The sequence below is a fragment of the Streptomyces sp. NBC_01463 genome (genome assembly GCA_036227345.1).
Lineage (GTDB): Bacteria > Actinomycetota > Actinomycetes > Streptomycetales > Streptomycetaceae > Streptomyces.
This window is the reverse complement of sequence record CP109468.1, coordinates 8,909,283-8,965,326: the sequence shown is the minus strand read 5'-3', so window position 1 is coordinate 8,965,326 and position 56,044 is coordinate 8,909,283. Positions and strand designations below refer to the sequence as shown.

51 protein-coding genes and 7 pseudogenes are annotated in these 56,044 nt (G+C 69.3%); 27 read left to right on the top strand and 31 right to left on the bottom strand.

All coding sequences use genetic code 11. The annotated features are described in order from the left end of the window. Positions 1-505 precede the first annotated feature (505 nt). The 3 genes from OG521_39395 to OG521_39385 form a co-directional block, all read right to left on the bottom strand. A complete protein-coding gene (locus OG521_39395) occupies positions 506-1,399 on the bottom strand; it encodes a hypothetical protein (GenBank protein WUW26500.1) in 894 nt (297 codons plus the stop codon). A 10-nt stretch (positions 1,400-1,409) separates the two neighbouring features. Then, the gene (locus tag OG521_39390; protein WUW26499.1) at positions 1,410-3,227 is read right to left on the bottom strand and encodes a hypothetical protein; all 1,818 of its coding nucleotides are present in this window, start codon (positions 3,225-3,227) and stop codon (positions 1,410-1,412) included. 663 nt (positions 3,228-3,890) lie between these two features. Then, a complete protein-coding gene (locus OG521_39385) occupies positions 3,891-4,220 on the bottom strand; it encodes a hypothetical protein (GenBank protein WUW26498.1) in 330 nt (109 codons plus the stop codon). A 526-nt stretch (positions 4,221-4,746) separates the two neighbouring features. Between OG521_39385 and OG521_39380 the strand changes: the two genes are divergently transcribed. Together OG521_39380 and OG521_39375 are read left to right on the top strand one after the other, a co-directional pair. After that, positions 4,747-5,136 carry a hypothetical protein gene (locus tag OG521_39380; protein WUW26497.1) on the top strand — a complete coding sequence of 130 codons (390 nt, stop codon included), beginning with the start codon at positions 4,747-4,749 and terminating at the stop codon, positions 5,134-5,136. A gap of 373 nt (positions 5,137-5,509) precedes the next feature. Further along, complete coding sequence (locus OG521_39375) at positions 5,510-5,983, top strand: ATP-binding protein (GenBank protein WUW26496.1); 474 nt, start codon at positions 5,510-5,512, stop codon at positions 5,981-5,983. A gap of 224 nt (positions 5,984-6,207) precedes the next feature. Here the strand turns inward: OG521_39375 and OG521_39370 are convergent, their stop codons facing one another. Beyond that, entirely contained in the window at positions 6,208-6,492 is a 285-nt protein-coding gene (locus OG521_39370) for a hypothetical protein (protein WUW26495.1), read from the bottom strand. Between the two features lie 244 nt (positions 6,493-6,736). Here OG521_39370 and OG521_39365 point away from each other — a divergent pair, with 244 nt between their 5' ends. Together OG521_39365 and OG521_39360 are read left to right on the top strand one after the other, a co-directional pair. Then, positions 6,737-7,597: a poly-gamma-glutamate hydrolase family protein gene (locus OG521_39365; protein ID WUW26494.1), complete on the top strand. Its 861-nt coding sequence runs from the start codon at positions 6,737-6,739 to the stop codon at positions 7,595-7,597. Between the two features lie 476 nt (positions 7,598-8,073). Further along, entirely contained in the window at positions 8,074-8,487 is a 414-nt protein-coding gene (locus OG521_39360; GenBank protein WUW26493.1) for a DUF6086 family protein, read from the top strand. Between the two features lie 40 nt (positions 8,488-8,527). Here the strand turns inward: OG521_39360 and OG521_39355 are convergent. Beyond that, positions 8,528-8,848, bottom strand: a pseudogene (locus OG521_39355) (transposase). A gap of 405 nt (positions 8,849-9,253) precedes the next feature. Between OG521_39355 and OG521_39350 the strand changes: the two are divergent. After that, entirely contained in the window at positions 9,254-9,553 is a 300-nt protein-coding gene (locus tag OG521_39350) for a hypothetical protein (protein ID WUW26492.1), read from the top strand. A gap of 32 nt (positions 9,554-9,585) precedes the next feature. Beyond that, positions 9,586-10,191, top strand: a complete 606-nt coding sequence (locus tag OG521_39345; GenBank protein ID WUW26491.1) for an N-acetylmuramoyl-L-alanine amidase — start codon at positions 9,586-9,588, stop codon at positions 10,189-10,191. Between the two features lie 430 nt (positions 10,192-10,621). On the opposite strand, the gene OG521_39340 is transcribed toward OG521_39345, so the two are convergent. Both OG521_39340 and OG521_39335 read right to left on the bottom strand, forming a co-directional pair. Beyond that, a complete protein-coding gene (locus tag OG521_39340; GenBank protein WUW26946.1) occupies positions 10,622-11,398 on the bottom strand; it encodes a class I SAM-dependent methyltransferase in 777 nt (258 codons plus the stop codon). 199 nt (positions 11,399-11,597) lie between these two features. Next, positions 11,598-12,307 (bottom strand): annotated as a pseudogene (locus OG521_39335) (phosphotransferase). Between the two features lie 510 nt (positions 12,308-12,817). On the opposite strand from OG521_39335, the pseudogene OG521_39330 reads away from it, so the two are divergent. From OG521_39330 to OG521_39310, 5 genes and pseudogenes are all read left to right on the top strand, one after another. Further along, positions 12,818-13,094 (top strand): annotated as a pseudogene (locus OG521_39330) (hypothetical protein). Positions 13,095-13,217: 123 nt separating this feature from the next. Continuing rightward, positions 13,218-14,168: an RNA polymerase sigma factor SigJ gene (sigJ, locus tag OG521_39325; protein WUW26490.1), complete on the top strand. Its 951-nt coding sequence runs from the start codon at positions 13,218-13,220 to the stop codon at positions 14,166-14,168. A 132-nt stretch (positions 14,169-14,300) separates the two neighbouring features. Then, a complete protein-coding gene (locus OG521_39320; protein ID WUW26489.1) occupies positions 14,301-14,660 on the top strand; it encodes a DoxX family protein in 360 nt (119 codons plus the stop codon). 914 nt (positions 14,661-15,574) lie between these two features. Continuing rightward, positions 15,575-16,807: a 2-isopropylmalate synthase gene (locus tag OG521_39315; GenBank protein WUW26488.1), complete on the top strand. Its 1,233-nt coding sequence runs from the start codon at positions 15,575-15,577 to the stop codon at positions 16,805-16,807. After that, positions 16,804-17,502 carry a Sua5/YciO/YrdC/YwlC family protein gene (locus tag OG521_39310; protein ID WUW26487.1) on the top strand — a complete coding sequence of 233 codons (699 nt, stop codon included), beginning with the start codon at positions 16,804-16,806 and terminating at the stop codon, positions 17,500-17,502. Before OG521_39315 ends, OG521_39310 begins: the two co-directional genes overlap by 4 nt. A 772-nt stretch (positions 17,503-18,274) precedes the next feature. Here the strand turns inward: OG521_39310 and OG521_39305 are convergent. Beyond that, on the bottom strand, positions 18,275-18,733 hold the full coding sequence (locus OG521_39305) for a hypothetical protein (GenBank protein WUW26486.1): 459 nt from the start codon (positions 18,731-18,733) through the stop codon (positions 18,275-18,277). A gap of 381 nt (positions 18,734-19,114) precedes the next feature. Beyond that, the gene (locus OG521_39300) at positions 19,115-20,080 is read right to left on the bottom strand and encodes a WYL domain-containing protein (GenBank protein WUW26485.1); all 966 of its coding nucleotides are present in this window, start codon (positions 20,078-20,080) and stop codon (positions 19,115-19,117) included. Between the two features lie 92 nt (positions 20,081-20,172). Here OG521_39300 and OG521_39295 point away from each other — a divergent pair, with 92 nt between their 5' ends. Further along, positions 20,173-20,538, top strand: a complete 366-nt coding sequence (locus tag OG521_39295) for a VOC family protein (GenBank protein WUW26484.1) — start codon at positions 20,173-20,175, stop codon at positions 20,536-20,538. A gap of 10 nt (positions 20,539-20,548) precedes the next feature. On the opposite strand, the gene OG521_39290 is transcribed toward OG521_39295, so the two are convergent. Then, complete coding sequence (locus OG521_39290; GenBank protein WUW26483.1) at positions 20,549-21,139, bottom strand: SMI1/KNR4 family protein; 591 nt, start codon at positions 21,137-21,139, stop codon at positions 20,549-20,551. Between the two features lie 134 nt (positions 21,140-21,273). On the opposite strand from OG521_39290, the gene OG521_39285 reads away from it, so the two are divergent. The 5 genes and pseudogenes from OG521_39285 to OG521_39265 all read left to right on the top strand — a co-directional run bounded on the left by OG521_39285 (position 21,274) and on the right by OG521_39265 (position 24,071). Then, positions 21,274-21,606, top strand: coding sequence for a hypothetical protein (locus OG521_39285; GenBank protein WUW26482.1), 333 nt, complete (start codon positions 21,274-21,276; stop codon positions 21,604-21,606). 213 nt (positions 21,607-21,819) lie between these two features. Further along, positions 21,820-22,044, top strand: a pseudogene (locus OG521_39280) (serine/threonine-protein phosphatase). 174 nt (positions 22,045-22,218) lie between these two features. Beyond that, positions 22,219-22,392 carry a CsbD family protein gene (locus OG521_39275; GenBank protein ID WUW26481.1) on the top strand — a complete coding sequence of 58 codons (174 nt, stop codon included), beginning with the start codon at positions 22,219-22,221 and terminating at the stop codon, positions 22,390-22,392. A 370-nt stretch (positions 22,393-22,762) separates the two neighbouring features. Beyond that, entirely contained in the window at positions 22,763-23,323 is a 561-nt protein-coding gene (locus OG521_39270) for a nitroreductase family protein (protein WUW26945.1), read from the top strand. A gap of 55 nt (positions 23,324-23,378) precedes the next feature. Beyond that, the gene (locus OG521_39265; protein ID WUW26480.1) at positions 23,379-24,071 is read left to right on the top strand and encodes a maleylpyruvate isomerase family mycothiol-dependent enzyme; all 693 of its coding nucleotides are present in this window, start codon (positions 23,379-23,381) and stop codon (positions 24,069-24,071) included. Positions 24,072-24,275: 204 nt separating this feature from the next. Here the strand turns inward: OG521_39265 and OG521_39260 are convergent, their stop codons facing one another. Beyond that, a complete protein-coding gene (locus OG521_39260; GenBank protein WUW26479.1) occupies positions 24,276-25,238 on the bottom strand; it encodes a zinc-binding dehydrogenase in 963 nt (320 codons plus the stop codon). Between the two features lie 203 nt (positions 25,239-25,441). Here OG521_39260 and OG521_39255 point away from each other — a divergent pair, with 203 nt between their 5' ends. Next, a complete protein-coding gene (locus OG521_39255) occupies positions 25,442-26,071 on the top strand; it encodes a TetR/AcrR family transcriptional regulator (GenBank protein WUW26478.1) in 630 nt (209 codons plus the stop codon). A 194-nt stretch (positions 26,072-26,265) separates the two neighbouring features. Here OG521_39255 and OG521_39250 read toward each other — a convergent pair whose 3' ends face one another. From OG521_39250 to OG521_39240, 3 genes are all read right to left on the bottom strand, one after another. Further along, complete coding sequence (locus OG521_39250) at positions 26,266-27,117, bottom strand: aldo/keto reductase (GenBank protein WUW26477.1); 852 nt, start codon at positions 27,115-27,117, stop codon at positions 26,266-26,268. Between the two features lie 38 nt (positions 27,118-27,155). Next, entirely contained in the window at positions 27,156-28,187 is a 1,032-nt protein-coding gene (locus tag OG521_39245; GenBank protein WUW26476.1) for an alcohol dehydrogenase catalytic domain-containing protein, read from the bottom strand. A gap of 64 nt (positions 28,188-28,251) precedes the next feature. Continuing rightward, positions 28,252-29,229 carry an aldo/keto reductase gene (locus OG521_39240; protein ID WUW26475.1) on the bottom strand — a complete coding sequence of 326 codons (978 nt, stop codon included), beginning with the start codon at positions 29,227-29,229 and terminating at the stop codon, positions 28,252-28,254. 205 nt (positions 29,230-29,434) lie between these two features. On the opposite strand from OG521_39240, the gene OG521_39235 reads away from it, so the two are divergent. Further along, positions 29,435-30,346, top strand: a complete 912-nt coding sequence (locus tag OG521_39235) for a helix-turn-helix transcriptional regulator (protein ID WUW26474.1) — start codon at positions 29,435-29,437, stop codon at positions 30,344-30,346. 27 nt (positions 30,347-30,373) lie between these two features. On the opposite strand, the gene OG521_39230 is transcribed toward OG521_39235, so the two are convergent. Further along, on the bottom strand, positions 30,374-31,237 hold the full coding sequence (locus OG521_39230; GenBank protein ID WUW26473.1) for a helix-turn-helix transcriptional regulator: 864 nt from the start codon (positions 31,235-31,237) through the stop codon (positions 30,374-30,376). Positions 31,238-31,386: 149 nt separating this feature from the next. Here OG521_39230 and OG521_39225 point away from each other — a divergent pair. The 4 genes and pseudogenes from OG521_39225 (at position 31,387) to OG521_39210 (ending at position 32,862) form a co-directional block, all read left to right on the top strand. Then, a pseudogene (locus OG521_39225) lies at positions 31,387-31,515 on the top strand (carboxymuconolactone decarboxylase family protein). A 59-nt stretch (positions 31,516-31,574) separates the two neighbouring features. Continuing rightward, positions 31,575-32,009 carry a cupin domain-containing protein gene (locus OG521_39220; protein ID WUW26472.1) on the top strand — a complete coding sequence of 145 codons (435 nt, stop codon included), beginning with the start codon at positions 31,575-31,577 and terminating at the stop codon, positions 32,007-32,009. After that, on the top strand, positions 32,006-32,323 hold the full coding sequence (locus OG521_39215) for an aldo/keto reductase (GenBank protein ID WUW26471.1): 318 nt from the start codon (positions 32,006-32,008) through the stop codon (positions 32,321-32,323). The genes OG521_39220 and OG521_39215 overlap by 4 nt, the downstream gene beginning before the upstream one ends. Next, complete coding sequence (locus tag OG521_39210; protein ID WUW26470.1) at positions 32,323-32,862, top strand: aldo/keto reductase; 540 nt, start codon at positions 32,323-32,325, stop codon at positions 32,860-32,862. The genes OG521_39215 and OG521_39210 overlap by 1 nt, the downstream gene beginning before the upstream one ends. Before the next feature lie 167 nt (positions 32,863-33,029). On the opposite strand, the gene OG521_39205 is transcribed toward OG521_39210, so the two are convergent. The 8 genes from OG521_39205 to OG521_39170 form a co-directional block, all read right to left on the bottom strand. Further along, positions 33,030-33,275 (bottom strand): ester cyclase, encoded by a 246-nt coding sequence (locus tag OG521_39205; GenBank protein ID WUW26469.1) that lies wholly within the window; start codon positions 33,273-33,275, stop codon positions 33,030-33,032. A 215-nt stretch (positions 33,276-33,490) separates the two neighbouring features. Next, positions 33,491-34,096: a dihydrofolate reductase family protein gene (locus tag OG521_39200; protein ID WUW26468.1), complete on the bottom strand. Its 606-nt coding sequence runs from the start codon at positions 34,094-34,096 to the stop codon at positions 33,491-33,493. Between the two features lie 272 nt (positions 34,097-34,368). Beyond that, positions 34,369-35,274, bottom strand: coding sequence for a Ku protein (locus OG521_39195; protein WUW26467.1), 906 nt, complete (start codon positions 35,272-35,274; stop codon positions 34,369-34,371). 374 nt (positions 35,275-35,648) lie between these two features. After that, the gene (locus OG521_39190) at positions 35,649-36,815 is read right to left on the bottom strand and encodes an ROK family transcriptional regulator (GenBank protein ID WUW26466.1); all 1,167 of its coding nucleotides are present in this window, start codon (positions 36,813-36,815) and stop codon (positions 35,649-35,651) included. A gap of 100 nt (positions 36,816-36,915) precedes the next feature. Continuing rightward, positions 36,916-38,415 (bottom strand): alpha-galactosidase, encoded by a 1,500-nt coding sequence (locus OG521_39185; GenBank protein ID WUW26465.1) that lies wholly within the window; start codon positions 38,413-38,415, stop codon positions 36,916-36,918. Positions 38,416-38,619: 204 nt separating this feature from the next. Further along, positions 38,620-39,966 carry a sugar ABC transporter substrate-binding protein gene (locus OG521_39180; GenBank protein ID WUW26464.1) on the bottom strand — a complete coding sequence of 449 codons (1,347 nt, stop codon included), beginning with the start codon at positions 39,964-39,966 and terminating at the stop codon, positions 38,620-38,622. A gap of 60 nt (positions 39,967-40,026) precedes the next feature. Further along, on the bottom strand, positions 40,027-40,956 hold the full coding sequence (locus OG521_39175) for a carbohydrate ABC transporter permease (GenBank protein ID WUW26944.1): 930 nt from the start codon (positions 40,954-40,956) through the stop codon (positions 40,027-40,029). Positions 40,957-41,055: 99 nt separating this feature from the next. Continuing rightward, positions 41,056-42,009: a sugar ABC transporter permease gene (locus OG521_39170; GenBank protein ID WUW26463.1), complete on the bottom strand. Its 954-nt coding sequence runs from the start codon at positions 42,007-42,009 to the stop codon at positions 41,056-41,058. A gap of 167 nt (positions 42,010-42,176) precedes the next feature. Here OG521_39170 and OG521_39165 point away from each other — a divergent pair, with 167 nt between their 5' ends. Then, positions 42,177-44,195: a DUF4832 domain-containing protein gene (locus OG521_39165; GenBank protein WUW26462.1), complete on the top strand. Its 2,019-nt coding sequence runs from the start codon at positions 42,177-42,179 to the stop codon at positions 44,193-44,195. A 200-nt stretch (positions 44,196-44,395) separates the two neighbouring features. Here OG521_39165 and OG521_39160 read toward each other — a convergent pair whose 3' ends face one another. From OG521_39160 to OG521_39130, 7 genes and pseudogenes are all read right to left on the bottom strand, one after another. Further along, positions 44,396-45,733: an alpha-glucosidase/alpha-galactosidase gene (locus OG521_39160; protein ID WUW26461.1), complete on the bottom strand. Its 1,338-nt coding sequence runs from the start codon at positions 45,731-45,733 to the stop codon at positions 44,396-44,398. After that, positions 45,730-46,701, bottom strand: coding sequence for a carbohydrate kinase family protein (locus tag OG521_39155; protein WUW26460.1), 972 nt, complete (start codon positions 46,699-46,701; stop codon positions 45,730-45,732). Before OG521_39155 ends, OG521_39160 begins: the two co-directional genes overlap by 4 nt. 33 nt (positions 46,702-46,734) lie before the next feature. After that, the gene (locus tag OG521_39150; protein ID WUW26459.1) at positions 46,735-47,616 is read right to left on the bottom strand and encodes a carbohydrate ABC transporter permease; all 882 of its coding nucleotides are present in this window, start codon (positions 47,614-47,616) and stop codon (positions 46,735-46,737) included. Then, entirely contained in the window at positions 47,613-48,566 is a 954-nt protein-coding gene (locus OG521_39145; protein ID WUW26458.1) for a sugar ABC transporter permease, read from the bottom strand. The genes OG521_39150 and OG521_39145 overlap by 4 nt, the downstream gene beginning before the upstream one ends. Positions 48,567-48,575: 9 nt before the next feature. Next, a complete protein-coding gene (locus OG521_39140; GenBank protein WUW26457.1) occupies positions 48,576-49,907 on the bottom strand; it encodes an ABC transporter substrate-binding protein in 1,332 nt (443 codons plus the stop codon). 167 nt (positions 49,908-50,074) lie between these two features. Then, positions 50,075-50,905, bottom strand: coding sequence for an endo alpha-1,4 polygalactosaminidase (locus OG521_39135; GenBank protein WUW26456.1), 831 nt, complete (start codon positions 50,903-50,905; stop codon positions 50,075-50,077). 388 nt (positions 50,906-51,293) lie between these two features. Then, positions 51,294-51,479 (bottom strand): annotated as a pseudogene (locus OG521_39130) (DNA-binding response regulator). A 297-nt stretch (positions 51,480-51,776) separates the two neighbouring features. On the opposite strand from OG521_39130, the gene OG521_39125 reads away from it, so the two are divergent. From OG521_39125 to OG521_39115, 3 genes are all read left to right on the top strand, one after another. Beyond that, on the top strand, positions 51,777-52,202 hold the full coding sequence (locus OG521_39125) for a hypothetical protein (GenBank protein WUW26943.1): 426 nt from the start codon (positions 51,777-51,779) through the stop codon (positions 52,200-52,202). A gap of 365 nt (positions 52,203-52,567) precedes the next feature. Next, positions 52,568-53,311 carry an IPT/TIG domain-containing protein gene (locus OG521_39120; GenBank protein ID WUW26455.1) on the top strand — a complete coding sequence of 248 codons (744 nt, stop codon included), beginning with the start codon at positions 52,568-52,570 and terminating at the stop codon, positions 53,309-53,311. Positions 53,312-53,469: 158 nt separating this feature from the next. Further along, positions 53,470-54,474, top strand: coding sequence for an IPT/TIG domain-containing protein (locus OG521_39115; GenBank protein WUW26454.1), 1,005 nt, complete (start codon positions 53,470-53,472; stop codon positions 54,472-54,474). A 15-nt stretch (positions 54,475-54,489) separates the two neighbouring features. Here OG521_39115 and OG521_39110 read toward each other — a convergent pair. Then, positions 54,490-55,421 (bottom strand): annotated as a pseudogene (locus tag OG521_39110) (IS5 family transposase). Between the last annotated feature and the right edge of the window lie 623 nt (positions 55,422-56,044).

The following is a 56,044-nucleotide window of genomic DNA, read 5'->3' as shown; positions in this document are numbered from 1 at the left end:
CCGAGGCGTGGCAGCGGCTCTCCTGCAGCGACGGCGCCAAAGGACCGCGATTCTACGACTGGGCTGCCGCCCGTCTGCCGGCGGTCTGGGAGTTCGACGGCGACGAGCCCACCCGGCAACGCTGGATGCTCGCCCGCCGCAGCATCACCAAGCCCGACGAGCTCGCCCACTTCCTCGCATCAGCCCCCTTGGACGCCACCGTCGCCGATCTCGTTCAGGTCGCCGGGTGCCGCTGGAAGATCGAGGAGTGCTTCCAGAGCGCGAAGAACAAATGCGACCTGGACCAGTACGAAGTCCGCCGCTACGTCGGCTGGCCCCCCTTGGGGGGCACCGCACCGTGGGCAGGTACCGCGGCGGACGCCGGCCGTCCAGCCGGTGCTCCACCGCCGCGCCCAAGGACAGCAGGTCGGTGTCCTGGCCGTTGCCCGGTCGAGGAGGCCGGCGGAGCCGGTGTGACGCGCTGTGTGGGGGGCCGGTCGTTGGTCCGTCCCGCTGCTCCGGGCGCTCAGCTGCCTCGTACGATCACGGCTATGCCGCCAACCGGCCGCTCATTGCGGTACTGGGCGATCTGGAAGGGTGCGAAGGCCTCGCTTCCCACCTCGTCGGTGACGACGAGCAGCAGTTCCATGTCGCGCTGCTCCATCGGGCTCAGCGTGAGTGTGTGGGTCAGTTCGTTCTGCCCCTGAGCCTCTCCCCCGGTGGTGGTGTCCTTCAGGGACAGCCAGGCCGAGGCCTCGACCGGGCGCAGGCGCTCGTCGTTGGGGATGTTGCCCCACAGTTCCCGGGGCATCGGGCGGACGCCGATCTGGTACGTGACTTCGTCGTCCGTCGGGTTCGTCGCGAGGAACGCGAAGGGCTCCGGCGCGGCGGGGGCGGCCGGCAGGACGGCCAGGTTGTGCTGGGCCCAGTGCCTGTCGTTGACGGGGTCCGCGAGGCCTCCGGCGGCCACGTTGTCCAGTGGGTGCCAGACCTTGGCCAGGAGGCAGATGTGGTTGCCCGAGCTCGCCGGGATCCGCGCGGTGAGTGGTGTGGTCTCGGCCCGGCCGCCGTGCGGGGGCACCGCGACCGGCGAGAATCCCATGAACTTCGACGGGTCGGGGATGACGGGTCCGCTCACCGGCTTGGACCACCACAGGCCGACGTATGCCAACGAGGGACTGTTCCCGCCCTGCCAGTTGCCGATGGCCACCTGCGCGGTCAGGTCCTGTCCGGGCTGGAACGCCGTCAGCGGCTGGATTCCCGAGCAGAGGTACCAGCAGACGCCGTTGGGTACGGGTCGGTCGCCGTGGTCCTCCCCCACGTCGGGCAGGTCGGGCGGCGGGTAGCTGTGGATGTAGAGGTAGGGCCGGTCGTTGCCCCCCTCGTGCGGCTGTTGCTTCCGGCCTCGATCGGTGTCCATGGCTGGGTCCTCACAGGTCCTGGTAGGCGAGGATGTCGACGCCCACCGGGTCGTCGTCGATCGAGCCGCGGGTGGACCAGCACGGGTGGGCCGTGCCCCGGTCCGCGTCAAGGTCGAGGTTCCTGTCGCCGGGTGTGCCCAGGGCGACGTCCTCCCACCTGCGTACGCAGTCGGGGCCGGTGGCCGTGAGGACGATGCCCGGGTCGGCTCCCACGGGAACGGTCTTCGTGTAGTCGACCGGGTTCTCCATCTCGGTCCGCGGATACCGGTAGAACGTGCGGACGTCGTCCGTCTCGGGTCGGTGCGGCTGCATGGTGTCGTTCGGTACGGCGAGGAACTGGCGGTGGAGCGGGAAGCCCAGCCGCCCGTCCGGGTAGATGAGGCCGCAGCCGGACAGGAAGGCGCCCGCCTTGCCCATGGCCTCCCACAGGCGTACGTGCAGGTCGAACAACTGGGAGACCAGCTGGTCGAGTTGGGGGACTCGGGCGGCCGCGGCGAAGCCGCTGCCGGTGAGGGGCTGGCTCTGCGAGGCCAGCGCGTCCTTCTCGGCCTGGCTGAGGTCGACGGTGAACGCGTTCCGCCAGTTCTCCGCCACGTGCTTGTCCCAGAACGTGCAGCTCTTCTCCTCGCCCCACTCCTCCCAGCACGGGCCTCCGAGCAGCACGGCGAAGCAGAGGAACGCCAGCACGGCCAGGCAGAAGCTGCCGCAGGCGCTCTCGCTGTCGGCGGTGCTGTCCGTCGCCGTCGGCGGCCCCACCTGCCCGCCGCCGTACCCGTGGTAGCTGGTCGGTTTCACTCCGGGCCCGTGGGCGTACGGAGGTGTGGCCGTTTCCGGGGTGACGGCCGCCTGCGGCGGGTGCGCGGGATCAGCGAAGAACTTCGTGACGAACGAGGCGGGTGGCAGGGCCGGTGCGGGCGGCTGGACGAAGGTGTCGAGGAGTTCCAGCTGCCTGATCAGGCGCCCGTAGCCCAGGGCCGGATCCGGCACCGGGCTCAGCTTCGACAAGTCGTACGTCTCCTCCAGCATCCTCGTGAGGAAGTCGGCCGTCTCGCCCGGCAGGGTCGCCTCCGGTGCGTTGTCGAAGCGCAGGGAGTCCGCGATCCCGCGGCAGCTCCGTACGTCCGGATACCGTTCGCCGCACCACGATCCGACGGCGTTACGGGCTATGCGGTCCCGGAGCCGGTGGGAGCGTCGCGGTCCGCCGACGACCTGGGTGAGGTAGACCGAGCCGGCGGCGTTCGCCGAGTAGCCGGACAGGATGCCGAAGGCCAGGGCGCGTGTCTCCGCCGTACCGGCTTCACCGAACGCGGTACGTACGAGCGCGTCGGTCCTGCGTGCGAGGAAGACGTCTCCCCATCCCCACTGGGACACGGGTTCGTCCTGCTGGCGCGGGTGGCGCGGGATGTGGGCCATGGTCCGCAGGCGTTTGCCGAGACCGTCCATCCGGAGGAACGTGTCCTTCGCGTCGCTCGTGGCGCGGCGGAGGCTCAGGGTGGCCTCGCAGAACCTCGACGCGGCCCCTGGGCTCGACGGGTCGGACAGGGCCGTCTCGATCTCGCCGCGGATTCTGCCGATCTCGGCGTAGAGGGCGAGGCCGTCCGTCCACATCTTCGCCGCTTCCTCAAGCAGGCCGGCCTCCGTGCCGTCGGATGCGGCGTGAGCGAGGACGTGGTCGAGCAGGGCACCGAGTCTCGCGTGTGCGGGGTGGTCGGCGCAGTCGTCCACGAGCTGGTTGCGGGCCGCGTCGAGTGCGGGGTCGACGGGGGCGGTCGCGAGGGCGTCGAGCTGCTGCGACAGGGCGACGACATGGGTTCGGGCGTCGATCATGGCGCACACCCCTTTTTGGGTGTCGGTGATGACCCACCGGAAGAGATCCGCAACGGGTGCGGTCGGGTCGCCGGCGCGGTGCGCAGTCCCTGCGACGGACCGGGCCTTCGATCGCGCATTGCGAGATTCTCGAAATGGCCTGTGCCACCAGCATCGCGCCGTTCCGTGCACCCGGCAACTCAGTCGCGGGACGGCCGCCGGCCAGGCCGACGCGGGTCCGGTCCGCGTCGGCCTGACGGACAACTTCGCTGCTGGAAAAGGCTGATCGCGGCCGCAGGACTTGAGGATGGTGGACGCCGAACACGAACGAATCCTGCGTGCACGAATGCGCCTCGCGGAACCGGACGTACTGGACCGGTCGCATCGCGCACGCCTAGCCGGGCCGCCGCGTCCATGATGCAGATGGACTGCTGGTTCTCCACCGTCACCCCGGTCGGTGCGTCCCCGGTCCGGCACAGGCCGACCTCCATCGCCTCCCGTGCCTCATCGTCGGCCCGCTGCGTCTGATCGCGGTACGGCCTGCCCGGGAAGTTCGGCATGCGGTGGACCGTGCTCCGGGGTATCTCAGAGTCGTCAGCCTGTCCCACGTCTGCTCGTACGTGGCCGTCTCTCCGTTCCCGAGAATGCCTTGCTGCCCCGGGGCCGGTACCTCTGGGCGACGCGTCAACTGGGCATGCTGAAGTACATCGAGGACGCCCACGCCTGGCCGGCGTCACACGGGTCCTCCTCCTCGGAGGGGTCGACATCGGCGTAGGCAAAGGCGGACCCGTAGTAGGCCGGCCAGCTGACCACACAGATCCCGGCGTCGTTGATCGTCGCGCTGCTCGTGGAGGTGCCGGGGACTACGGTCGCGATCTGGCCCTTCTTGTAGGAGTTGGTCGTATGGCCAATGCCGAAGAGGTCGACTCCTGCGCCGTTCCAGATGCATTCCTGGTGGCGAGAGGTGTTGTAGTTCCTGTCGGTTCCTGGCAGCTGGAGGTTGAAGTCCCTCACGCTGGCTTTGCTCGGGCAGGTCACACGGCTCGGGGAAGTCCACGTCCGCCGCAACCTTCTCCGGTGCGTCAGATGCCTTTGTGGTGTCAAGATCACCTTCGGCGTCGGCCCGAGCGAGCAGAGCGGTGAAGACCTTCTCCCAGGTCCCATCAGGGGCCCACTCTCGTAGCCGGTTATGGGCGCCCTTCCACGAGCCGAAGCGCTCGGACAGGCCCATCCACGGCGTCCCGGTGCGGTACTCGAACGCGATCGCGTCGATCACCTGCCGGTGATCCCGCCACCGTCCACCCCGCTTCGGCGTCCTGTCCGGCAGCAACGGCTCAATGCATGCCCACTGGGCGTCAGTCAACGACACAGCTCAGCCAACGATCAGATGATCCGAAGGAACGGCCTAGCCCCACCGCCCGGTGTGCCGGCGCCTCCACCTGGGCAGTGGTCGTAGTCGGCCCGGCTCCCGCCTCGGATACCGTGTTCCACTACGGGGTGCCAAACGGAAGTGTCATCCCCCACCGGAGGTAGTCAGCGTATGAGTTCAAAGCGCAGCAAGAATCCAGCCCTGCCCGTACTTGACGACGCGTTTCGACTCGCGTCGGTCAGGGACGCCGAAGAGTCCACCCGTGACTTGGCCGCGCGGCTGGCCACCACCGAGCTGCGCCGCGTCTCCCACCCGGGCCGGGTCACCTGGGAGCCCACCGATCAGGCCGAGCCCGTACCGGTCCCGCCGACGGTGGTCGACGGTGACGGGGACCTGTGGCTGCGGGACCGGGGCACTGGCACCTGGACCATGCCCGAGTTCAACCCGAAGGAGTTCCCGGCCCGCTGTGGCGAGGTTCTCACGTGGAACCAGCTTGCCCGCGAGTTCGGCCCGCTCACCGGATTGGCCGACGACCGCCGCATCGGCGGCGGCCGGCGCTGACCCGCAGCCTTCTGGGATGACCGCACCCCTGAAGCGCCCGCACGGGGTAGCTGGGAGCTCCAGCTACCCGCACAGCTCGACGATGGCGGCGAGCAGGTGGCAGAAGGTCAGCGAGGCAGGTGGTTACGGCTCGTCCCCGCCACTTGCCAGCGCACCGAGCTGCGTATCGCCGGCGCCTCCACACCGTCACATGCCTCTGCCAGGGTGTGGGAGCCGGCGCCCTCCTGCGCAGTTGCGTCACTGTCGCCGCCGCCTCGCCGCCTGACCCGAACCCAGGATTTCAGCCCCGTCTGAAAGTCGTGGGGCTGGGTAGGCGGAAGAGGTTCCAGTGCGGCGAGCGGGCCGCGATGAGTGCTGACGGGGGATTTGGTCCATGGAGCAATTGACGATGACCGGGCTGCCACAACGAGAGGCGGCTGCACCAGGCACCGTGCGGGACAGTACCGGCTACGAGATGACATCCGGCGAGATCGCCCACGCCCGTGCCTTCGTCAGAAGGTTTCTGGACGTCGCCCAGTCACAGCACGGAATGACCGTCTCTGCTCGCGCGGTGGAGATCGCGCAGCTGGTCGTGAGTGAGCTGGCCACGAACGTCTGCAGGTACGCCCCCGGCCCTTGCCTGCTCGACCTCGAATCCGACGGTGCGCTGCTGGACATCGTCATATGGGACTCCGGCCCCGTCCTGCCCGCCGCCTCTCCCGCCGACCCCACCCGGGTCGGCCAGCACGGGCTCGAACTGGTCCTCATGCTCTGCACGAGCTTCGCCATCCACCGCGAACCAGTCGGCAAACGCATCCGTGTCCAGATCCCCCTGCACGATGACTCGCTCGTTCCATCCGCCTGGTAGCAAGACCGCCCGCCCGCGAGGACTGCGCAGCGGTGATCGACCGTGCCGGCGCACAGCTGCCACGCTGGGCACTGGCGGTGGTTGACGGAGCAGCCAGCGCGTGGTGAGTACCCGGTGCTCAGTTCGGTGCGGCGGGTAGCCTGACCTGCCGTCATGAAGGAAGCGCCCCGGCTCGCTGATATCGGCGGGCGGGCTGTCAGCGGTGGTGTTGGAGGCCAGCGGGTTCAGTGATTAGTGATGCGGTGGTGTTCGGCGTTGATGCGCTGGGCCTCTTCGAGCTGGTCTTCCGCCCTGGTGAAGTTCGGCATGACCAAGCAGTCCGCCGTGCCGACAGGTGCGTCGCCGGCGTCGGCAGCCAGAACCGTGCGTCGACGTTGCCGCGAGATCTCCTCCCACACGGCCTGTGGAATCTCCTGGGCCAACGGGGCATCGTCCGGTTTCAGTTCCCTGTACAGGGCCAGCAACGCAGGCAGGTCGCTCTCTGCCGCCGTCCGCACAGCGATCCTCACCCGCCGAGCCTACGGCCCGGTCAGCGACCGGGGTCCCTCCTGCCCGTAGCTCTCAGGTGAGCCGCGAGCCCTACGCTCGCCTCCCGCCTCCGCACATCAGTCGCTAAAGTTCCGCCCATCGGGCGGGGGGTCCAGCTCCTGTTCGCGCCATCGTGTGGCATGCGTCGGCCTTCCCGCTACCGTGCCGGGAATCCGGCGTCGTACGCATCCGCGGGCCGGCCCGCACAGCACTTAAGGAACAACGATGTCCCAGTCCCACGCCAGTCGCAGGACCATCCTCGCCACCCTCGTGGCCGCAGCTGCGGGCGGCCCGCTCCTGACCGGCCTTGCCGCGACTTCGGCCGCCGCTGCCGGCGGTGACACGTACACCTCGAACTCGGACCTGTACACGAAGGCGGTCGAGGGCCAGGACTTCGCCCGCCGGTTCAAGCGGCACGAGGCCTTCGACAACGACAAGGCCACCACCCCGCTTCCCCGTCTGACCAGTGTGCTGGCCATCCACGGCGGCGGAATCGAAATGGGCACGTCCGAACTCTGCCTGGGCATAGCGGGTTACCGGCCCGACACCCTCGCCCCCGTCACGGCGGGCGCCCCGGTGCACGACTACTGGATGCTCGAGGGCATGCGCACTTCCAACAACGGCGAGCTGCACGTCACCGCGTCGCACTGTGACGACCCGGTCGCCCGGTCCATGGCCGCGGGCAGCGCCAACGTCCTCAGCCTGCACGGCTGCACGGCGACTCAGGCCGGCGCGCCCACGGGCCGGCCCGAAGCGGTCGTGGTCGGCGGTGTCAACACCCGTTTCCGCCAGTTGCTGTCCGCGAAACTGAGCGGTGCGGGCTTCCAGGTACTCAAGGGCGACCCGGACGACATCAACGGCGACCTGCCGGAGAACATCTGCAACCGCACTCTGACGGGCGAAGGCGGCGGCCAGCTGGAGATCACCACCGAACTCCGTCAAAGCCTGTTCGGGAACTTCTCCGGTGCGACCAATCGTGCGGCCACCACCAACGCGGACTTCTGGAAGTTCACCAATGCCTGCCGTGACGCGATCGCGGCGATGGAGACCGAGCAGCGGGCGCGCAAGAGCCTCTTCGCCTACTGAGAGAAAGCCATGGGGTGAACCGTCCTGATCCTTCCCGCGGCCGGGGAAGGATCAGAACCCGCAGCAACTGACCCACAACGCTGCGCCGGCCATCGCGACTGCGGAGGGCTGATGGCCCCGGCCCCGCGAGGAAGCGGCCTTCCCGCGCAGGCGTCAGCCGACTCGGCCGGTCCGCTCGGCCTCGGGGCTCATCCGAGTGTCGAACCCGGTGGCGGGGTCGATAATCCGGCCCTGCACCCACCAGCTCTCCGCAGCGGATTCCAGAACAGTCCGCCAAGCGGCAGCCGCGGGACACACGAGGGCAGCCACCTTCGCGACCAGACCCGGCAACACCCCGGACGTCACGGAGTACGCCCTCGACCTGCGGGACAGCGCGCGCCTTGGCTTCGTTGATTTCCAGGGGTTCTGGCTCACTTTCCGTGGAGGGCTGACTGAACGTAATGTCGACCTCGTATGACCAGCGGTGAGAGGCTGACGTGAGCCAGTACTACGACTTGGGCGACCGAACCCTGTGGACCCCATCCAACGGGACGTCGCGGCTGTTCATGAGCCAGGTCACCGTCTATCAAGCCGAAGTGGGGCTGTCATCCGGCATCGGCCCCATGGAAGCTGACGAGTGTCAGATTGACCCCGTCGCATTCGCAGCGTTCGTCGATGCCCTGCTCGCCTGGCATAGCAAAACCAGGCACGCCGTCATGGCCACCATGTCCGAAGGGTTCGTTGCCACGGTGCTGGCCTTGGCTGAGATAGCGAGCATCGAGGTGAGCTGGCAGGGGGCCAAGCGCGCCGAGAGCCACTATCTCAAGACGGCTTCGGACCCCCATGCAAAGCAGTGGACAGCCGAACTGCAGCAGAAGTCGCGGGAGCTTGTCCGACACATGGCGCCCTGAGCCTCGTCTGCCATCACCTCTGGCGACTCGGGACGTGGCCCTATGTGTAGAGCAGGACACGCTTGCGGAGGAGATCGAAGCCGGCCCGGCCGAACATCTGGCGCTTGAGCATCTTGATTCGGTTGACGTGTCCTTCAACAACACCGGAACTCCAGGGCAGGGTGAGGCCGGCGATGACAGCGGCGCGGTCTCGGTCGATGCCGGCGGCGAGGCTATGGAGACTGGGCAGGTCGTCCTGGCGGACGGCGTCGAGCCACTGCGGGAGCCGTTCGCCTTGGCGCTCGGTGAGCATCCGGGCGAAAAACCGCACGTGACCGACGAGTGCATTGAGCTCGGGGCACTCGGCCAATACGGCCTTGAGCTGGTTAGTTGTTCCGTCATGTCTGACTTCGGGGGTACGCCACGTCCATCCACATCGAACGAGTCTGGTCGCTGCCTTGGACCGCCGCTGATCCCAGCCGGAACATTTTCGACTGGGACGATGATGAGGCGGCACGGCTGACGGCGCTTGTCGTCCCGATGGTTCCCTCCGAAGCCGACCGGGCGGCTGATCCCGACCGAGTGGCGGGCTATCGGTTCATGGACAACGCACCGTGCTCCTGGTGTCCCGTTACGGCCGGTGGGCCTGCGGTTGGGACCGCTCGGTCCACAACGGTGGACCCGTCGAAGCCTGGTGCTGCGAGAGTCACACTCGGTCACAGACGCACATGAGACCGCCGAACGCGTCGTGGCCTGCCTCCTGGAGTGGCGTGACTGGCTGGAGGACATGGCCGAGCGGTTCGAGCAGCTTGCACCGCATCCCGACGCGGACGCCGAGGACCGAAGCTGGCATCTGGAACGCGCGGTGACCCGCCTGGTCACCGCGGTCGTCAACAGCACCCACGCCGAATCGTCCTGGTGCGGGCTCTGCGAGACGACGCTGACCTGGTTCCTCACCTCCACCGGCGTCCCCTGGTGCGTACCGCCTTTGGTCGGCCCTTTGGCATGTCCCAGAAGGTCTTGGCAGGGGTGTGGAGGGGGGCTCATCATGAAGCGCGCAATTGTCATGGACACGGCTTGCGCTTGAGCGCCCCACTTCTCTCCCCAAGGGAGCCTCTCATGGATCAGCCCAGCCCCCACGCCCCCAGACCCTCGCGCCGACGCCTGCTGCAGGGCGCCGCCGTCACCGCCGCTGCTGCCGCGCTGGGGCCCCTGGCCGTCGGACGTGCCGCCGCCGCAGCTCCGTATCCCGTGACGCACTGGATACCGGCGAGCACCTCCAACTACACGGTCTCCAGCCGCCCGAGCAGCTACCCCCTGAACTACGTGGTCATCCATGTCACCCAGGAGACCTTCCAGGACGCGATGCGGATCTTCGAGGATCCGACCCGCCAGGTGTCCGCGCACTACATGGTCGCCTCCGGGGACGGCTACATCGGGCAGTTCGTACGGGAGAAGGACATCGCCTGGCACGCCGGCAACTGGGACTACAACACGCGCTCCATCGGCATCGAGCACGAAGGCTGGGTCGACCAGCCGCAGTGGTTCACCGACGTGATGTACCGGCAGTCGGCGAAGCTGACCGCGGCCGTCTGCGACCGCTACAGCATCCCGAAGACCCGTACGCACATCATCGGCCACGTCGAGGTTCCGGGCACGGACCACACGGATCCGGGTCCGAACTGGGACTGGACGAAGTACATGAAGCTGGTCAACGCGGCCTGACCCCTCCGTGCTGCCCGGCCGAATCTCGTTGATCGGCCCGGCGGGGTTGCCCGCGTTCGGGGTGTCCTCCTGGCGGTACAGGCGGACCTGCTCAGCCTCCGCCGTCCCCAGGCGCACGGCAGTGGCGTACTGATGACAGTTCGGCGTCGTGGGTGACCGGGCGGCCCACCCATGGCGCGAGCGTCGTCGGATTCGCCTTCGCCGGCCAGGACCGGGTCGAGCGGTCGGCTACTCCCGGCACGGAGCTGGACTGGAGCAGGTGTAGCGCGAGCACCGACGTGTCGGCTTGCTGCCGTTGACCATCTTGGTCACGCCTTCACCCGCACGCCGGCGGCCGGGCTGCGCCCGCTGAGTGACCCGAGCACCGACGAGAAAGCGGCCGACGGCAGGAACAGCTGACCGCTTCCCAGCGGTCAGGTCGTTCTGGTGGCTACTCGGCCTGCAGGACGAAGAACAGGAAGCAAAGGAAGCGCGGCTCGGCCGCGATGGCCTCGGGGAACATCTCGCGGGCGGCGGGATCAGGATCCGGCTCGCTGATGACCGTTATCCGGAAACCGGCCCCGATGAAAGCCTCGATCATCGCGTGCAGCGGCCTGTTCCATCTGCTCACCAGGGCGGTCTGGCCGCCCACGGTCCATTTGGTGGTGTCGAAGTAGTTGCACTCGGCCTCGCGGCCGGCCTCGCGGTGTACGAGGTTGATGGCAAAGGGATGGTCGACAGACGCGATCAACCGACCGCCGGGCCTGAGTATGCGTCGCATCTCGGCCAGCGCCGGCCCCCAGTCCTCCAGGTAGTGCAGCACCAGGGACGCCGCTACATCGTCGAACGTGTCATCAGCGTAAGGAAGCGGGCTGCCCAGGTCCGCCACCTGCAGGTCCGCACCGTCGCCGAGCCGCTGCCGAGCAAGCTCCAGCATCCCGGCACTCGTGTCGAAGCCACTGACGATGGCGCCACGGTCGCGCAGCGCGGCAAACAAGGCCCCCGAGCCGCAGCCGGCGTCGAGAATCCGCCGGCCGGCCACGTCTCCAGCGAGGGTCAGCATCGCGGGCCGCTCGTAGTAGGCATTGACCAGGTTGGTTTCGTTTGCGGCCGTGTACGCCTCGGCGAAGCTGTTGTAGTCGTTGGTCTTCGACGGATCCACACTCACTGCCGACGGCGAGACAAGCCTGGTGGAAATCGCGTGCTCTTGGCGCTCGCTTGAGATCATGGTCCGGGAGACGTGCGCCTGCAGCAGTTCGGTTCCTGGCTGCGGCCAACTGCTGCGCTGCCTCAACGCCGTTGTAGAGGAACAGGATGCACTGCAGACAGAGCCGGTCCGACACCGGCCGCGGCCCCTGTGACCACTCCGGCCACGGAGGCAGCAGCGGCTCGATCAGTGCCCGCAAGTCGTCGTCCACGATCCCTGGCTGCAACAGGTGCCAGGCACTGACCAGATCCAGGGCGGGTCGGCCGGACCGAAGCCGCCGGTGTCGAGCACGCCGCTGAGTCGGTCTCCCGCGACCAGAACATTGCCGGGAATCAAGTCACCATGGCTCATCACGTCGGCAGCCGTGCGCGGTAACTCCCGAAAATGGCGCCACAACTGGCGCAGCCGGGGCCCGTCAAGCAGCCCCTTGCTCTCCTCGAAGCACTTGGCCATCCAATCGTCGTGCTGCGCGAGAACGCCGCCACGACCCTCGCCGTTGAAAAGCCGCCCCCGTGTCTCGGCGTCCCGCAGGGCTGCGATGAAGGTCGCAAGGTCCTCGGTGAAAGCGTCCGACCCGCTCGGGTCGGCGTCGAAGGCAACGGTTCCGGACAGCCATGTCTGGACCGACCACGGCATGGGGTAACCCGCTCCAAGCTTTCCCAAGGCGACGGGTTCCGGGGCGGAAAACCGAGACACCTGTGCCAATTCCGCGCTGGCCTGGGCCTCCCCTTCCAGAACCGCCAGCGCCTCGGCAGCATCGGCCAGACGCAGCGGGAAACGTGCAGAGAGATCGTTCCCGATGCGGAAGATGGCGTGGACCGTCCCGGTCGACGACACGGGTCGGATCGCCTTGCCGCTCCCCTGAGGGAACTGTTCTCGGATCAAGGTCGCAACGATTTCGGCGGTCACGAAACGTTCGGGCCGCCGCAGGCCACAGCCGCAACTTCGGACCAGATCGCTCAAGACGGGACGCACACCGCGTAGACCCGAACAGGCGTCCGAAGCATCATCGACGTCGAGGCTGGAGCAGCTCCGGTTTCTGGAGCGGGTGCGCAAGCAGGATCTGGACCGTGCTCGTGGTTGGCGGGAGGCCGAGGAGCGGCGTCTGGCCGATGGGGCCGCACGGCTCCCTCCACCTCCGCCGCCGGACTGGGTGGTGGAGCAGGGAATCGGTCAGGGGCGCCGCGTCGTCGCCATTCATCAGGGGTACCGCCGACCCGCTGGTCCCCGGGTGAAACCGGTGGGGGCAGGTGAGGTGCGGCCGCTCCTTGATGCGGATTCCGGGCCGGCGTGCAAGCTGTGCCGACCAGACACCGAGCTCGGCCTTCCGTGACCAGCCGTTGCGGCGGTGGCGTCATTGGTTCTCGTTTGGCCAGGACTGGATTACCTGCCCGTCCTCCGCTTCGTCGATCAGGGTGATCCGGGTCGCGGCGATGCCGCCGCGCCACCGACTGGCCGCAAGTCCTCGCGCTGTACGACGTCCTGGTGCGTCTCGCCCCCGAGCCGATGGCCGAACTGGGCCGGGCCGTCGCCGTCGCGATGGTGCACGGGCCGCGGGCCGGGCTATCCGAGGTCGACGCGCTCGCGGACCGGCTGCCGGGACACCACCGGCTGGAACGGGCCGGCGGCTGCCGCATACCACGCGGCAGCCGCCGGCACCCTGAGCACCCCCGAGGCCCGCTGCCTCCAGAGGCGTGCGGACCGTCTGGGTGGATAGGGTCTTCGTTTGCGTGCCCTGGTGCCGGTGCCCAAGGCCCGCCCACCGTGCAGGCCCAGGTCCGGATGTCACACTCGCGCCCCGGCAGCAGTCTCAGGGTGCATCCGCGACAGGAGGCACCTGATGTCCGACCCCGGCACCGAACCTGGCCCCAGCCCCGGAACGGGCTCCGGCACCGCCACCGAGGTGTTCGTCGACCACCGCGAGCTGCTGTTCTCGCTCGTCTACAACATGCTCGGCAGCGTCGCCGACACCGAGGACATCCTCCAGGAGACCTGGCTCTCCTGGACGGCCCGGAACGAGGCGCCCGGCGCGGAGCCGATCGAGAGCCCGCGCGCCTACCTCGTACGGATCGCCGTGAACAAGGCCCTCTCCCGGCAGGCGGCCATCAACCGCCGCCGTGAGACGTACGTCGGTACGTGGCTGCCCGAGCCGCTCGTCTCGACCACCGACAGCCCGCCGCCCACCGAGGACGAGACCGCCGACCGGGCGGAGCGCTCCGAGTCCGTGTCGATGGCGATGCTCGTCGTCCTGGAGACGCTGACCCCGCTGGAGCGTGCCGTCTTCGTCCTGCACGAGGTCTTCGGCTACGCCCACACGGAGACGGCGGAGATCCTGGGCCGCAGCCCCGCCGCGGTGCGCCAGCTGGCCCACCGCGCCCGCGACCACGTGCAGGCCCGCCGGCCCCGCTACCGCCCCGATCCGCTGCTGCACCGGCAGGCCACCGAACACTTCCTGGACGCCGTGTTCGGCGGGGACATGGCCGCCCTCATGCAGCTGCTCGCCCCCGATGTCACCCTCTGGGCCGACGGCGGCGGCAAGTCCGCGATCGCGGGCCCGCGCCCGGTGCACGGCCGCGACAACGTCGCCCGGCTGCTGATCTCCCGCGCGTCCCACCGCGACGGCCTGGAGATCGCCTACCGACAGGTCAACGGGGACCCCGCCGCGGTCTTGTTCAGCGGCGACGCCCCCTTCGCCGTGATGGTCCTCGACCTGACCCCGGACGGCGAACAGGTCAGCGACATCTACAACATCGCCAACCCCGACAAGCTGCCGCCCGCCGGCCTCGGCTGAGCGCCCTGAGGCCCCTCCACACCACCCACCGTCGCCTCGTCGCACGACCGCCCCGTCGTCCCATCGCCCCGTCGTGCCGCCGCACCACCCGACACCGCACCGGCAACCCGAGAACGAGAACGGGAACTCATCATGCTGTTCATCTCCTACGTCGTGGTCACCGCCCTGGCCGCCGCTCTCAACACCGTGTCCGCGGTGCTCGACTTCCGCCGCTACGAACCGATCCTCGTCAACATGGAGAAGGCCGGTGTGCCCGCCTCCTCGCTGTTCCGGCTCGGCGTGCTCAAGGCGGCGGGGGCCGCCGGGCTCCTCGCCGGCTTCGCCGTCCCGTTGATCGGCACAGCCGCTGCCGTAGGGCTGACGCTGTTCTTCCTCGGTGCCATAGGTGTCCATCTGCGCGCCCGTGACCACGGCTACGGCCTGGCCGGCTTCTTCCTGGCACTGGCCGTCGCCTCCCTCGTCCTGGGGGTCGCCCACCACGGAGCCTGGTGAGCGGATGTGCGGGGACTGCGGTCCACGGTCCGCCCGGGACCGGGTCGGGCCACCAGCCAGCCATGATCCGATGTGGTCCGATCATCAGGGTCAGGCAGTAGCGGTCCACGACGCCAGTCCTCGTCGGTGACGCACTGGGAAGCTACCGGCTATGAAAGGAAGGTCGAGAGCGGGTCTTCGCAGGGTGAGAGGGGCCAGTTTCGGTGACGTCCCAAGTCCTGTCAGGAGGCTGGCCTTGGGCACGGGCTTGTCCGCCTCGCGGCGCCCTAGAACCTCAGCTCTTGCGGCATCCACAGTCGTTTGCTCCCCACAGCTTCTGCGCCGTGGCCAGGACCAGGCCGACCGTTCCGGCCAAGGCGCACCCCTGAAGAAGCTTGGCAGCCTCCTCCTTCCGCCTTCTTGTCTTCGCCCTGGTTGCCGTCCTAGGGGGCGGCCGGGTGTTGGGAGCGAGGAAGCGGGCGCCGCCGCGGTCGGCGCGTGCGATCAGCGCGGGAGAAGACCGTCCGGAGGCGGGCGGCTGAAGGCCAGGGGCTTGGGGTCGGGGTCCGGCGGGTGTGGAAGCTGGAGGCCGGGGCGATGGCAGGGGCCCACACCTGGATATCCGAGAGCAGTGTCCCGCACGGGTTTGCGCGGTCGCTATCGACCTGCTGCGCATGGCCGACCCCACCACTCAGTGCGGGCGCGCCGCCTCCAGCGCGGCTTCTTCTTGTCCGGAAGGGGCGGTGTCAGGGCGTGGTTCCGCCTCTATAGCACTGCGGGGCGGTTTCGGTGGCGAGACGTTCCTTCGTTGGGGTGGTCCTGCCCGGGACTGCCCATGACCGGGGCCCGTGCGCGGTGATCGTGGGTGAAGGCAGCCGCCTGGCTTCCTTCACCGTCATGGGGCGGTGATCGTCAAGAACGGTGGGAGGGACTCAGTGGCGGTGGATGTGGTGCGCGAGTCCGCGGTGGCGGGGCGGGTGGTGCTTTGGGAGGAATCCGCCCGGGACGGCGCCCAGGCCAAGACCCTGATGTCGGCCGGGGCTCGGGTGCGGCTGGCGGTCGAGACCGGCCGGGTCTTCGGCGGGGAGGGGGTGCGGCATGTGGTATTCGCCGCCGGGTTCCCCGCGGTGTGCGCGGAGGAGTACGAGGCCGTGCGCCGGGTCGCGGCTGAGGCGGAGGGCGCGGTGAGTGTGGCGGCGGTGTGCCGGGGGGCGGTTCGTGATGTGGAGCAGGCGATGGCGTCGGTGCGGGGCAGCCGTCACGCACGAGTGATGGTGGTGGTGCCGGCCTCGGAGGCGATGGCACGGGTGATGGTCCACCGCCCGGCTGCCGAAGCCCTCCAGGCCGGGGTTGATCTGGTCAAGCGGGCCCGCGACCTGGATGAGGAGGTGGCGGTGGATGTGTGCCTGGCCGATGCCTCCCGCGCCGACCACGCGCTGATGGGCACCTTTGCCGGGGAGCTGACCGCCGTCGGCGCCGGGCTGGTGGTCCTGGCGGACACTGTCGGCGCCCAGCTTCCCGACGCCTGCCGGCAGATGTTCACCGCGGTCGGGGCCGCGGCGGGCGGGGAGACTGTGCTCGCCTCGCACCTGCACAACGATCTCGGTCTGGGTCTTGCCAACAGTCCGCAAGCCCTGGCCGCCGGGGTTCGGGTGCTCTCCTCCTCCTGGCTGGGCATCGCGGAGCGCGCCGGACTGGTCGCCACCGAGCAGTTGCTGTTCCTCCTCGCCCGGCACGCACCCGAACTTCTCGACGGTGCACCGTGGTGGACCGATCCGGACCTGACCCGTCTGCCGGCCATCGCACGGATGGTGGCGGACGAGACCGGGGTGCCGCTGTCGGTGACCACCCCGATCGTCGGCACCGGCGTGGGCACCATCTCCACCGGTACGCCTTTCGTCCATCCGGAACTGTTCCAGCCCTACGACCCGCAGCAGCTGCTGGGCATCGAGCCGCGCGCGGTGCTGACCCAGCTGGCGAGCGTGCGGGTCGTCATCGCGGTCGCCGCCCGCCTCGGCCACACGCTCGACAAGGACCAGGCGCGCGCGGCGATGGCCTGGGTCAAGAGACGGGCCTTCGCGACCGGACGGTCCGTCACCGAAGACGCCGCGTTCGCCGACTACCTTGAGGGCCTCTCCTACACCACCACCTCCGGGAGCATGCCGTGACCTCCCACGCGCACACCACGTCCCGGACCCCGGCCGGCCCCGCCCCCGTGCGCGAAACTCTCGCCGCGGGCGAGGCGGTCGTCCTGCCCAACCCGGCGCCGCTGACCTATGTCGTCACCGCCACCCGTCCCCGGGCCGTCAATGAGGCCAAGGGCCGGGACGCCAACCAGCCGGTCGCCCTGTGGGCCCACCACCCCGACACCCTGGACACGCTCGACCGGCTGTGGGACCTCACACCGCAGGACAGGACACTGGCACGGCGACTGCTGGGCGAAGCCCACCTCACGGTCCTCCTGCCGCTGCGGCCCGGCGAGAAGCGCCCGGCCTGGCTCACTCCGGGGGAGAAGGACGGCTGGGTGCTGCTGTTCGGCGCCCGCTGGAAGCCCCTGCGGTCCCTGCTGGACGAACACCCGGTGCTGTACGTCTCCAGCGCCAACCGCACCGGGCACCCACCCGCCGCCACCGTCGAGGAAGCACTGGCCATGTTCCCCGCCACCATCCCCGTTCTGCAGATACCGGCCTCCACCGACACCGCAGCGGTGGCGGCGACGGCGCGGCAGGCGACCACCACCGTCCGCCTGCACCCCGACAGCCGGCTAGAACTCCACCGCAATGGAGCGCAGGACCAGGACTACGGCGACGCTGACACCTTCCTGGCCCACCTGCGGGCCCGGTACAAGGTCACCGCCGGGTAAGCAGTCCGCCACCCAGGGTTGGTGCGATGCAGCGTCTTCGTGACAGCGAGCGTCTTGGGTCCGCTGCCCTTGGGCAGTTGGTCACCTGCGACGCGGAAACGCTCCGTGCCCTGCCCCCGACGGGCCAGGGCATAGGAGCGTGCGGTGTAAACCAGGCCGACAAGAAGAGTGGCCCCAGCGAAGGCCGCACAGGCCGCGTGCGATGAGACCGAGCAGAGTGTCCCGCTCGCGCGCCGCCTGTTCCTGGGTCGTGATCGGGTGGGGTGAAAGGTGCGCGGGTGCTTCCTGGGCTATGCGTCGGGGCTCGTGAGGGCGGCGACGGCGTCGCCGGGCGGCGGGTGATGCCCCGGCGAGACTGCGCACGCCCTCGCCCTCAGAGGGAAGGGCTGCGCCCCGGGCGATCGGGTGGCGGCGGGATGTCGCGGTACGCCATCCGTACTGCTCGTCCCAGACCAGGGCGGGGGCCGGGGCCTGGTCGCCTACTAGCACGAGCGCGGCAACTACCCCGTCATCGCCAGGGAACTGGATGTCAGGCATGGCCGGGGTGGTGGTCCAGCCGGCGCGGTGCAGAGCGGTGGTGACGTCGGCCAGGTATGGGCCGACGTGGCAGGCGGGCAGGACGGCGTCCGCCCGTGCGTTGGCGCGACGGACCTGTCCGGCCGGGTAGCCGAGCGCGGCGGCGGCCTGGGCCGGCGTCAGGGCCGGGTCGTCGCTCATGCGGTCGGGATGCGGTCGACGCGCAGCCGGGTCAGGACGTCCTGCGCCCCTGTCGTCACTCGGTGCCCTGGCTGCCGCCTTCCGCTTCCTTTCGCCAGTGGACGGCGGCGCGCCTGGCCTGGCCGGTGTAGATGTAGTCGGATCCGTGCACCCGCTCCATGTCGAGCGCCAGCCGTTCGAACGCCTCGGCGGCACCGGCGCCGTCCCCCGCTCTACCGCGCAGGGTGGCCAGGTTGTACCGAGTGACGAGGACATGAGGGTCGTCCTCGCCCAGCGCCCGCACCCGCTCGGCGAGCATCCGTTCGGAGACTTCCACGGCGCCGGCCAGGTCTCCGGTCTCGCTCAGGTAGTGGGCCTGGTGCCGGAGCGCCACGGTATCGGGGTGTTCCTCGCGCAGCGTCCGATCCCGCTTGTCCAGTTCCTTCTCCACCGCCCCGAAGGGGTTGCCCAGCACTCTCTTCGCCCGCACGGCACCTAGCGCGGCCCCCACCGCCACGACTGCACCCGTGATCATCCATCTCCACGACACGTCAGGCACGCCTCCTTCGCTCGACACCGTCCGGCCGGCGCCCATCACACGGTCTCAGCCGTGTTGGACCCGCCACCTCCACGGACGCCCCAACAGCCCGCGTCAGTTGCGCCGGGCCCACTGCGGAGGCCGGAACGCCTCGCCTGCAGCGTGGGTCACGCACTACGCCCGCGTCCCGGCTGACGTACCGCTTCGTGTCACCGTAGGGTCTCAGCCCAGCCACCGCAGCTGTCGCAGATCTTGAGTGATGGATTCCGGGGCAAAGCAGTGGCCGCCAGCTCTTCCGCGGCCTGTGCCGCGCCTCGGGAACGGCTCTCGCCGGCGCCATCAGCCTGTAGCTCCAGAACCGCCACTAGTTGTTGCGGGTCAGGACGTTGGTGACGGCGCATAGTGGTGGGCGAGGTCGGTGGCGAGGTCGCCGAGGCGAGCTCTGGCTTCGGCGGGGCCGTGCACAGTGATGGTGCTCCCGAACGGCAATAGTGCTCGCACGTCCTCCAGGTGCTGGAACCGGATCCTCACCCTGTGGCCGGTGGTGGGTTCCTCATGGTCGTCTTGGACGAGTCGTTGGCCGAGGATCCGTCGCGCTCGCTCGATCTGGGTCTGGTCGATGGTGGCGCTGACCTCTATCGCATGGTTGTGTTCCCACTGGTCAACGAGCGCTGCAGCGACGGTGGCCAGGGTCTGGTTCTCGCGGATCCGTCGCGGCTGGTCGACTTCCTTCCACGTGGTGATCCGTTCAAGTCGGTACATCCGTGGCACTCGGGCACAGTCGGCGACGAGGTACCAGATGCCGGCCTTGGCGAACAGCCCGTAGGGATCCACGACCAGGTCGCGTGGGCTCGACTCGCGTGTGCTGTCGTACTCGATCCGTAGCCGACGGCCTCGCCGCACCGCTCCGATCAGCGAAGCCGGAGTCGTGCCGGAGGTTCGTGCCTGGAGCCAGGGGCGGCTGTCCACGTGCACTACGTCGGTGAGCGGCAGGCGCTCATCCACTCGACGTGGCTGTGCGGCGGCGATCTTGGAGAGAGCGCGCCGGCTTTCGACCGATGCGTCGAGCTCCGCACGTTGCTTCTCGTCCAGCCCGGCGAGCGAGAGATGATCACGCTCCCCCGGCGTGAGTCGCGTGACGTCGAGCCCGGACCCGGGCAGCATGGTCACACCTCCGAGGCGGCCCCGTTGCGCGGTCACCGGCAGACCGGCGTCGCGGAGCCAGTTCAGATCCCGGGTGATGGTTCGAAGGGACACTCCGAGAGCCGAGGCAAGTTCCTGTGTGGTCACGGCATCCCTCGATGCCAGGAGCAGCACCAGGGAGAAGAAGCGGTCTGGGGTCACGCACCAATTTTCTCAGGAATTGCGACAGAGGACGGCGCATATCCCGGTGAGGCTGGTGGGTGCGTACCTACGACCTCTGAGAAGGAACAGCCATGACCACGTCCGTCGTGTCCATCGTCTATGTGAACGACGCTCCCGCCGCGGCGCGCTTCTACGGCGACCTCCTCGGCATGAGCCCATCGTTCGAGACTCGGAGATACATCACCTTCGACCTCGGGCCAGGCGCTGACCTCGCTTTGTGGTCTGGCCGGTTCGACGATCTGTCAGCGGACGTCCCGCGCACCAGTGAGGTCTGTCTGGCCAGCAACGATGGGCCCGACGAGATCAATGCGATCTTCAAGCAGTGGCAGTCCAAAGGCGTCACGATCCTGCAGGAGCCACATGATGCGGGGTTCGGGCTGACCTTTCTCGCAGCCGATCCTGACGGGAACCGTATCCGTGTCGCACCGCGGGGGTGAAAGGCCACAATCAGGCATCCGCGAACCAGGAGCGGCCCTGGACCCAGCGGGTCACCCAGCCCGCGAATCCGGGCGTGCCCGGCATCAGGCAGGTGCCCGGCCGGGTTCCGAAGGGTATGGCGCCGTTCTCGTCGATCAGCCAGACGTGACCGCGCTGCGGACCGGTGACGATCAGGTGCCAGTACATGCCGCAGCCATCGGTGCCCAACAGCAGTGAGCCGTGGTCGTACACGGGGTCTGTCCGGTCTTCGAGCTCCTGCTCAGACAGAGCCGCCTCGTCGCCCTCCGCCTCCCACAACCATGCCTCCGTGAGAGGAAAAGGTTCGGCGAGCAGGCGCTCGGGGCGGCCTGAGCCCCAGTCGTTGGGCGTTTGCGCGAGGGGCAGCAGACCGTAGTAGGGCGGCCCCGCGCGCAGACCGTCGCAGACCTCGGCCACGAATGTGCGGTAAGGCTCCGGCAGTAGAATGCCGTGCTCCGCTTCGAAGGACCGCACCGCATCCGAGCCGATGGGAGGCAGCGCCTCCGGACGGGATGCGAAGATCTCGCGGAGGGCAGCCAACTCGGCTGGGTCACCGGTTTCCGTGTTCATGCCGGTCATCATGCAAGATCCCGAATGAGACGGCCTAGTGGCCCGTTCAGGACACCTGGCCGGGGATCCCAGTAGGCTGCCGACTTGCCGTGATCACCGTGCGACTTGCTGCTGCGGGGAGGGACTGTCGGGTGGCGGAGGGGGTCGTGCGCAACTCGGTGTCGCTGGCCGTGTTTCTGGCTGTGGCCGCTGATCCTGGGGTGCCGTTCAGGGTCGTCGAGCTGGCGGGCCGCGGCATCACCGCGGATGCGGCCGCAAGTCGTTGGCTGCTTGAGGTCGGGAAGTCTTCCCTGGACGGCTTCGCACTCGCCGACAAGCTGATCGACCTCGGCGAGCGGGAGGATCAGCTCGTCGGGCTGTGGCAGGAATACGGAGCCGGCGAGGTCGGTGTGGTGGCCTTCGAGTCCCGGCTGGCGGAGATCGTGACGGTCATGGAGACGTGGATGCCGGTTCAGATGAACGCCGCCCAGACCGGGTAGGACTGGGGCTGCTTGGCGTTCGCGAGCCTTCTGCGGCCTGACCTCAGATGACAGGCGGGCGGCCCGGCCGGGTCATCCGCCACACCGTGGCCGGGGCGATGTGTGGGCGGGGCCGCCCACGCGGAAGGGGCACGGGGCCGGTCGTACGGGAGCTCCATGCGGATGGACCGCTCGGCCCGCCGCCACGTCCCCATCAGACCTTTGGAGGCTGTGGTGGCGTGTGATCGGCTTGGACTGGCTGCGGCAGAGGATGCCGCACTGGTGGACTCGCTTGATGTCGTGGCCCGCAATCTGCGTGCCTGGTTCGGCGCGCGGTACGTATCGTTCCTGTTCGTCGACGTGGTCGGCAGACGTCTGTTGCGGGTGAACGACACGGCAGGCGCCTCACAGGGGCACCGAGCTGAGAGAGTCCCCCTCGCCGGCAGTGGCATATACGACGTGCCAGCAGTTGGATTCGCTCGGACGCAAGCGCCTCGGCCCCACCCTGCTGCCGGTCGATGATGCAAAGCGCCCGACGGGTCTCACTCACCGACGTGGGGCGTGATGTTTGGATGCGGCCAGGCGGGTCAGGCGGTGGGTGTACCTGAAGTCGACCAGCAAGGTGTGAGTGACATGGCTGCCAGCGAGAAGACCCAGGCCAAGACCGAGCAGACCAAGGGCAAGGTCAAGGAAGCCGCCGGACGCACCGTGGGCAACGAACGCCTCACCGCCGAGGGCCACGTCGACCAGGCCAAGGGCAACGCCCGCGAGGCCAAGGAAAAGATCAAGGACGCCCACAAGCACTGACACTCCCCCACCGCGCACCCAGCCCCTGACCGCGCGGCGTGTATGGCCCGGCACACGTGCCGGGCCATACGCATGTCAAGGGACACAAGAGAGTCCGCGACAGTCGCCTGATCGGACATGTGACGTCCTCCTCGAATTGGGAAGGGCTGGGGACGGATGCGGGCGTGGGCGCCTCGGCGTGTCGAAGGCGAGTCGACCTGAAGTCACGGGCAGTTACCCTGGCTCACCGAACAAGGGTGCGTATCGAGTCGTGATCAGTGCGTGGGCATTCCCCTCGTCGATCTTCGTTCTGGTAGACCGTCCGGTGTGGCCGGTGTCTGTGCGTGCACCCGCCGGAATACGCACTCACGGTCGCCGGTTGCAGCGGAACGTGCATCATCCTCAGGAGCCGCCCAGCGGCATACACCCACTGCTTGCCGGACGCTTCAGCCCCTACCGGTTCGATCCGTCGGCGGTGGTCGACGACCTTGCCCTCGGACTCCTGCTGGAGGCCGCGCGGTGGGCACCGTCGGCGGGGAACTCCCAGCCGTGGGGTTTCTTCATCGGCAGGCCCGGTGAGCCGGAGCATGACCGGGTGCTCCCTCACCTTGCGCCGAGCTCGGCCCGCTGGGCGACGGACGCGAGCCTGCTCGTCGTCACGCTGACGCGCCGACACGTCGATGACACACAGTTGCTTTACTCCGAATTCGCAGATTACGACCTCGGCCAAGCCGTCGCCCACATGACTGTTCAGGCCCAGGCCATGGGCCTCGCAGCGCACCAATTCCGGGCCTTCGACCTGGAAGGGCTCACCAAGGAGCTGGACCCGAACCCGGGCTGGGTGATCGTCTCCATGGTCGCGGTGGGCAAGGCGGCTGACAGACCTTCAGAGGTCCGTGACCGACGTAGCGTCGGGCACTTGCGCTCCGCACCCTGGTCGCCAGGGAAGTAGGCGGCGGGGCGGGTCCCGGTCGCGACGTCAGTGGGCTGGGTTAGGTTCGCTCGTCATGGACTCGGAATCTCTGCTGCAGCACCTGAGCAACGAACTCGACGCTTTCCGCGCATGCCTCGATGGTGATCTGTCTGTACGCATCGAACACTGCGGCGAGTGGACACTCCACGACCTGGCCGAGCACCTGGGCAGCTCAAATCTGTGGGCGGCAGCCGCAGTCACCGAGCAGCACGGCGAGCACGAGGCCACCTCGGCTCCGCGTGATCCGGACGAGTTCCTGCGGTGGTTCGAGGAGAGTTCAGAGACTCTGCTCAAGACCCTCGACACCGATCCGAGTGCGAGCGCCTGGACTTTCCATCCGCCGCACACGGTGGGTTTCTGGCAGCGGCGCCGTGCGCTGGAGGCGCTCATTCACCGCTGGGATGCGGAGAACGCACTGGGCAGTAGTCGACCGCTCGGCCCGGTCCTGGCCGGCGAAGGCGTGACCGAGGTCCTCGACACGATGGCACCCAGGCAGATAGCCCGAGGACGGGCTCAACCCCCGCAGCACGCCCTGCGACTGCACGCGACGGACACCGGAACATCCTGGGTGTACGGCCCTGGCCCTGCCGTGGCCACGCTCACGGCGACGGCGGAACAGCTGGTGCTGCTCCTGTGGGGACGTATGCGCAGCGGGGATGCCGCCTATGGCTGGACCGGCGATCAGGAAGCGGGGCTGCGCATCCTGGCGGGCACCTTGACGCCCTGACACACTGCTCAGGCGCCTGGGGCGGATTACGGCGATCCAGGACCTGGCAGGCTGACGGCCCCGGCCATCCGCTGCCGCGTCGTGCGGTCACAGGGGGTAAACCGAGATCGGCGCCTCCCTCAAGGGGTGAGACCTGCACCGCCATTGGACTCCCCCGCCGCGACTGCCCCGGGATCGCGGCAGGCCCGGCCTGGATACCTTCGACTACGGTGTCAGCACGATCCTCCCGAAGACCTCGCCCGCGTACATCTTCTGGTGCGCCAGCACGGCTGCGTCCAGTGGCAGCACCTCGTGCACCACTGTCGTGATCTCGCCGCGGCCCGCTGCGGCGAACTGCTCGCTCCGCACGGCACTCCGTTCGGCTCCGGTGACGGTGGCCGCGCTGAAAGCGGCGAAGGACATCGACTTCTGGAACGACGCCATGATCTTCGTGCCGAAGTCGGTTGGCGGCTGGCCTGCGACAGCGCCCACGGCCACCATGCGGCCGTTCGGGTTGAGCCGGTCGAAGAACGACGGCATGTCCTGGCCGGCCACCACGTCGATGATGACGTCATAGCCCGAAGGGGCGTGTTCCCCTCCCTCGCCGGAGCGGTCCAGCACGTGGGTCGCGCCGAGACGTCGTAGCCGCTCACCTCGCTCGGCCGAGGAAGTGGTGACCGCGACCGCGGCGGCTCCGCCGCGAGCGGCGAGTTGCACTGCCATGATCCCGATGCTGCCGGCCGCGCCACGGACAAGGACCGTCTCCCCGGGAGTGAAGTGGGCGTGGCGGAGCCCGAAGTGGGCCACCACGCCGGAACTGCCGAGTGTCACCGCATCGACTGCGGACAGGTCCACGGGCAGGGGAACGATCTCCTCGACGGGCGCGAGGGCCTGTTCGACATAGCCTCCGCCGGTGCCGGTGAAGGCCCACACCCGCCTGCCGATCCATGAGACGTCGACGCCGTCACCCACCGCGGTCACCGCTCCCGCCACCTCACTTCCCGGGATGTGCCCCTCCTTGAAGCCGTAGGCGGCCAGGGCCCCGCTTCGGATCACGGTGTCGACTCCACCGACGCCCGCGGCCTCGGTGGCGATCACCACCTGGCCGGCGGCCGGTGCGGGAGCCGGCAGGTCGACAACGGCCAGGCCTTCGGGACCTCCGTACGTCTGGATCGCGATTGCCTTCAATGTCGTCTCCCATGTTCTTGGACCGATCACGTGCGGTCGCTGCTCAGAACCCTCCGCCGATCGCCACCGACGGCGGGAGGGGGGTCACGGCGCGGCAGAGGTTCAGTCCCGATGCTGTGCGCACGTGCGCCCTGATGATCTCGGTGAGCTGCTACGTCCTGAACGCTAACGGACGCCCCCGTCCGTTTAGGTAAAGTGAGAGCATGAGCGACCGTTTGCCTCACACCCTGCGCTCCGACGCGCTGGGCAACCGCGAGCGCATCCTCGACGCGGCCCGGGCACTGTTCTCCGCCGACGGCCTGGACGTGCCGATGCGGGAGATCGCGCGGTCCGCGGGGGTCGGACCTGCCACCTTGTACCGTCACTTCCCGACCAAGCAGGTGCTGGCCACCGAAGCCTTCACGGCCCAGTTGCAGGCATGTCGCACCATCGTCGACGACGGGTGCGCCGATCCCGATCCGTGGCGTGGCCTGTGCCTGGTGATCGAGAAGATCTGTGAACTCCATGCGCGGGATCGCGGTTTCAGCGAAGCCTTCATGTCCGCCTTCCCGGGGGCGCCGGATGTCGCGGGCCGTGAGTACACGGTGAAAGCGGTCGCCGGACTGGCCCAGCGGGCCAAAGACGCAGGGCGCCTGCGGTCCGACTTCGTCCTGGACGACCTCATTCTCATCCTCATGGCCAACAAAGGGATCCACACCAGATCGGCCGACACCCAGGTCATGGCCTCCCGACGCTTCGCCGGGCTGGCGATCCAGGCGTTCGAAGCCCGCCCTCAGCGCGCACCACTACCACCAGCGGCACGACTGGTATCCGCGGCACCGGACAGCGTCTGACCACCATGCCCCCACCGGCTCACAAGTCATCGACGGCCGCCACGACCTCACCCCGCCTCCACTCGGTGACACGTGAGCCACACGACGCACACCGCCGGCAAACACGGCGAGCCTCACCCAAGGGCTGTTGCAGAAGCACTGGCCAGGGCGGCAGGCCGACTGCCTGCCGCCCGCTGCAGCCGTGGAACTTTGGATCAGGCGCCGAGGCGCCGTTTGGCGAGCCAGGTGACGATCTCGGGGTCGTGGTGGTCGAAGAACAGGGAGTTGCCGGTGTCGAGGGTGGCGATATCGGCCATCTGCTCGTCGGTCAGGTCGAAGTCGAAGACGTCGAAGTTCTCCGCCATGCGCTCGGCCCGTACGGACTTGGGGATGGTGATGACGTCGCGCTGGGTGAGCCAGCGCAGGACGACCTGCGCGACGGACTTGCCGTGTTCCTTGCCGATGCCCGCGAGGAGAGGGTTGGTGAACAGGTCGTTCTTTCCCTCGGCGAAGCCGCCCCAGGACTGGTGCTGCACGCCGTGCTCGCGCATGAGGGCGTGGTAGTCGGCGCGCTGGAAGAAGGGGTGGGTCTCGATCTGGTTGACCTGCGGCGTGATCTCGTTGTTGACGATCAGGTCGATCAGGCGGTCGGGGTAGAAGTTGGCGACACCGATCGCACGGGTCAGCCCGTCGCGGTTGAGGGCTTCCATGGCGCGCCACTGGCCGTAGACGTCGCCGAAGGGCTGGTGCATCAGGTACAGGTCGAGGTGGTCCAGCCCCAGCTTGGTCAGCGAGGTCTCGAAGGCGCGGCGGGTGTTGTCCTGGGCGGGGGCGTCCTGGACCCACAGCTTGGTGGTCACGAACAGGTCCTCGCGCGGGATGCCGCTGGAGGCGATGGCGCGGCCTACGGCCTCTTCGTTGCCGTAGGCGGCGGCGGTGTCCAGCAGCCGGTAGCCGGCGGCGAGCGCGTCGGACACGGTGCGTTCGGTGTCCTCGGCGGGGATCTGGTAGACGCCGAAGCCAAGCAGCGGCATGACAACGCCGTTGTTGAGGGTGACGGTCTTCATCAGGGAGTGTCCTTTGCTGTGCGGGTGGGCGGTCCTGGTCAGGGGCGGATGAGAGCCTTGAGGACCTGGCGTTCGGCCATGGCCTGGTAGGCATCCGGGGTCCGGTCGAGGGTGAAGGTCTGGTCGAAGACGCGGCCGGGGGCGATGGTGCCGTCCAGGACATCGGGCAACAGCCGGTCGATGTAGGCGCGGGCGGGGCTGGCGCCGCCGGTCAGGGTGACGTTCCGCATGAACTCGGCCGGGCCGATCGGGCCCTGCTCGTACTGGGGCACGCCGAGGCGGCTGACGGTGCCGCCGTCCAGGACGGCTCCGAGCGCGGTGTCGAGAGTCTGGCGGGTGCCGACGGCCTCGATGACCTTGTCCACGCCGCCGCCGGTCAGCTCGCGGATGCGGGCGATGCCCTCCTCGCCGCGCTCGGCGACCACGTCGGTGGCACCGAACTCACGCCCGAGATCCGTGCGCGCCTGGTGGCGGCCGGCGAGGACGATCCGCTCGGCCCCGAGGCGCTCGGCGGCGATGACCGCGCACAGACCGACCGCGCCGTCGCCGACGACGAGGACGGTGTCGCCGCGCCCGACGCCTGCGGTGACGGCGCCGTGGTGCCCGGTGGTCATCACGTCGGACAGGGCCAGCAGGGACGGCAGCAGCGCGGAGTCCGCGCCCACCGGCAGCTTGACCAGGGTGCCGGCGGCCTGCGGGACGCGGACGGCTTCACCCTGGCCGCCGTCCACGCCGTCGAAGCCGTACCGGCCGCCGTGACGACATGAGATGTGCAGACCCTTGGCGCAGTAGTCGCAGGTGTTGTCGCTGTAGGTGAACGGGGCGACGACCAGGTCGCCTGCCATCAGCCCGGTCACTTCTGCGCCGGTGTCCTCGACGATGCCGAGGAACTCGTGCCCCATCGGGCGGCCGGCGCCGGTGGCGGGCATGGAGGCGTAGGGCCACAGATCACTGCCGCATACGCAGGAGGCGAGGACGCGTACGACCGCGTCGGTGGGCTGGACGATCTTCGGGTCGGACCGGTCTTCGACGCGGACGTCTCCGGCGCCGTACATCACGGCTGCACGCATGACAGTAGTACTCCAAGCGGGGATGCTGCGGGGGTGCGGAGCGCGGCGCCCCGCGGGTGTGGGGTCAGCGCTCCAGCATCCGGGCCTGGGCCTCGGTGTGGGTCGCGCCGGAGGCCGGCGGGAGGGCGGTAAGCGTCTGGATCTGCTGCGGGGTGAGGGTGACGGCGTCGGCGGCGGCGTTCTCCTCCACCCGGGACACCCGCTTGGTGCCGGGGATCGGGGCGATGTCGTCGCCCTGGACGAGCAGCCAGGCCAAGGCCACCTGTCCCGGCGTCGCGCCGACCTCGTCGGCCAGGGCCTTGACCTGATCGGCCAGGGCCAGGTTGCGCTGGAAGTTCTCGCCGGTGAAGCGCGGGTTGCCGCGGCGGAAGTCGTTCTCGTCGAACTGGTCGGTGGAGCGCACCGTGCCGGTCAGCATCCCGCGGCCGAGCGGGGAGAACGGCACCAGGCCGATGTTCAGCTCCCGCAGCAGCGGCAGCACCCGCTCCTCGATCCCGCGCGTGAACAGCGAGTACTCCGACTGCACTGCGGTGACCGGCTGGACGGCGTGGGCACGGCGGATCGTGTCCGGGCCGGCCTCCGAGAGCCCGAAGGCGCGAACCTTGCCCTCGGCGATCAGTTCGCCCACGGCGCCGGCGGTCTCCTCGATCGGCGTGTTCGGGTCCACCCGGTGCTGGTAGTACAGGTCGATGTGATCGGTGCCCAGGCGCTTGAGGGAGCCTTCGACGGCGGTGCGGATGTTCGCCGGGGAGGAGTCCAGGTTCCACGGGCCGTCGCCGCCGTGCGAGACCAGGCCGAACTTCGTCGCGAGGACCACCTTGTCCCGGCGCCCCTTCAGCGCGCGGCCGAGCAGGTCCTCGTTGGTGTAGGGGCCGTAGATCTCGGCGGTGTCGATCAGGGTGACGCCCAGCTCCAGCGCCCGGTGCACGGTCCGGGTCGACTCCGCGTCGTCTGTGCCGGAGCCGGTGTAGCCGTGGGACATGCCCATGGCGCCCAGCCCGATCCGGGAAACCTCCAGGTCACGCAGTTTGATGTACCGCATCTCGCCCTCTTCCGCATCGCAGATGTCCAGCCCCTTTCACCTTCGCCCGGCCGGGCAGGTCGCGCCTGCCCGGCCCGGGGCCGGGTGTCTTGCTCCTTCACCTTCGCCCGGATTGCGCGCGTGTGGCAGGGCGGGCTCTTCGGGGGTAATGACAGGGCCCCCCTCGGCGCTGCGCGGCGGGGGCAGGGCGGGTGAGACTGGGTTCATGGCATCGACGAGCGCACTTAGCGAGGGCGCCGAGCTGGGCCGCTACCTGCGCGCCCGCCGCACCCAGACCAGCCCCGGACACGTCGGCCTCAGGCCCGGCGCCGGCACCCGGCGCACCCCGGGACTGCGCCGCGAGGAGGTGGCCACCCTGGCCGGCATCAGCATCGACTACTACGTTCGCCTGGAACGCGGCAAGGAGACCCGCCCCAGCCCCGCCGTCCTCGACGCGCTCGCCCGCGCCCTGCACATGGACGAGCAAGAGCATCAGCACCTGCGCGAGCTGGCCGCCCGCGCCGCCCGATACGTCGCCGAACCGCCACCCGCGCCCAGCCGAACCGTGCGACCCCACCTCAGGCTGCTGCTGGAGTCCCTGCGCCCGAATCCCGCGTACGTGATCAGCCGCAGCATGGACATGCTCGCGTGGAACCCCGGCGGCCTCGCCCTGTACGCGGGACTCGAAGACTGGCCCGCCAAGCACCGCAACCTCGCCCGCTACCTGTTCCTCCACCCCGCCGCCCGTGATCTCTTCCCCGACTGGGACCGCCAGATCACCGCCTGCGTGGCCCGCCTGCGTGCCACGGCCGGCACCGCACCCGATGCGCCCGATCTGACCAACCTGGTCGGCGAACTCCTGCTGAAGAGCGCGGACTTCGCGGGTCTGTGGGAGCGCTACGAGGTGACAGGACGCATACCCGCTCACAAGACGTTCCAGCATCCGCTGGTCGGAGCCCTCACCCTGACCTCGCAGTCCCTCAACGTCGAGGGCACCCCGGGGCAGCGCATCGGCGTCTACACCGCCGAACCCGGCAGTCCCGACCACGACGCCCTGCTGCTGCTCGACATGACGACTCCCCGCCCAGTGCACAGCCCGGCTCCCGGATCGAGGACACCGGGAGCTTCCTCCTCGTAGGACAGCAGTGCCATGCCGCGCGCCCGACTACGAGGCGGTCGAGGATCGGGCGTGGTCGGCGGCCCATGACGCGAGGATGCGCAGACCGTCGTGGGTGGGCGATCCGACTTCTGCGGTCCATACGACCAGTTGCTGGTCGGGGTCGGTGCTGGCGGTGAGGGTGTCCCAGTCCAGCGACAGCTCTCCGGCGACAGGGTGGAGAAGGGTCTTGGATCCGACGCTGAGGGTGGCAACTTGGTGCGCCGCCCACCACGTGCGGAAGTCTGTGTCCTGGACGCACAGTTCACCGACCAGAGCGGTCAGCCGTGGATCGTCGGGATATTTGGCTGCCTCCATGCGCAGTTGCGCGACCGCCATCCGGGCGACGCTTTTCCAATCGGCATAGAGATTCCGCATGGCAGGGTCGGTGAAAAGAATGCGGACGTAGTTGCGGTGCTTGTCCGGCACGGCTGCGAAATCGGTGACCATAGCGGCGGCGAGCGGGTTCCAGGCGAGGATGTCCATACGGCGGCCCATGACGATGGCCGGCGTGGCCGTGAGATCGTCCAGGACCCGGCGCAGCTGCGGCTGGACCTTCTGCTGGGCCCGGCGGCGCGGCCTGGCCGTTTCCTTGCCGGCGAGACCGAACACGTACCTGCGCTGGTCTTCATCCAGGTCGAGGGCTCCCGCGACGGCTTCCAGCACGGGGGCGGAGGCCGGCAGGCGGCCCTGTTCGAGACGGGTGTAGTAGTCCGTGGAGATCGCCGCCGGCTGCGCCACCTCTTCGCGTCGCAGGCCCACCACGCGACGCTGTCCGGCGCTGTCGGGCAGACCCACGGCACGGGGCGTGAGCTCGGCACGGCGCGCCTTGAGGAATTCTCCCAGCTCGTTCAGATGCGGTGATGGACTCATGCTTCCGGTGTCGCAGCGAATACACCGATCGAGAGGGGGAGAAATCCTTCCCAGGATGTTCCCTTCCCAGGATGTATTTCTCCTCTGCACGGATGCCCGCGCCCGTGGCAGCGTGGAACACACAACGGCGAAACGTCACGGAAGAAGGAAGCGAAGAGCATGGCAGAGAAGCGGTCGAGGAGCTGAGCGAGGCCATCACCCACCTGGCCTTTTACGCCGGATGGCCCAACGCGATGGGTGCCGCCGCCCAGCTCAAGGCCGTCCTCGCCGACGCGTAGCCGCGCCCGGCAGCGGCTACGCACCACTGACACCCGTATTGATCAGGAAGAGATACGCCATGGCCGATCACGACTTCGAGCAGCCCTTCGCGCTCGGTGAGACCAACGACGCCTACGCCGAGAACTTCATCGGGCAGAGCTACCTGGCTCCCCTGACCGGGGGAAGCGTCCCGGTCAGCAACGTGACCTTCGAACCGGGCTGCCGCAACAACTGGCACATCCACCACGGCACCGCAGGCGGCGGGGACCAGATCCTGCTGTGCACGGCCGGCAGCGGCTGGTACCAGGCCGAGGGCCAGGACCCGGTCGGCATGGCCCCCGGGACCGTCATCCGTGTCCCGGCGGGCACCAAGCACTGGCACGGCGCGAAGGCCGACTCCTGGTTCTCCCACATCGCCTTCATCACCCCCGGCGATGGCGTCAGCAACGAATGGCTCGAGCCGGTCACCGACGAGGCGTACGGCCGGCTCCCGAAGAACGGAGACAGCGCATGACCATCCTGAGCGAGACATACACCCTGGCCGGCGGCGTCGAGATCCCCAAGCTCGGCCTGGGCACCTGGTTCATCGACGACGACAAGGCGGCAGACGCCGTCCGCACGGCCATCGAGACCGGCTACCGCAATATCGACACGGCCCAGGCGTACGGCAACGAGCGGGGAGTCGGAGAGGGCATCCGCGCCTCCGGCGTGGCGCGCGAGGACCTGTTCGTGTCGACGAAGCTGGCCGCGGAGATCAAGGACTACGACGCGGCGACCGCAGCGATCGGAACTCTCTGGCGAAGCTGGACATCGGCTACATCGACCTGATGCTGATCCACGCCCCCCAACCCTGGGACGACTTCCGCGGCGGTGACTACGACGAAGGCAACCGCCATGCCTGGCACGCACTGGAGGACGCCCACACGGCAGGAAAGATCCGTGCCATCGGGGTTTCGAACTTTCTGCAGTCCGACCTGGAGAACATCCTCACCCACGGGACCGTGGCACCACAGGTGAACCAGGTGCTCCTGCACGCCGGGAACACCCCGGACGAGCTGCTGGCCTTCTGCCAGGACCGCAACATCCTCGTACAGGCATACTCGCCGATCGCCCACGGCACGCTCCTCGACAGCCGCCACATCAAGACGATCGCCGAGAAGTACCAGGTGAGCGTCCCGCAGCTGTGCATCCGCTACACCCTGCAACTGGGCACCCAGCCGCTGCCGAAGACCGCGAACCCCGAGCACATGCGCTCCAACGCCGACGTCGACTTCGAGATCTCCGAGGCGGACATGGCCACCCTGCGCACCCTCGACGAGCGCGACTACGGCGAGCACGCCGCCTTCCCCGTCTACAGCGGGAAGTAGGAACGCACGCGGGCCCGCCGTGCCGCGCCGTGGTCGGCCCGCGTCGTCCACTGGACGCCGTCGTCACAGCGGCCTGATCGCCCACGGCCGATCTGCTCTCCGCCGAACAGCGAAAACCCGGTTCTCTGCTCGCGGCGTGAACGGAGGGTGGAGGCTGGAGACGGAGTTCAGTGCCCGGGACGGCTGAGTGAAGACAGGCCCCACAACTCGGCGATGCAGCCGTCGTGTACCCGGAAGATCTCCATCACCGAGAGGAGTGCCCGTTCCTCGACTCCCGCCGGGACGCCGTGCAGGGTCGTACGGACTGCGACTTTGTCTGCGTCCACGAGCATGTCCTCGACGACGACCTGGATGTCCGGGAACGGCGGATCCTGACCCGGGCGTTCAAGACGCCGCGTGCCCTGGGAGTTCACTGACTGACCACCAGCTGCGGCGGCCCGCCACGGTTAGCGAGGTGGGCCGAATCCCTGGACCTCGACTGGTACGAACCGGTGGCCCAGGTGCTCGAAGTCGGTGATGGAGAAGGTTGGCCGCATGGCGACGGCTCGGCGCCGGGCGGACCGGGCACCCTGACGTTGCCCACCCGCCTGCGTCGGCCAGGCGGCCCCGTACGGCGGACGGGGCGGCATCACGCAGGGACGCTGAGCGGCGGGTGCTCAAGCACGCGGGGCTTGTACTCGACCAGCTGGATGCGGCCGTCGAAGGTGCGGTGCTCGATCATGTCGAGGGCAACGTCCGGATAGCCGTCGTAGATGCGCTCCTCCCCCGTGGCTCCGGTGATCACCGGGAACATCACGACGCGGAAGCGGTCGACGAGACCGGCTCGCAGCAGGGACCGGCACAGACTGAGGCTGCCGATCGTGCTGAGGAGCCCCGAGCCACTCGACTTCATGGCGCGGACCGTCTCCACGGCGTCGTCGCGGACGAGCGTGGAGTTGGCCCACGTCAGGGGCTCCTTCAGAGAGGAGGAGAACACCACCTTGGACGCTCGCGCGAGCTCGTCGACGGACGCCTCCTCTTCGGGCCTGAACTCGTCCTGGCCATTCGGGACCTCGCCTGCGGCGAAGCCCGACATCAGACGGTAGGTGTTCGCTCCCATCAGGTAGGTGACCTCGAGCTGCTCGCCGAGCCATGCGAGGTACTCCGGGCCCTCAAGGCCCCAGAACCCGGGCCACCCCTCTCCTGACGCGTAGCCGTCGAGGGAGGTGATGAAGTCGACGAGGAGTTCCGACATGGCGGCGTCCTTTCCTAAGGTCTGGTCTCACAACGTTGGACCGGCCGGAGTCCCCAAACTCATCGGCCGCTCTGTGGAGTACGAGAAAACGGTCCGGCCGAGCGCCACCTTCAGCCGGACCAGGTAGAGCGCTCCGGGGCCCACTACCGCGCTCGTCGCCTTTTCGGCAGGTTGATTCCGGTGCTTCGTACGATCGGGAGACCCAGGGGCCTGGGTGTGGTTGGCCTGGGTGTGGCTTGGCCTGGGTATGACTTTGCGGCGCTCAGTCACAGTCAGGATGCGGTGCGCCTCTTCGCTGCCGTCTTCCTGGCCGGGCTCTTCTTCGTGGCGGTCTTCTTCGCCGCCTTCTTGCGGGTGGGCATCTCGTGCACCGTGGCGTGCCCGCCGTCGTCTCCGCGGCCTTCCTTCGCCGCCTTCACCGAGGCGTTCAGGGCGGCCATGAGGTCCATGACCTTCCCGGACTCCTGCTGCTGACCGGCTTCGGCCGGCTCCGGGAGCACCTTGTCGCCGGCCTTCGCCTCGATGAGCTCTTCGAGTGCGTCGCGGTAGCGGTCGCGGAACTGGGTGATGTCGTCGGTGGTCATGGTTTCGGTGAGCTGGACTGCCCGTTCGATCTCGTTGTCGTCGAGGTCGACCGGCTTCGGTGCCAGGGATTCCGGGCTGCGGATCTCGTCCGGCCAGTGCATCGAGTGCAGCACGATGGCTCCCTCACGGACCCGCAGCAGGCCGAGACGTTCGCGGCCGTGCCAGGCGAATTTGGCGACGGCGACCTTGTCGGACCGTTCCAGGGCTTTGCGGAGCAGGGTGTAGGGCTTCTTGGCGACGTCGCCGTCGGCTCCGAGGTAGTAGCTGTCGCCGATGCGAATGGGGTCGATGCTGTCGGCGTCGATGAACGCGACGATCTCGATCGCCTTCGCGGTGGGAAGCGGCATGGAGTCGAGTTCTTGGTCGGTTATGGGGACGATGTCGTCCTTGGAGACTTCGTAGCCCTTGCCGATCTCGTCCTGTGTCACGGTCTCGCCGTCGATCGAGCACTCCTTGCGGGTGCGGACTCTGCCCATGTCGGCGAGGTGGACCTGGCGGAAGTGGATCGAATGGTCCTCGGTCGCGCTGATGATCTTGGTGGGGATCGTGACGAGTCCGAAGCTGATGGCTCCGCTCCACAGGGCGTGCGGCATTGCGTCCTCCAGGCCCCCCTGGCGGGTGCAGGCCGGGAAGCGCTGGTCGCCCGTGATGAGTGGACCTGGCCGCCGCCCGTACTTCGATCCTCGTTCCGGCCGGTCGTGATCGCATCGCGAGGTCGCATGTTCGATTTACGTTCGAGTGCCACGGAGACCCAGACGGCCAGCTCGGAACGGTTCGAGGGTCATATGACCGTTCGGGTGACGCTGCTCGCGCAGGACGGTGCGGGATGGGGCGTCTGTGCCGACTCGTCTCCGCCGTCACACGCCCCCGCGACGCCGGTTCGCCGGTCGTGTCGTGGCCGGTGCTGCGCTAGTACACCGGCCACCGGCCGGGCAGCCGGGGCCCTGGCCCGTGGAGCCCCGAGGCGTCAGCGGCTCACCCCCCGAGGCGCCCTCGGCGCTGCCAGTTCCGCGCTGAGCAGGCGGCTGTCGATGTCGTCGAGGGCGAGGCGGAGCCCTCCCAGGGCCACGCTCTCGTCGCCGAGTGTGGAGGTGCGCAGTTCCGGAAGGCGCAGGCAGTGCTTGGCGAGTTCGCGGTGCAGGGGGGCGAGGATGATGTCGGCGGAGCGTGAGAAGCCGCCGCCGAAGACCACGATCTCGGGGTCGAGGGCCAGGACGAGTGCGGCGACACCCACGGCGAGATCGCGCGCGTAACGCCGTACCGCGGCCTTGGCGTCGCGATTGTCCTCGCGGGCCGCCTGGAACACCCACGCGGCCGCCTCTCCCGGACGGGCGCTCGCAGGGACGCCCGGGCAGGCGGCGAGGTGGCCGGGCGCGTCGAGCCAGCGGACGGCCTTGAGGGCGCCGATCTCACCGGCCGCGCCGCCGTGGCCGCGGCGCAGGGTGCCGTCGAGGATGAGGCCCGCGCCGGTTCGGATGCCCGCGAGCAGGTACACGATGTCGTCCGCGTCCTGCGCCACGCCTTTCCAGCGTTCGGCCACGGCGGCGAGTTTGCAGTCGTTCTCCACCTGGATGGGGCAGTGGAAACGGGCGGCGAGGTGGCCCGCCGGGTCGGCGGTGCCCCAGCCCGGCAGCGGTGTGAACAGGGAGGTACGGCCGGTCGCGTCGACCGGGCCGGTCACGCCGATCGTCATGCCCCAGATGTCGGCCGGCGTCATGCCGGCCCCGGTCAGCAGTTCGTCGATGGCCTCGTCGACCGCCGCGAGGCGCGCGTCGGGTCCCGCGTCCGGGTCGGCGGGCTGGCGCAGGGTCCTGACGTGGTTGCCTTCCAGGTCGCTCAGTACGACGAGGATCTTGTGGACACCGATGTCGACGCCCAGCGCGTGGCCCGCGTCGGCGCGGAAGCGGTAGCGGCGGGCCGGGCGTCCCACGACACTGCGGGCGCCCGGCTCCTCGACCTCGGCCCAGCCGTCCGTGACCAGCGCTTGCACCAGGACGTCGACGGCGGGGCGGGACAGGCCCGTCCGGCCGGCGAGTTCGGTGACGGTGGAGGGCGGGTTGCCACGCAGCGCCCACACGATGGACAGCTGGTTCATCTCGCGCATCCGGGACAGGTCGGTGCCCGTGGTCGCCATGCTTGTGTACTCCCTGGTGGGGGGCCGCGGTACCGCGCTGGATATCGCTGGACAGTTTACTAATTCCCGGGGCCGGCCCGGAACCGTTTGCGGCGTTCCGTCAGGAGATCGGGTACCTCTGCTGTCCCTCGGGCCGTACGGCCGCGGTGAAGTCGACCTCGCGGCCGTCGAGCGCGAACCGGTAGCGGCCGAGCCTGCGGACCGCGGGCCGGGCCTGCAGATAGTCGGTGAGCGCCTGGAGCTCGTCGGGGTGCAGCCAGCCCGGCGGGTCCGAGACCGCCCGGAAGCCGCAGATGTCGGAGAGATCGCGCAGCCAGCTCTGCTGATGCTCCGTCAGGAGGTTGAGCCGGCTGCGGAAGTACACGACGTCCGGGTCGACCTCGAGCAGTGGTGACTGCCACAGCCGGTGCAGGGTGTTGACCACGGCGTTGCGGGCCAGGGCGTCGGAGGGGTCCTGGGTCGCGTAGTGCTCCCACTGCGGCGCCACGTCGGGGCCGCTGCGGATGCCGTCGAGCAGTCCGAGCGAGGGCAGCAACGGGGCCCCACTGCCGAGGAGATAGGTGTCGGGGCCCGCCGCCTCGCGGATGATCTCCAGGCCGATGCGGTACGCCTCCTCGCGGCCGATACCCGGAGCGCGGACGCCGGGGGCCGCGGCGGCGCCGATGAAGTCGGCCTTGAGGTAGCCGAAGCCCCAGTCCTGGGTGACCCGCCGGATCATCGTCCGCACGTGCTCCTGAGCGGCCTGTACCGTGAGGTCGAGCGCGTAGTAGCCGGTGCCCCAGTTGTGACCGGTGACCACCGGTTCGCCGTCCTCTCCACGCAGCAGCAACTCCGGTTTCTCACGGGCTGTTTCGGAGTCCGGGAGGGCGATGAACGGCGCGATCCACAGGCCGGCCCGCAGCCCCGCCTCCTTGATCCGGTCGGCCAACGCCCGCATGCCGGTCGGAAACTTGTCGTTGGCCTCCCAGTCCCCGACCATCCGCTCCCAGCCGTCGTCGACCTGCACGACGTCGAACGGCAGGCCGCGCAGGGCGGTGATGTCCTTGGTGAGCTGTTCCTCGGTGATGTTCTCGTAGTACGCGTACCAGCTGCACCACACGTTGCCGGCCCGCTTGGTGCTGCGGCCGAGCCGTTCGCCGAGCTGCGCCGCGTAGGAGGCGAAGACCTCCTCCTCGGTGCCGTACGCGAGGAACCAGGGCGCGCCCTCGGACTCGTACCAGCCCACGAGCGTGTCCCGGTCGGCGGCAAGACGCGGGATGTCGAGGCCCAGAGCGCCCAGCAGCAGGACCCGGCCGTCGGGGCCCTGGAGCGCGGCGAGCGCGGACGAGTGGTGGCGGGCGGGGTCGTCCCAGACCGTGTCGTCGGCAGTCAGCCTGCGCTCGGCGCTCTCGATGCGCAGCGGCGCCTGGGACAGCTTGCGCCAGCCGCAGGGGCTCCAGGAGTTGTGTCCGTGCCGGTAGAAGTGCGCGTCGCCGAGGCCGTGCAGCACGGCGACGCGTCCGGGCGGCAGCAGCAGACCGCCGTCGACGGGCCGGGGAGCGCCGTCGTCTTCGAGTTCAACGGCGAAGGTGTGTGCGCCGACGTCGAGGAGCTGGGCCATGGATCTCCTTGCAGGTGTACGAGGGGTGGGCGGCAGGTCCGTGCCGCCGCCCCCGCGGAGGGAAGTGGGGGCGACAGGTCCGTGCTGCCGCCCCCGCGGAGGGAAGTGGGGGCGACAGGTCCGTGCCGCCGCCCCCGCGGAGGGAAGTGGGGGCGACAGGTCCGTGCCGCCGCCCCCGCGGAGGGAAGTGGGCGAGCGGGCGGGCTACTTGAAGAGTCCGTTGACCTTGTCGTTGACGCCCTTCAGAGCCGGGCCGGGCTGCGTCTGACCGAGGATCACCGACTGGACGGCGTCCTGCACGAGCGGGTTGATCTCGGTGCCGTGCTCGGTGACGGGGAGCAGGAAGGTGCCGTTCTTGTCGGTGGTCACGTCGGTGAAGACGTGGACGTCACGCCCCGCCGTCTTGTGCGCGGCGAGCGCCGCCTCCGTCCCCGACTTCTGGGCGGGCAGGACGACGCCCCGCTTGCCGACCTTGTTCTGGCATTCCGGCGAGCCCAAGTACTTGACCCACTTCCAGGCCTCCTCCCGGTGCTCGGTGCCGGCCCAGATCGCGTCCGAGAGACCGTTGAGTGAGCTCTTGCGGCCTTCGGGGCCGGTCGGCAGCGGTGCGAAGGCGAACTTCTGGCCCGCCTTGGGGTCGGTGAACGTGGAGATGGTCCAGGAGCCCGCGATCATCATCGCGCCCTTGCCGGCGCTGAGAAGTTCGGTGTTGCCGACGCTCGACTGCTTGTCGAAGCGGGGTGCGTAGCCCTTGTCGATGAGGCGCCTGAACCAGGCGATGGTCTCGGCGAGCCTGGGGTCGTCGAAGTTGTAGTGGGTACCCCAGGGGTTCTTGTCGAGATAGGTGAAGCCGTTCGATGCGGCGAGCGGGCCCCAGCCGTTCTGCCCGGTGGCGCCGTCGGCCCACTCCGGCAGGAAGCCGTAGGTCTTCACGTGCTTTTCGTCGAAGTCGGGGTCCAGTCCGTTGCGGCCCTCGGTGTCGACGGTCGCCTTGGCGATCACCTGCTCCAGTGTCCCGCCGTCGTCGGGGTTCCACTTGAGGTCGGCGAGTTCGTCGGCGGGGACGCCCTGCTTCGCGAACTGCGTCGTGTTGTAGACGAGCGCCATGCTGTCCCAGTCCTTCGGCAGCCCGTAGCGCTTGCCGTCCTTGACCCAGACATCGGCCAGGCCCGCCTGGTAGCCGGACAGGTCGAACCTGTCCCGGTCGATCATCGGCTGGATGTCGAGCAGCTGGTTGTTGGTGGCGAACTGCGGATAGTACGTCGCCTGGTCGGTCCACACGTCCGGGGCGTCACCGGAGGTCAGCTGGGTGGTGAGGTTCTGCCAGTACTGGTTCCAGGCCGTCTGTGTGATCTTCACGGTGATGTCGGGGTTGGCCTTCTCGAAGGCGTCCGCGCACTCCTGGTAGCCGGGGAGCTGCTTGTCGTCCCAGAGCCAGTAGTCGAGCGTGGTCCCGGACGAGGCGGAGTCGGATCCCCCGCAGGACACGAGCCCGGCGGTGGCGGCCAGGCACAGCAGGGCCGCGCCCGCGCGCCGGTGTGTCGATCGCATGATGGCGTACCTCTCTTGACGGGTTGAGCGGGATGGGAGTCGTGCCGTTGCGGAGCGGGGCTACTTGATGCCGGTGAAGTTGAGCGACTCCACCAGGCGGCGGCCCAGCAGGAGGAGCAGGACGAGCACGGGCAGCACCGAGAGCGCGGAGCCGGCCATGATGCCGGTCCAGTCGGGCTGGGTGTTGGGTGACTGTTGCTGGAAGATGCCGAGCGCGACGGTGAGCACGCGGGTCTCCTCGTCACGGCCGGTCAGCAGCGGCCAGAGGTAGTCCTTCCAGGCCCACACGGTGGTGGTGAGCCCGATGGTGATCAGCGGTCCGCGGCTCATCGGCAGCACCACCCGCCAGAAGATCCCCCAGGCGCCGACCCCGTCGAGGACCGCGGCCTCCTCCACCTCTCGCGGGATGGAGAGGAAGAACTGCCGCAGGAAGAAGACCGCGAACGGGGTCATCAGGACGCTGGGCGCGACCATGCCGGCGAAGGTGTTCAGCCAGCCGAGGTTCTTCACCAGGACGAAGTTGGGCAGCAGGGTGAAGATCGGCGGCACCATCAGCGCGGCGATCAGCACCCCGAACACCGCGTCGCGGCCGGGAAACCTGAGCCGGGCGACGGCGTAGCCGGCCATCGCGCAGAACAGCGTCTGGAGGGAGGCGATCAGGCCGCTGTACACCACGGAGTTGAGCAGGTAGCGCAGGAAGTCCACCTGGGCACCGGAGCCGCCCGCGGCCACCGCCTCCTCCCGGCTGGTCAGGCCCAGCACCCGCAGGAAGTTGATCATCGTGGGGTGGTCGGGGACGAGCCCGGTGGAGTCCGAGTAGAGGTCGGCCGCCGGGGTCAGGGCGGTGCGGATCATCCAGTAGAAGGGGAAGAGGGTGGCCACCAGGGCGGAGGCGAGCACCGCCCACGCGATGATCCGGCCGGGCGAGATCTTCCGGCGGCCGCCGGCACGGGTGGTGATACGGGACCGTGTGCGGCTGCCGGCCTTCATCGAAGCGGACTCGGTGAGCGGGGAGTCCTCACCGTGCGAGGTGCGGGGCCCGGCGGCTGTACGGGCCCGGGTCAGTATGCGGGTCATGGTCGACTCTCCTCAGGCCAGATCCGAGCGGGAGGCGCGCAACAGACGCATCTGCACCGCGGTCAGCACACCGAGCAGCAGCGCGAGGATCACCGCGACGGCCGAGGCGTACCCCATGTGGAACTGTGCGAAGGCCTGTTCGTAGATGTAGTAGTAGATGACCCGGGTGGCGCCGACCGGGCCGCCCTTCGTGGTCACCGCGATGGTGTCGAAGATCTGGAACGAGCCGATCAGCGAGACCACCAGGACCAGGGCGAGTACGGGGCGCAGCAGCGGCAGCGTGATCCGGTGGAACATCCGCCACTCGCCCGCGCCGTCCAGCGACGCGCTCTCGTAGAGGTGCTGGGGGATCTGGAGCATTCCGGCGTACAGGAGCAGCGCCGTGTAGCCGGTGTACGCCCAGGCGTTGACCGCGGCGATGGTCGGCATGGCCAGGTCGGGCGAGGTGAAGAAGCCGGTGGTGCCGAGGCCGAGGGCGTCCAGGATGTGGTTGACGAGGCCCAGGTTGGCGTCGAGAAGCCACATCCACAGCAGTCCCACGGTCACGTTCGGCACGAGCCACGGCACCAACAGCATCGCCCGCAGCGCCACCGACCGGGTCAGCCGGTGCATGAGTGCGGCGAGCAGCAGCGCGAGCGCGGTCTGTGAACCGATGTTGAGGACCACGTAGGAGGCGGTGACCTTGAGCGCGTTCCAGAACTGTTCGTCACCGATGAGGTCCGCGTAGTTCTCGCCGCCGACGAAGTTCGGCGGGGCCAGCATGTTGTAGTCGGTGAGCGAGTAGTAGACGCCGCGGAGCGTCGGATACGCGTAGAAGAGCGCGAAGCCGGCCAGGGCGGGTGCCAGGAAGAGCCAGGCCGCCTTGCGGTCGTCACGTCGGTCACGTGCCCTTTTCGGCTCGTCCGCCCGGTCGCCCGGTAGGCCGGTGCCCTTGTGCGGCGGCGCAACTGCCGTGTTGGCGCCCATGGTTACGCCTCCGAAGAGATCTCGCGCCGCACCTCTTGTCAGCGTGGCGCCGTGCACACATATTGATGAGCAACAGCGAAACTTTGTCAATGCTGTCGCATAAAACCGGTGACGACCGGACTCCCGGAACCGACCTGCAACTCCCCCCGTCCCCTGGAGGTTGATCCATGCGTACGTCATTGCGCAGACGCGGCAGAGGGCTCTCGGCAGCCCTGTGCGCCGCGGCCGCGGCCCTCGCCCTGGTGGCGCTGCCGTCCGGCGCCCAGGCCGCGGATCCCGACGCCCGGGCCCGCGTGAAGGCCCCCGCTCCGGTGGCGGCGGGAGTCCCCGCCCGCCCGGCGCCCGGCCCGTCGCCGGACCCCGCGCTGCCGGTCCACGCACTCGCCGCGGGCGACTCCCCCGTGGACAACCCGCTCAAGGGCTTCGCCCGCTTCTACCAGCCGGGCGGCGACCAGAACGCGGGCTACCCGCACTCGCTGACCTGGGCGTACTTCGGTCTGTCCGAGGTCATGAACAACGCCTCGGACTGCCGGAGTTACAACTGGTCCGTCCTGGACAGCGCGCTGCAGGAGATCGGCGAGGAAGGCCACCAGGCGGCGATCCGCTTCTACATCGAGTATCCGGGCGGCACCGGCACCGGCACCCACCCCGCCAACGCCATCCCGCCCTGCTTCGCCGGAAAGGTGGCGAACCGCGACAACGCGTACTGGGGCACGACCAGCCCGGACTACGACGACCCGGACCTCCTCGGCGGGCTCAAGGACTTCATCGCCGCCTTCGGTGCGCGCTACGACGGCGACCCGCGCCTGGGCTACATCCACCTGGGCCTGGTCGGCCTGTGGGGCGAATGGCACACCTGGCCGTACGACACCGACACGTCGGGCGACTCGTACCCGGACTACATGCCGACCGACGCGCACGGCGCCGAACTGATCAACGCGTACAACAACGCCTTCAAGAAGACCCGCCTCGAGGTCCGCTACCCGGAGTCCGCGGGCGGCGCCGCCAACGGTCTGCCGGCCATCGGCTACCACGACGACTCCTTCTGCTACCGCGAGGGCAGTCCCGCGGCCGGTGTGACGCTGCCGACGTCCATGGGCGGAGCGCCCTGGGCCCAGCTGCAGAAGGCCTTCGAACAGGGCGTGGAGAACAAGTGGATCACCGCCTCCATGGGTGGCGAGGTCCGTCCCGAGATCCAGAGCACGGCCTTCGCGGACTGGCCCGGCGGGTCGGGCTCCGTGGACAACATGAAGGCGTGCATCGAGCTGGAGCACACCACCTGGAAGATCAACGAGCGCAGTGGCGAGTACGCCGCCGGCGACCCCAAGGTGGCCGCCGCGGTCCGGCTCATGGGCTACGACCTGAGCGTCAGGAACGCCTACTTCCACAGCAGCGCACAGGGCAGCACCAAGGTCGGCGTGCAGATCAGCAACAACGGTGTGGCACCGTTCTACTACCCGTGGCAGGTCAGCCTCGGGCTCAAGGACTCCGCCGGGAACCTGGTCAAGTCCTGGAACACCTCATGGGACCTGCGCAAGGTCATGCCGCTGACGATCCGCGCCTTCCCGGACTGGAACGTGGGCTCCGACCCCACGTATCTCGACTACGGCCGCCCGCAGTACTTCGACACGGACGTGGACCTGTCGTCGGTGGCCACCGGTGACTACCAGCTCGTGATGAAGGTCAAGAACCCGCTGGAGGACGTGAGTTCCGCGGCCAAGAAGCTGCGCTTCGCCAACGCCGGACAGCACGCGGACGGCTGGCTCGACCTCGGCGGCATGACCGTCGGCGCGGGCCAGGGCTCCGGCCCGAAGAGCTACGAGGCCGAGGCCGCCGGCAACACCCTCACGGGCGGCGCCGTCTCCGCCGCCTGCGCGGGCTGCTCCGGCGGCGCCAAGGTCGGCTATCTCGGCAACGGCGCCACGCTCACCGTCAACGGGATCGACGGCGGCAGCGGCGGAACCCGCACGGTGACCCTGCACTACGCCACCGCCGTGGCCCGCAGCGCCACCGTACGGGCCAACAGTGGCACCGCGCAGACCGTCCGGTTCGGCCCGACGGCCGACTGGTCGACCACGTCGACGGCCACGGTGCAGCTCACCCTCCAGGCCGGGACGGGCAACAGCGTCACCCTCGCCAATCCGTCCGGCTGGGCACCCGACATCGACCGGATCACCATCAGCTGAGCGGCTCCGCCCCCGCGCGCCGGCCGTCCCCTTCCGGGCGGCCGGTGTGCGGGCCACGGAGTCGCTGCGGGACGGGGCACTCCGCGTACGGTCCCGGACCTGGACGCCGGCCTCGTCGCGTACTTCGAGCAGGACGGTCAAGGCAGCGGAGGCCCGTCCCGGTCCGGTCCACGTGCGGGGGCCGGACCGGGTGCCTCGGGTCAGTCGCCGAGCAGCGCCCGCAGCCCCGGCTGCAGGCGCTCTCCGTGCGCCCGCACCATGGCGTCGCACAGCTGCCAGATCCGCTCCACGGGCAGCGCGGCCGCCGTCGCGGGGTCGGTCATGGCGGCGTGCCGGATGTGCCGCGGCTCGTCCTCGAGCGCGGCCCGCACCACCAGGTCGTTGGCGCTGAGGTACGTACGGTTGAGCGCCGCCAGCTGGGGCGGCAGCTCTCCGATCCTCGTGGGCTGGACTCCGGAGGCGTCGACCAGGCACGGCACTTCGACGACGCCGTGTGCGGGCAGGTTGTCGATCAGGCCGCGGTTGGGGACGTTGCCGTACACGGTGCGCGGGGTGCCGGTGACGACGCTGTGGATGATCTGCGGGGCGTACTCCAGGGTTCCCTCCACCGCCAGTGGCTCCCCGGCGGCGAGCGCGTCCTTCGTACGGAGGTACTGGGCCACGTTGTCGTCGACGATCCCCAGATAGGCGCCGACCGGCAGCCGCAGCCGCTCGACCTCCCCGTCATGGTGGAGGTACCACGGCACGTACTCGCTGGAGTGCTCGCTGGTCTCGGTCGGGTAGTGGCCGAGCCGCCGGTACATGTCGACGCGCACCCGCCGCCTCAACTGCTCGTCGGAGGCGATCAGTTCGTCGAGCACCGGATAGAGATCGCGGCCTTCGTGCTCGAACCGCAGCACCCAGGCCTGGTGGTTGACGCCGGCGGCCCGGTAGGTGATCTCCTCGTAGGGGACGTTCACCAGCTTCGCCAGGTCCTGCATCGTCCAGTACACCGAGTGGCACAGACCGACGACCTTGGTGAGTCCGGTGGCGGCGCCGAGGTACTGGACGTTCATGGCCATGGGGTTGGTGTAGTTGAGCAACCACGCGTCCGGACACACCTGAGACATGTCCGCGCCGAGCTCCTTGAGGAAGGGGAAGGTGCGCAGGGCCCGGAAGATCCCGCCGATGCCGAGGGTGTCGCCGATGGTCTGACGCAGCCCGAAGCGGGCCGGGACCTCGAAGTCGGTGCGGGTGGCCTCCCCCATGCCGATCTGCACGATGTTGATGACGAAGTCGGCGTCGGCCAGGGCCGCGCGGCGGTCGGCGTGCGCGGTGACGGTGGCGTGCGCGCCCTGGTGCCGCGCGATGTACGTGGCGGCAGCCTGCGCGGTGGCCAGGCGCTCCGGGTCGATGTCGTGCAGCGCGATAAGAACGTCCCCGAGCTCGGGAAACGCGAACAGGTCGGCAAGCAACCCTTGGGTGAAGACGACGCTGCCGGCGCCGATGAAGGCGATCTTCAGCCGGTTCTTGCGGTGCGGATGGCTCGTGCGGCTCATACGAGAGGTGCTCCGGTTCGGGTGAGAGGGTGTCCGGTACGGGTGAGGTGGGTGAGGGCCTCGTCCCAGGTGGCTTGGGCCGTGGTGCCGCCGGCTGCCCTGGTGGACAGGGCGCCGCAGACGACGGCGAACCGGAGGGCCTCGTAGGGAGGCCGGCCGTCGAGGGTCGCGGCGACGAAGCCGGCATCGAAACTGTCGCCCGCGCCGACCGTGTCCACGACCTCGACCGGCAGGCCGGGCGCGGTGAGCAGGGCGAGCCCGTCGTGGCACAGCGCACCGTCCGCACCGTTCTTGACCACGGTCAACGGGCCTCGTGCGGCCAGGAGTTCGGCCGCCTCGCGGACGCCGGGTACACCTGGGCCGGCGAGGCGCAGGGCTTCCCGGGCGTTGGGCAGCAGGATGTCGGTCTCGGCGAGCACGGCGTCGAGACCCTGCCACCGGTCGGACGGATCGTCCTGGGTGTCCAGGGAGGTCGTCGCACCGTGAGCGCGGGCGGTGCGCAGCACGGCGGGCAGGTCGGCGGCGAGCCGCGGCTGCAGGAAGTACGAGGCGGTGTGGACATGCCGGGACGCGGCTAGGAGCTCTTCCGGTACGTCCGCGCCGCGGACGGCGGTGAGGGTACCGGGCGAGGTGAGGACGGCCCGGTCGTCGCCGCGGGTCAGGACGACGGTCAGCGGGGTGGGCCGGCCAGGGTCCATGTGCAGGCCCCCGGTGGCGATGCCGCGTGCGGCGAGGGTGTCTCGCAGATAGCGGCCGGCTTCGTCGTCCCCGACCCGGCCCGCGAAGGCGACGCGCAGACCGAGGCGCGCGGCACCACAGGCCATGATCGCGGCGGAGCCCCCGATGGTGAACGAGCCCGATTCCACCAGTTGTTCGCGCTGGCCGAAGGCGAGCGGCCCATCGAGCGGGCCGAGGATCACGTCGGGGTTGGCGTCCCCGACGACGAGAAGGTCGTACTGGTGCGGCATGGATGCGTCCTCGATGTCGTACGAGAAGAGATGTCAGCCCTTGAGGCCGCTGGAGGCGAGGGACCGGATGAAGGTCTTCTGCGCGGCGAGGAAGGCCAGCAGCACCGGCAGGACAGTGATCACGTTCCCCGCCATCACCGCGGACCAGCGGGTGTGGTGCTGTCCCTGGAAGGTGGTCAGGCCCAGCTGCAGCGTGTACTGGGTGTCGTGGTTGATCGCGATCAGCGGCCAGGACAGGTCGTTCCAGGTGGTCAGAAAGGTCAGCACGGCGACGGTGGCGAGCGCCGGGCGGGCCAGCGGCAGCACGATCGACCAGAGCACCCGCAGCCGTGAGCAGCCGTCCATCCACGCGGCCTCCTCCAGCTCACGCGGCAGCGAGAGAAAGAACTGACGCAGGAGGAACACCGCGAACGGGGTCACGAGCGAGGGCACGATCAACGCGCCCAGGGTGTCGATGAGTCCGAGCTCCTTCATCACCAGGAAGGTGGGGATCATGGTCAGCTGGAAGGGCACCGCCATGGTCGCCAGCATCAGCACGAGCAGCAGCCGCGAGCCGCGAAAGCGCATCCGGGCGAAGGCGTACCCGCCGAGCGCGCCGAAGACGAGGTTCGAGGCGACGGCGACACCCGAGACGATCACCGAGTTGAGCAGCCAGCGCGGAAACATCGCGTTGCCGAGGACATAGCGGTAGCCGCCGAGGTCGAGGTCCGAAGGCCACAGGGCGGGCGGGAAGCGGTTGATCTCGGCGTCGCTCATCACCGAGGTGATCAGCAGCCACAGGAGGGGCAGCGCGAACAGTGCGGCGAGCGGTGCGAGCAGCAGGTGCCAGGCGCTGAAGGGGAGCCGGCGGCGACGGGTGCTCGTGATCTCGGCGACCGGGCTCCGGGTGGCCTCGGGCAGGGCGGTGATCGTCATGAGGTGACCGCCGCCGTACGGGCGCGACCGCGGACGATCCGCAGCAGCGCGGCCATCAGGAACAGCGCCAGGGCCAGGACATACGCGGCGGCGGCCCCGTATCCGGCGGTGAAGTTCTTGAACGCCTGTTCCCAGATGAAGTAGACGATCACCGTGGTGGAGCCGAGCGGACCGCCCTTGGTGGTCACGTACACCAGGTCGAATACCTGGAGGGCCTGGATGGTCTGCCACAGGAGCAGGAAGACGCTGACGGGAGCCAGCGCGGGCAGGGTGACATGGCGCAGGACGTGCCGGCCGCGGGCTCCGTCCAGGCGGGCCGCCTCGATCAGCTCCGGCGGCACGTCCTGGAGCGCGGCCAGATAGACGACGGTGCACAGACCCGTGCCGCTCCACAGTGTGATGACGACCAGGACGTACAGGGCCTGGGAGGGGTCGGTGAGGAAGCCCTGGGCGGAGACGCCGAGATGGTGCAGGACCGAGTTGGCGGCGCCGAACTCGGGGTCGAGGACGAAGGAGAACAGCACGCCCTGGGCGGTGGCGGAGACCACGAACGGGACGAAGAACAGCGTGCGGTACAGGCCGACGAAGCGGATCCGCCGGTTGAGGACCAGGGCGAGCGCGAGACCGGCCACGATGCTCAGGGGCACGTACAGGAGGGTGTAGACGAGCGTGTTCTGTACGGCTTCATGGAAGTGCGGGTCCTGTGCCAGGGCGCGGTAGTTGTCGAGCCCCACCCAGCGGCTGGGGGTGACCAGGTCGCTGGCGCGGAAGGACAGCAGCAGCGACCAGATCACGGGCACGACGCTCAGGCCGACGATCACGAGCACGGCCGGTGAGACGAAGGCCCAGGCGGTGGCGGCCTCGGTGCGGCGGCGCCGGCGAAGACTGCTCTTTCGGTGGGGTGCCGCACTGTCGGGCGGCAGGGTCAACGGGGCGGGAAGTCGTGGCATGTCGAGTCCTCAACGCGGTATCAGGAGAGCGGCGTTGGCGTTCTCGGCGCAGGTGCGGATCGCCGCCGCTGGTGTGGCGCGGCCCAGCAGTACGGAGACGATGGCCTCGCCGAGGGCCTGGGAGATTCGGGGATACGCGGGGTGTGCGGGCCGGACCCGGGCCGAGGTCAGGGCCCTGGTGAACACGGGCATGCCGGGTGTGCCGGTGGCGTGCTCCCGCCAGGCGGGGCTCGCCTCGCTCCCCCGGCTCAACGGCAGGCTGCCGGCCTCCACGTCCCAGCGGCTGTCCTGGGCGGGCCGGGTGAGCCAGGTGACGAAGGTGCGGGCGGCCTCGGCGCGGGCCTCGCCGTTGTCGAAGACCGTCCAGGTGTCCGGCCCCGAGATGGTGACCGGGTCGCCGCCGAAGGTGGGCAGCGGCGCCACGTGGTAGTCGAGCTTCGCCTGGGTGATGTCCGGCAGTTGCCAGGGCCCGGTGGGCACCATCGCCATCCGCCCGGCCAGGAACACTTTGTACATCTGCTCGCTGCCGGGCTTCGGGTCCACGTAGACGCTCCTGTCGCCCACCAGGTCCCGTACGACCTCAAGAGCCCGTACGCCTTCCTCGGCGAAGCCGATGTGCTTGCCGTCCCCGGCGATCACCTCGCCGCCCGCGCCCCAGATCAGAGGCCACAGGCGCCACACGGTGTCCTCGTCGCCGGTGCCGGGCCAGCCGGTGCCGAAGCGGCCCTCGTCCGCGTCGGTGAAGCGGCGTGCCAGGTCGGTGAACTCGGCCCAGGTCCAGCCGGGTTCGGGCAGGTCGAGGCCGGCTTCGGCGAACATCCGCTTGTTGCAGACCATGGCCAGGCAGTCGACCATCGCGGGCACCGCGCGGACACGGCCGTTGATGGTGACGGCCTCGCGGGCCGGGGACCAGTAGCTGTTCCAGGGCGTGGGACCGCTCCGTACGTGCTCGGTGAGGTCGACGACCTGCGGGCTGCGCGCGACGCTGGACAGATCGGAGCCGAAGATGAACGCCACGTCCGGATACGCGCCCGAGGCGAGTGCCGCGGTGACTTTCTGCAGCATGGCGTCGGCGAGGACCCCGCCGCCCAGTTCGACATGGATGCCGGGGTGGCCGCGGTGGAAGTCGGCTACCAGGCTCTTGAGCACCTTCAGGGCGGTGTCCGTCTGGCCGTGCCAGAGCTGGATGGTGACGCTGCCGTCGGCGCCGACCCCGTCGGACGCTCCGCCGGCGCACCCGGCGAGCCCGCCGGTGAGTCCGCCGGTCAGTGCCGCGGCCGACCCGGCGCGCAGCACGCTGCGGCGGGCCGGTGCCCGGGGTGCGCGGGGTGGCGCGGTCATGGCTGCCTCCAGGGAGTTCGCAGTGTGTGGTTCGCCGGGGGCGCGGGCAGCCCGGCCCGCGGGGTGGTCGCGCGGGCCGGGCTGGACCGTCGGGTTTCCGACGGGCCCACCTGAATAGGCCTGATCACGTCAGATTCCGAAGGGAACCGACTGAGACCGGCTGAGTGTCAGCAAGTCCGGCGCAGATAGCCGCTGCTGCCCGCGGGCGAGACGTCCACATCGCGACGGACGATGCTCAGCTCGCCGCCCCAGCCGGCGCATGCTTTGCTCAGGCCGCTCGCGGTGTACTCGACCACGACCACGTGGCTGCCGTACTCGGCGGTGAAGTCGTCGCACTCGCCGTACGCGCCGCACTCCTCGACCACCGCGAAGTCGAGGCCACTCTCCTTGCCCGCGCCCGCGAGTTCGGCGGTGTTCTTCTGGGCGATGGCCAGACCGCGCGCGTGGGCACGGTCGGCGAGGAGAGCGATGAAGGCCTTGGCCTGGTTCGCGGTGAGGTAGTCGGGGAAGCGCGTGAACGTGTCGTAGTTGTCCGGCTCCACCGCCTGGAACCCCTTTGCCGCACAGCCGTCGATCCAGCCGCCCACCTTGGCGGCGATGCGCTGGCGCTTGTCCGCGGTGCGGATGTCGAGGACCGCCTCGCCCCAGTCGCCGTCGTAGACGATCTCGCCGCTCGCGTCCCGGAGGAGCAGGTCGTCGTCCCACTGGCCCTCTGCATCGGGCTGCGCCTGGAAGGCGTTCACGTAACAGATGTTGTACAGGCCGGCTGCCGGGATCGCTTCGTGGTCCCGGCTGACCACCTGCACACCGGTCGGCGGGGTGTAGGCGCCGCCGATCTGGTAGTCGAAACCGGCGTGCGGCGGGGGCAGGGACACCGCGCTCGCACCGGCCGACGCCGTGGACGGGAGGAGGAGACAGGCCGCTGCCGCCGCCGCGAGGGCCGCGGTCGCCGTCATGGACTTGCCTTTGCTCTTGCTCAGCACACGCTTGAGGCTCATCGCGGAGCTCCACAGAGGGAGGGCACGTCCCCGCCTCGGACCCGGAAGGTCCTGGCGACTCAGTCCGGGCTCGTGGCGGTGGCCACACACCGGCTAGGCGTACCTCTGCGCCGAGGTTCGACATCGGCGTGCCAGGGAGTTAATCGAGTCCTGTCGAGCCTGTCAAGAGTGGGAACTTGAGCGGAACACCGGCATTTTGCGCAGAAGTGCGCACCGCCCCTGCTCGTACGGTCAGGGAAGCGGGCCCGGCATCGGGGCCGTGCGCGGGCGACATGCGCGAGTATCCGCGTGTGGCGGTCGCTTCTCAGCCCGCCCTGAACCTGGGAACAGCGGCTCGTCGAGCCCACCCATGGCAGCGCGGGTCCGCGGCGGCCTGAGCCCAGACCGCTCAGCTGCCGCAGATCGCGGAGCACGGTGGCCCGCGAGACGCCGACCAGCGGTGGGAGCCGGCCGACGTCCGCGCTCCGGCCGCAAGGGAAGCGAGTCCGGTGCGGTGCGCCATGACGGCGGCTTGGACGCGGTCGCGCGGGCCGAGCCTGGGCAGGATGCGTGAGGTGTGGGTCTTGACGGTCTCTGGTGAACGCGACCGGTGGCGCCCCCGTGCACCGAAACCGCCGCCCACGCGCGAGTGGTTGCCGCCTTCGGGCGACGGTCCGAGGCATGCTGTTCGCGGTGGCCGTGGTACCGGACGCCATGATTCCGGACGCCGTGGCACCACGGCCGTGGTGCCACGACCGAGGGGCGCCGCCCGCGTCCAGTGACAGGTGAAGGGGAGCAGGTGGCGTACGACCGTCGAGCGGATCTGCCGCCCGGTGCGGAGGCTGGCGTACTGGCGGACCGCCTGAAAGAGCGCATCTACGCGACCATCACGATGATCGCCGTGGTGGTTGGCCTGTCCTTCGGCGAAGTGGATTCCCTCGGCGCCTTCGCCACGGTCCTGACAACAGCTCTGGGCCTGTGGCTTGCGGCGTTCGTTGCCGACCAGCAGGCGCACCGTACCGTGCACGGCCACGTCGCCACCGGCCACGAGCTGCGGCGCATGCTGTACGTCAGCAGCCCGCTGTTGTCCTGCGCCGTGGGTCCGGCCGTGCTGATCGGCCTGGCCGCGCTGGACGTGCTGTCCCTGGATTCCGCGTTGCTGGCCGCGGCGGGCGTGGCCGTCGTCTCCCTCTTCCTGTGGGGCTGCCTGGGCGGGCTGCGCATGGGAGGCGGCGTCCTGGCGGGGGTGGTCGCGGGCCTCGCGGACGCGGTGATCGGTGTGGCCGTGGCTCTGGTGAAGGCGGCTGCCGGGCACTGACACGGCGCCGTTGCCCCAACCCTCCGTGTCGCTCGTGATGGCCGGGCAGGTGACCGCGTACCACCGGATCGCGTGCCGCCATACGCCCCGCACGCTCCGCCGAACGGTTGATGTCGCGTCAATTCTCTTGGTAGGGGCATCACTCCGATGGGTTAATTCAGGTGTCTGCATCGATGGGCGCTGATCCATCGAGCCGCCGCGGGCGAGCCTCCCTCCCGGGACCGAACTCATCCCGTCCGGACGGGCCTCCGTACATCCTCATCTGCCGGCGGCCGGACGTATTGGCCTGGGTCTGTTCGGAACGTCCGTGGATCGGACACCCAGTCGCTGCTCGGAGAAGACTTCCGAGTGAGGAGGAACCCCTCATGCCCATCAGTCCCAACCAAGGCTCCACCAGCGGCGGAACAACCGTCACCATCACCGGCGTGAACCTGTCCGGTGCCACCGCCGTCCACTTCGGGTCCCGGACGGCCACGATCACCGCGAACACCCCGACCTCGATCACCGTCATCGATCCCGCGGGCTGCGGTGTCGTCGACGTCAACGTGACGACCGCGGGAGGGACGAGCAACTCGCTCTCCTTCTTCTACATCAGCCCGCCCATCGCGGTGTCACTCGGCTCGGACTCCGGTCCGACCGCGGGCGGCAACACGGTCACCGTCAACGGTTACGGTCTCTCCACAGCCACCACCGTGTCCTTCGGTTCCAACAGTGCGACCCCGACGGTCGTCTCGGACAGCCAGCTGTCGGTGGTAGTTCCGGCCGGCAGCTCCAGCGGCTCCGTCGACGTCACCGTCACCACCACCGGAGGCACGACCGCTCCGCTCACCTACTCCTACGTCGACGCGCCGACACTGGTCTCGCTCACACCCAGCTCGGGCCCGTCGTCCGGCGGCACCTCGGTGACCATCAGCGGCACCGGCCTGGCATCCACCACGGCCGTCACCTTCGGTGGCGCCGCAGCCTCCTTCGCGGTGCTGAACAGCACCACGCTGGTGGCCATCACACCGCCCGGCACCACAGGTCCCGTCGACGTCGTCGTGACTACCGAGGGCGGCAGCGCCACCGCCAGTGACGGCTTCACCTATCTGTCCGGTCCCGGCATCTGACGCCGTCTCCGATACATGGCCGTGCACGGCTCCGGTGGGCTCCGGTCCACCGGCCCGTGCCCAGCGGAAGCGGTGCGGGCGCGTATACGCCCGCCCGCACCGGTTTCGTGACCCGCAGCTCGCGGCCCTGCCAGGCCGACCACACCCTTGGAGTCACCGTGGCCCCTCCCGTCCTCACCTCGGTCGTACCCAACACGGGCCCGGCGGCGGGCACCAATCCCGTGACCCTGAACGGAAGCCAGTTCACCGGGGCCACAGCCGTCACGTTCGGATCCGCGGCCGCCCTGTCGTACACGGTCAACACCCCGTCCACGATCACGGCGACCGTCCCGCCCGGAACCGGCACGGTCAACGTCACGGTGCGCACACCCGCAGGGCTCAGCAATACGGTCGTCTACGCCTACGCGCCCACACCGGCACTCAGCGCGATCGCGCCGAACCAGGGCCCGACGTCCGGCGGGACAAGTGTGGTGCTCACCGGCACCGGCCTCACCGGGGCCACCGCCGTGACCTTCGGCAGCACTCCCGCGACCTCCTACACCGTCAACTCCGCCACCCAGATCACCGCGGTCGCACCGGCCGGCACCGGCGCGGTCGCGGTCACCGCGACCACCGTCGGTGGCACCTCGGGGCCGGTGTTCTTCTACTACCTCAACGCGCCTTCGCTGCTGTCCGTCTCGCCCGCCGAAGGACCGGCGACCGGCGGAACCAGCGTGGTACTCACCGGCACCGGCCTCACCGGGACCACCGCCGTCACCTTCGGCAGCACCCCCGCGACCTCCTACACCGTCAACTCCGCCACCCAGATCACCGCGGTCGCACCGCCCGGCACCGGCTCCGTCGCGGTCACCGTCACGGGTCCCGGCGGCACCAGCAACTCCGTCATCTACACCTACCTGGCGGCGCCGGCGCTCACCGCACTCTCGCCCGCGCAGGGGCCCACGGGGGCGGGCACCGCCGTGACTCTGACCGGCACCGGGCTGACCACGACGTTCGCAGTCCACTTCGGCGCCGCACCGGCGGCCTTCACCGTGGTGTCGGACACGACCGCGATCGCGACCGCCCCGGCGGGCCCGGCAGGTTCGGTGCCGGTGAACGTCACGACGTCGGGCGGCACCAGCAACTCGCTCACCTATCAGCGCGTCGCACCTCCGGCGATCTAGGCACTGTTTCTCGGATCATGCTCTGAGCCAGATGACGAGGGCTGCGAGGGTGACGGTGCCGAGGTAGATGTAGGCGCGTTTCTCGTAGCGGGTGGCGACGGCGCGGAAGCCTTTCAGGCGGTTGATTGCGCGTTCGACGGTGTTGCGCTTCTTGTATCGCTCGCTGTCGAAACCGGTGGGACGGCCGCCTCGGGAACCGCGATTCTTACGGTGTCTCTGCTGGTCTAGGCGTTCGGGGATGGTGTGCCGGATGCCGCGTCGCCGCAGGTAACGGCGGTTCTTTCGAGAGGTGTAGGCCTTGTCCGCCAGGACATGGTCGGGCCGAGTCCGGGGGCGGCCGACTCCGATGCGGGGCACGGAGACCTGCTCCAGCACTCGCTCGAACTGGGGGCCGTCACCGTAGTGTCCGGGTGTCAGGACAAGGGCGAGGGGCCGGCATCGCCCGTCGGCGGCAAGGTGGATCTTGGTGGTGAATCCGCCGCGGGAACGTCCCAGACACTCGCCGATCTGACCACTTCCTCCAGCCGGACCGTCAGATTCCTCAACACCGGATCGACCTGTTTCGTCCCCCCAGCGATCCCCTTTTGAGGGGCCGCGACCGCCGTCGCCTTGCGCGCGCCGGCGGCGTGCTGGTGGGCCCGCACAGCTGTCGAGTCCACTGAGACGTCCCAGTCGATCTGGCCCGCGGCGTCCTCGGCCGCCTGGATCCGCGACAGCAGCATCGTCCAAGTTCCATCCGCTGACCAGCGGCGATGGCGTTTGTAGACGGTCTCCCACGGCCCGAACCGCTCCGGTAGATCCCTCCACTGCACGCCCGTCCGGACCCGGTAGAGCACCCCGTTGATCACCCGACGGTGGTCACTCCACCGGCCCCCGCGGGCCCCACCAGGAGGCAAGAACGACTCCAGCCGGTACCACTCCGCATTCGTCAGATCACCACGTCCCATACACACAGCCTGACCCCAACACCCCACGCACGTCAGGAGATCCGAGAAACAGTGCCTAGTGCCGGACCAGGCAACGTTCGCCCTGCGGCCCAGTCGCATTGTTGCCTTGTTGCCCTGTCGCCTTGTTGCCATGACACGGCAATCGCTGCACCCTGGACCGGCTATGGGCGCCCGGGACTACGGCACGTTCCACCCGAGCACGCCCGCCCGGGAGATCGTGTTCGTGGCCCACCCAGTGGGTAGTTCGTGCCCGGATGCGGGTGCCCGAACTGTCGCCCGGCCAACGCGTCGAGCCCGAGCCGGCGCGCGGCGAGGACGCGTGACAGGTGGCCGTGCGCAACGACGGCCACGTCGCCCTGGCCCAGCGGCGGCCGGATCTACCGAGGAAGGCATCGCCCCGTACCGTCACATGCGCGAGGGCCTCATCGGCGTCGACACCGTCGCGCCACAGTTCCAGCCAGGCCTGAGCTACTGGATCTGCTCAGCGGTCGGCCACTTGTAACGGCCGCAGTCCCACTCGATCAGGTCGGCGTCGGGCTCCGCGCCGCTTAGCCCGCCAGGCAGCGGTCCGTACGGAGCGCTGCCTGGCGGGCTGCCGTAGACGGCGGCGAACTCCCCCTCAG

What these genes read in the sequence shown, in the direction of transcription:
- OG521_39190 (WUW26466.1), bottom strand. Translation starts at nt 36,815, where the DNA reads ATGGCGACCACGGGCACCGACCTGTCCCGGATGCGCGAGATGAACCAG.
- sigJ (WUW26490.1), top strand. Translation starts at nt 13,218, where the DNA reads ATGTCCGACCCCGGCACCGAACCTGGCCCCAGCCCCGGAACGGGCTCC.
- OG521_39295 (WUW26484.1), top strand. Translation starts at nt 20,173, where the DNA reads ATGACCACGTCCGTCGTGTCCATCGTCTATGTGAACGACGCTCCCGCC.
- OG521_39250 (WUW26477.1), bottom strand. Translation starts at nt 27,117, where the DNA reads ATGAAGACCGTCACCCTCAACAACGGCGTTGTCATGCCGCTGCTTGGC.
- OG521_39230 (WUW26473.1), bottom strand. Translation starts at nt 31,237, where the DNA reads ATGAGTCCATCACCGCATCTGAACGAGCTGGGAGAATTCCTCAAGGCG.
- OG521_39265 (WUW26480.1), top strand. Translation starts at nt 23,379, where the DNA reads ATGGACTCGGAATCTCTGCTGCAGCACCTGAGCAACGAACTCGACGCT.
- OG521_39155 (WUW26460.1), bottom strand. Translation starts at nt 46,701, where the DNA reads ATGCCGCACCAGTACGACCTTCTCGTCGTCGGGGACGCCAACCCCGAC.
- OG521_39185 (WUW26465.1), bottom strand. Translation starts at nt 38,415, where the DNA reads ATGGCCCAGCTCCTCGACGTCGGCGCACACACCTTCGCCGTTGAACTC.
- OG521_39145 (WUW26458.1), bottom strand. Translation starts at nt 48,566, where the DNA reads ATGCCACGACTTCCCGCCCCGTTGACCCTGCCGCCCGACAGTGCGGCA.
- OG521_39240 (WUW26475.1), bottom strand. Translation starts at nt 29,229, where the DNA reads ATGCGGTACATCAAACTGCGTGACCTGGAGGTTTCCCGGATCGGGCTG.
- OG521_39340 (WUW26946.1), bottom strand. Translation starts at nt 11,398, where the DNA reads ATGATCTCAAGCGAGCGCCAAGAGCACGCGATTTCCACCAGGCTTGTC.
- OG521_39120 (WUW26455.1), top strand. Translation starts at nt 52,568, where the DNA reads ATGCCCATCAGTCCCAACCAAGGCTCCACCAGCGGCGGAACAACCGTC.
- OG521_39375 (WUW26496.1), top strand. Translation starts at nt 5,510, where the DNA reads ATGGAGCAATTGACGATGACCGGGCTGCCACAACGAGAGGCGGCTGCA.
- OG521_39275 (WUW26481.1), top strand. Translation starts at nt 22,219, where the DNA reads ATGGCTGCCAGCGAGAAGACCCAGGCCAAGACCGAGCAGACCAAGGGC.
- OG521_39175 (WUW26944.1), bottom strand. Translation starts at nt 40,956, where the DNA reads ATGAAGGCCGGCAGCCGCACACGGTCCCGTATCACCACCCGTGCCGGC.
- OG521_39255 (WUW26478.1), top strand. Translation starts at nt 25,442, where the DNA reads ATGAGCGACCGTTTGCCTCACACCCTGCGCTCCGACGCGCTGGGCAAC.
- OG521_39245 (WUW26476.1), bottom strand. Translation starts at nt 28,187, where the DNA reads ATGCGTGCAGCCGTGATGTACGGCGCCGGAGACGTCCGCGTCGAAGAC.
- OG521_39350 (WUW26492.1), top strand. Translation starts at nt 9,254, where the DNA reads ATGGCCGAGCGGTTCGAGCAGCTTGCACCGCATCCCGACGCGGACGCC.
- OG521_39160 (WUW26461.1), bottom strand. Translation starts at nt 45,733, where the DNA reads ATGAGCCGCACGAGCCATCCGCACCGCAAGAACCGGCTGAAGATCGCC.
- OG521_39135 (WUW26456.1), bottom strand. Translation starts at nt 50,905, where the DNA reads ATGAGCCTCAAGCGTGTGCTGAGCAAGAGCAAAGGCAAGTCCATGACG.
- OG521_39365 (WUW26494.1), top strand. Translation starts at nt 6,737, where the DNA reads ATGTCCCAGTCCCACGCCAGTCGCAGGACCATCCTCGCCACCCTCGTG.
- OG521_39195 (WUW26467.1), bottom strand. Translation starts at nt 35,274, where the DNA reads ATGCCGCACGCCCTGTGGAGCGGAGCCATCAGCTTCGGACTCGTCACG.
- OG521_39305 (WUW26486.1), bottom strand. Translation starts at nt 18,733, where the DNA reads ATGATCACGGGTGCAGTCGTGGCGGTGGGGGCCGCGCTAGGTGCCGTG.
- OG521_39170 (WUW26463.1), bottom strand. Translation starts at nt 42,009, where the DNA reads ATGGGCGCCAACACGGCAGTTGCGCCGCCGCACAAGGGCACCGGCCTA.
- OG521_39345 (WUW26491.1), top strand. Translation starts at nt 9,586, where the DNA reads ATGGATCAGCCCAGCCCCCACGCCCCCAGACCCTCGCGCCGACGCCTG.
- OG521_39150 (WUW26459.1), bottom strand. Translation starts at nt 47,616, where the DNA reads ATGACGATCACCGCCCTGCCCGAGGCCACCCGGAGCCCGGTCGCCGAG.
- OG521_39200 (WUW26468.1), bottom strand. Translation starts at nt 34,096, where the DNA reads ATGTCGGAACTCCTCGTCGACTTCATCACCTCCCTCGACGGCTACGCG.
- OG521_39215 (WUW26471.1), top strand. Translation starts at nt 32,006, where the DNA reads ATGACCATCCTGAGCGAGACATACACCCTGGCCGGCGGCGTCGAGATC.
- OG521_39290 (WUW26483.1), bottom strand. Translation starts at nt 21,139, where the DNA reads ATGATGACCGGCATGAACACGGAAACCGGTGACCCAGCCGAGTTGGCT.
- OG521_39235 (WUW26474.1), top strand. Translation starts at nt 29,435, where the DNA reads ATGGCATCGACGAGCGCACTTAGCGAGGGCGCCGAGCTGGGCCGCTAC.
- OG521_39140 (WUW26457.1), bottom strand. Translation starts at nt 49,907, where the DNA reads ATGACCGCGCCACCCCGCGCACCCCGGGCACCGGCCCGCCGCAGCGTG.
- OG521_39380 (WUW26497.1), top strand. Translation starts at nt 4,747, where the DNA reads ATGAGTTCAAAGCGCAGCAAGAATCCAGCCCTGCCCGTACTTGACGAC.
- OG521_39165 (WUW26462.1), top strand. Translation starts at nt 42,177, where the DNA reads ATGCGTACGTCATTGCGCAGACGCGGCAGAGGGCTCTCGGCAGCCCTG.
- OG521_39220 (WUW26472.1), top strand. Translation starts at nt 31,575, where the DNA reads ATGGCCGATCACGACTTCGAGCAGCCCTTCGCGCTCGGTGAGACCAAC.
- OG521_39180 (WUW26464.1), bottom strand. Translation starts at nt 39,966, where the DNA reads ATGCGATCGACACACCGGCGCGCGGGCGCGGCCCTGCTGTGCCTGGCC.
- OG521_39210 (WUW26470.1), top strand. Translation starts at nt 32,323, where the DNA reads ATGCTGATCCACGCCCCCCAACCCTGGGACGACTTCCGCGGCGGTGAC.
- OG521_39125 (WUW26943.1), top strand. Translation starts at nt 51,777, where the DNA reads ATGATCGCCGTGGTGGTTGGCCTGTCCTTCGGCGAAGTGGATTCCCTC.
- OG521_39320 (WUW26489.1), top strand. Translation starts at nt 14,301, where the DNA reads ATGCTGTTCATCTCCTACGTCGTGGTCACCGCCCTGGCCGCCGCTCTC.
- OG521_39390 (WUW26499.1), bottom strand. Translation starts at nt 3,227, where the DNA reads ATGATCGACGCCCGAACCCATGTCGTCGCCCTGTCGCAGCAGCTCGAC.
- OG521_39395 (WUW26500.1), bottom strand. Translation starts at nt 1,399, where the DNA reads ATGGACACCGATCGAGGCCGGAAGCAACAGCCGCACGAGGGGGGCAAC.